The organism is Pseudomonas sp. 22526 (assembly GCF_052044735.1).
Taxonomy (GTDB): Bacteria; Pseudomonadota; Gammaproteobacteria; order Pseudomonadales; family Pseudomonadaceae; genus Aquipseudomonas; species Aquipseudomonas piscium.
This window is the reverse complement of the sequence record NZ_JBQENK010000006.1, coordinates 181,211-232,323: the sequence shown is the minus strand read 5'-3', so window position 1 is coordinate 232,323 and position 51,113 is coordinate 181,211. Positions and strand designations below refer to the sequence as shown.

The following is a 51,113-nucleotide window of genomic DNA, read 5'->3' as shown; positions in this document are numbered from 1 at the left end:
CGCTCCTACAGAATCGCTACCCCACCACAGATTCCTCAATCTTCGGTTATGCTCGCCCTTTGTCATGACCGGAGCTTTCTGACCCATGTCACCGATTCGTCTGTTGCTGCCCCTCAGCCTTGCCCTGCTCGCCGCCTGCGCCAGCCAACCCAAGCAAAACGTCACGGTCGAGAACCAGAGCGAATGCCCAGTGCAACTGAGCAACGGGCAAAACCTGATCCTGACCCTGCCGAGCAACCCCAGCACGGGGTATCGCTGGGCGATCCAGGACTCGGCCGGCGGCGTGCTGCGCAAAGTCAGCCCCGAGGTCTACAGCAACCCCGAAGACCGCGGCCTGGTGGGCAGCGCCGGCCAGTCCACCTGGCGCTTCCAGGCCTTCGCCGCCGGCACCGGGCGCCTGCTGCTGACCTATCAGCAACCCTGGGCCCCGGAAGTCGCGCCGGTGAAAGCCTTCGACTGCGCCATTTCGGTCAAGTGACATGGGCTGGCTGATCCTGGCGCTGATGGGCGCGGCGACCTTCCTCTACGGCCTGAGCATCCACGCCACCCTGCTGTGCCTGCTGGTCAAGCCGCTGCCGGTGCTGGCCCTGCTCGGCTGGCTGCACGATGCGCCCCCCAGCGACTATCGCCGCTGGATCAGCCTCGGCCTGTTGTTCTCCCTGCTCGGCGACGTGCTGCTGGCCTGGCCCGCCGACCTGTTCGTGTTCGGCCTCGGGGCGTTCCTGGTCGCGCACCTGGCCTACCTCAAGGCCTATACCAGCGATTGCCGGCGCCTGGCGCCCTTGCCCCTGCTGCTGGCCCTGGTCGCCGGCGCGGCGTTGCTGGGCATCCTCATCAGCCATGGCCTCGGCCCGTTGCTGGTGCCGGTGATCGTCTACGGCCTGGCCATCAGCGCCATGCTCTGGCGCGCCCTGGCCCGCCTGGGCAGCGACGTGCCCAAGCGCTCGGCGCAACTGGCCGCCGCCGGCGCCGTGGCCTTCGTGTTCTCCGACAGCGTGATCGGCATCAGCCGCTTCGTGGTGGCCTTCGATGCCGCGCCCTACCTGATCATCCTCAGTTACTGGCTGGGGCAATGGGGGATTGCGGCGTCGGCCTTCAGCCAGAAATCACGCTGAGCCCTGTAGCCCTGTAGCCGCTGCCGAGCCCGCGAGGCTGCGATCGGCCGCAAAGCGGCCGCCTCGGTCCTTCAGATAAACTCCATCTACGGGCCTTGCGAGGACTACGTCCTCGTGCGCAGCCTCGCGGGGCTCGGCAGCGGCTACAGGGCTACGGGCGGGCATCCACCTTGTGTCGCCCTTGCGGCCCCGAACGCCCTTCGGGCCTTATCGCAGCCTGCGGCAGCGGCTACAATGCCGCCCCTCTTTCTATCTCCACCGCTGGAACCGCCGTGAGCAAAGAACCCGACCGCCTTTTCGCCCAGCCCCTGGCCCAGGTGCCCGACTTCGCCTTCAACGAGGACGTGGTGCGGGTGTTCCCGGACATGATCAAGCGCTCGGTGCCGGGTTACCCGACCATTGTCGAGAACCTCGGCGTGCTCGCCGCCCAGTTCGCCCAGCCGAACAGCGTGCTCTACGACCTGGGCGCGTCCCTCGGCGCCGTGACCCAGGCCCTGCGCCGCCATGTGCGCACCGACGGCTGCCGGGTGATCGCAGTGGATAACTCGGCGGCCATGGTCGAGCGCTGCCGCGAATACCTCAACGGCCAGGACTCGATGTTCCAGGAGCTGTTGCCGGTAGAAGTGATCGAAGGCGACATCCTCGCCCTGGAGTTCCAGCCGGCCTCGGTGGTGGCGCTGAACTTCACCCTGCAATTCATCGCCCCCGAACAGCGCCTGGCCCTGCTCGGGCGCATTCGCCAGTCGCTGCTGCCCGGCGGCGCGCTGATCCTCTCGGAGAAGCTGCGCTTCAACGACCCCGAGGAGCATGCGCTGCTCACCGACCTGCACATCGCCTTCAAGCGCGCCAACGGCTACAGCGAACTGGAAATCGCCCAGAAACGCAGCGCCATCGAAAACGTCATGAAGCCCGACAGCCTCGAAGAACACCGCGAACGCCTGCTGGCCGCCGGGTTCTCGAAAGTCGTGCCCTGGTTCCAGTGTCTTAACTTTGCCTCGTTGATTGCCTTGCCATGATCGATCTGTCCCCCCTCGCCCGCCGTCTGGCCGGTACGCCGCTGGCCGACTGGGCCAACACCCTGCAAGCGCAACTCGACACCAAGATGGAAAAGGGCCACGGCGACCTGGAGCGCTGGCAGAGCGCGCTGGACGCCCTGCCGAAGATCCAGCCAAGCACCGTCGACCTGCTCAATGGCCTGACCCTGGACACCGACTGCGACGACGCCACCCGCGCCCAGATGCGCAGCGCGCTGATGGGCCTGTCGCCCTGGCGCAAGGGCCCGTTCGACCTGTTCGGCGTGCATGTGGACACCGAATGGCGCTCGGACTGGAAGTGGTCGCGGGTCGCTCCGCACCTGAACCTGCAAGGCAAGCGCATCCTCGATGTCGGCTGCGGCAACGGCTACTACATGTGGCGCATGCTCGGCGCCGGCGCCCACAGCGTGATCGGCGTCGACCCGAACTGGCTGTTCTTCTGCCAGTTCCAGGCGGTGCAGCGTTACCTGTCGGAGCCCGCGGTGTGGCACCTGCCGTTCCCGTTCGAAGACCTGCCGGCCAACCTGGAAGGTTTCGACACGGTGTTTTCCATGGGCGTGTTCTACCACCGCCGCTCGCCGATCGAGCATTTGCTGGCGCTCAAGGACTGCCTGGTCAAGGGCGGCGAACTGGTGCTGGAAACCCTGGTGGTGGAAGGCGACCAGCATCAGGTGCTGGTGCCGGAAGACCGCTATGCGCAGATGCGTAACGTGTGGTTCCTGCCGTCGGTGCCGGCCCTGGAACTCTGGCTGCGCCGTGCCGGCTTCAGCGATGTACGTTGCGTGGATGTAAGCGTGACCAGCGTCGAGGAACAGCGCGGCACCGAGTGGATGAAGTACCAGTCGCTGAGCGACTTCCTCGACCCGAACGACCACAGCAAGACCATCGAAGGCCTGCCGGCGCCGATGCGCGCCGTTATCGTCGCCAGGAAATAAGCGCTCTGTAGGAGCGAGGCTTGCCCGCGATAGCCATCTCGAATGTCACGCCAGATTCAAGGTATGCATTGCCTGGGCTGGCGTCATCGCGAGCAAGCTTCGCTCCTACAGAGGAAGGTGTTCAGTTGCGATTGGCTCTACGCGCCTTGAAAAACTCGCTCAACACCGCGCCGCACTCTTCGGCCAGCACCCCACCCTCGACCAGTACCCGATGGTTGAGAAACCCCTGGCTGAAGAACTGCCCCTGGCTCTGCACTATGCCCGCCTTGGGCTCCAGGGCGCCGTACACCACCCGGGCGATACGCGAATGCACGATCAGCCCGGCGCACATGCTGCACGGTTCCAGGGTCACGTAGAGGGTGCTGCCGGGCAGGCGGTAGTTGTCGACCGCCTGGGCCGCGGCGCGGATCGCGACCATTTCCGCGTGGGCGCTGGGGTCGCTGCCGCTGATCGGACAGTTGAAACCCCGGCCGATGATTTCCCCGTCCTGCACCAGCACCGCGCCCACCGGCACCTCGCCCAGGGCCGCGCCCTGGGCGGCCAGGGCCAGGGCTTCACGCATGAAGTCCTGGTCGCGGCTGCGATCGATGATCCGGGCGGGGCGAATCTGCCGCATCAGGCCACCTCGATGGCGGCCATCAGGCCAGTTTCCATGTGGTCGATCACATGGCAATGGAACATCCACACCCCCGGGTTATCCGCCACCAGCGCCACCCGGGCACGCTCGTTCTTGCCCAGCAGGTAGGTGTCGGTGAAGTAGGGGGTGATCTTCTTGCGGTTCGAGGCGATGACCTTGAAGCTCATGCCGTGCAAGTGGATCGGGTGCTGGTACTGAGTCATGTTCTTCAATTCGAAAATGTAGCTCTGGCCCTTCTTGAGCGTGGCGATCGGGCGGTCGGCGCAGGTCTTGTCGGTGATGTCCCAGGCCTTGCCGTTGATCTGCCAGAGGCTCGGTGGCTTGCCATTGTCCACGTTCACCGAGACCGAGCCAACCCACTCGAAGTTGAAGTTGAGCTTCTCGGCGTTATCCAGGTCCGGCTCGGCGATCGGGTTGGCCGGCAACGCCGGCGGCCACTCGGTCGGCGCGTCGCTGTTGGCCACCGAACGGAAGGTACCCAGGCGCACCGGGCCGTTGCGCAGCGCCAGCTCTTCGCCGGCCGGCGGCGCCTTGATCGCCAGGCAGATGCGCATGCCCGGCCCCAGCCAGTATTCCTTGCCCAGCGGGCGCGGCTCGATGGGGTTGCCGTCCAGAGCGTAGATCTGCGCCTCGACGTCGGGGATGTTGATGCGGTAGGTCAGGGTGTTGTCGAGGTTGAGCAGGCGCACGCGGGTGATCTGCCCGGCCGGGATCTCCACCACCGCCTGGGACACGCCGTTGATGGTCGACAGGCGCCCCGCGGTACCGCCACGCGCCGCCTCGCGGGGAATACTGAAGGGCACGAAGGCACCCTCTTCATCCACATGCCAGCTTTTCAGGCTCAGGGTGCGTTCGTACTTGAAGCCGGTGGGCTCGCGCTCTTCGATGATCAGCGGGCCGACCAGGCCGCGGCCCAACTCTTCGCTGCTGTTGACGTGGGGGTGGTACCAGTAGCTGCCGGCATCCGGCACGCGGAACTTGTAGTCGAAGTACTCGCCCGGCATGACCGGCAATTGCGAGACGTAAGGCACGCCGTCCATTTCCAGCGGCAGGCGGATACCGTGCCAGTGGATGGTGGTGGCCACCGGCAGGTGGTTGATGAAGCGCACCCGCAGCCATTCACCCTGGCGCACCCGCAGCTCGGTGCCCGGCGCGGAAGGGCCGAAGGCCCAGGCTTCGGTCTTGTGCCCCGGCACCAGCTCCACGTCCAGCGGCGCGGCGATCAGTTGATAATCGTGGCCCGCCTCGGCGTCGGCCATCTTGCCCAGCCAGTAACGCGACGCGCCACCGGCGCCCACGCCAACCACTGCAAGACCGGCCAGACCACCGAGTATCTGTCGACGGGTAAAGGACATGGACTCAACTACCTCACGTATCCGCGGCGGGCCGGGGCCCGCAAAAGGCGAATACGATACACCCGCAGTTGAGAAACAGTAAGGGCGGCGCGGCGACCGGCCGCAGGCATAACCTCCCCCTGTAGCCGCTGCCGAGCCTGCGAGGCTGCGTACGGATGCGAAGCGTCCGCAACCCAGGCNNNNGGCTCGACAGCGGCTACGCAGATAACCCAACGATCAGATGCACCACGCCCCCAGCCAGCGCCATCGCCCCGAGCACGCCGGCATTACGCAAGGCCGTGGCATCGAGCAAGGTCGGATCATGCAATTCCACCCGCACCCGGGTCAGGGCCACACGCTGCCGAGTCTTGAGGTTGTTGGCGCCGCCCAGCGCCGCAATGACGGCCTCATCCAGGGCTGCGTCATCTTTGACCTGGGCTGTGGCTTTCGGCTGGTCAGGCACCAGGTCCGGGGTCAGGGCCTTCCAGAACGCCCGCTGCAATTTCTCGAACATGTTCAGTTCTCCAGAACCAGTGAAGGGGCCAGCATCGATTGCTGATACTGGTGCAAGGCGTCGCGCACCTGCTCGGCGCTTTCCAGGCCGAGAATGCGCCCGGCGAGGGCCTGGCATGGGCTCAACTCGACCTCGCGCACGCTGGCCTTGATCGCCGGAATCAGCGGCACGCTGACCGACAGTTCGTCCACCCCCAGCCCCAGCAGCAGTGGCACCGCCAGGGTTTCCGAAGCCAGCGCCCCGCAGACGCCGACCCACTTGCCATGGGCATGGGCGGCCTTGACCGTGGCGGCGATCAGACGCAGCACCGCCGGGTGGAAACTGTCGGCCTGGCTGGCCAGGCGCGGGTGATCGCGGTCCATGGCCAGGGTGTACTGGGTCAGGTCGTTGGTGCCAATCGAGAAGAAGTCCACCTCCGGCGCGAACAGGTCGGCCAGCAGCGCCGCCGATGGCACTTCGATCATGATCCCCAGCTTCGGCAACTCCTTGAGCCCCAGGGCCAGCGCTTCGTCCTCCAGCATCTGCCGCGCCTGCCGCAACTCCGCCAGTTGGGTGACCATCGGCAGCATGATATGCAGGCGGGCCAGCCCGGCACTGGCGAGGATCGCCCGGAACTGTTCGCGCAACAGCTGCGGGCGCTCCAGGCACAGGCGGATCCCGCGCATGCCGAGGAAGGGGTTGGCTTCAGGTTCCATCGGCACATAGGCCAGGGGTTTGTCGCCACCGACATCCAGGGTCCGCACCACCAGGTTGCGCTCCGGCCCCAGGGCCCGGGCGATGGCGCTGTAGGTCGCGGCCTGTTCCTCATGGCTCGGGGCGACGCCGCGATCCTGGTAAAGAAACTCCGAACGCAACAGGCCGACGCCCTCCCCGCCCAGGCCCATGGCCTGCTCGGCCTCGGCCAGCGAAGCGACGTTGGCCGTCACCTCGAAGTGATGGCCGTCGCGGGTCACTGCGGCCTGGGCGGCCTGCTCCAGCTCCTGGCGCTGGCGCTGCTGTTGCTGCTGACGCCGGGCCTGCAACTGCTCGATCAGCGTCGGCTGCGGCTCCAGGTGCAATTCGCCCTGGTCGGCATCCAGCAGCACCGGCGTGCCGCTGGCCAGCGCCAGTACCTGCACCGGCAGGCCGCAGACCGCCGGCAACCCCAGGGCCCGGGCCAGGATCGCCACATGGCTGGTGGCCCCGCCGCCGACCGTGGCAAACCCCAGCACCTTATGGGTATCGAGGCCGGCGGTCTGGGACGGGGTGAGCTGCTCGGCAATCAGGATCGCCTGCTCCGGCAATACCCAGGCGCTGTCCTGCACGCCCAGCAGCAACTTGAGCACCCGCTGCCCGACATCCATCAGGTCCAGGGCGCGTTCGGCCAGCAACGGACTGCCCAGGCCCTTGAACAGCTCGGCGGTGGCCTCGGTGGCGCTGTTCCAGGCGAAGGCCGCGCTTTTGCCGTCGGCGATCAGGACATGGGCCTGCTCCAGCAGGCTCGGGTCTTCCAGCAGCTCCTGGTGAGCCTTGAAGATCTCGCCCTGGGCTGTGCTGGCGGCCTTGTCCCGCAAGACTTGCAGGGCCTCGGTGGCCTGCGCCAGCGCCCGTTCCAGCTGCCCGCGCTGCGCCGCCTGATCGCTGGCGAACTCGACGATCTCGAGCTTCTGCTCAGCCACCTGCACCACCTGCCCGAAGGCCGACCCCGTCGAGGCGCACACGCCCCGCAGCAATTTGCCCGATGGCGCAGCAACCGGCGCCACAGGCTCGGCGGAGCTCACCGCCGTCACCGCCTCGCCACAACCCGCCGCCAGCAATTCGGCCAGGGCCTTGATCGCCACCTCGGCATCCTCGCCCGCCGCACTGACTTGCAGGGCATCGCCCTGCGCGGTTTGCAACGCCATGACCGCCACCAGGGACTTGGCGTTGGCGCTGGCCTGCTGCTTGTGCAGACAGATGCTCGCCTTGAAGCCCTTGGCCGCCTGGGCGAACACCGCCGCCGGACGCGCATGCAGGCCATTGGGGTTGGGCAGCAGCACCGGTTTGGAGAACAGCGCCTCGCCCTCTTCCTCAGGCTCCGCGCTTGGCGCAGGCTCGCCCGGGCTCAACTGCAGCAACGGCTGGCCGCTGTCCACCAGCGCACTGTCCGCGGTCAGCCAGGTGAAGGGCTCGCCACTGACCACCAGCATCAGCGTCAACAGGCTGCGGGCGTGCAGGGCGATGTAGTCAGCATCGAACTCGATCAGCGGTTGCCCGGCCTCGACCCGCTGGCCCTCCTGCACCAGGCGGCTAAACCCCTTGCCCGCCAGGTTCACCGTATCCAGGCCGATGTGCATCAGCACCTGCACGCCGTTGTCGTCGGTGATGCTCACCGCATGGCCACTGTCCTGCACGTTGCTGACCACTCCGGCCAGCGGCGCGCGCAGGGTCTGCGAGGTCGGGTCGATGCACAGGCCATCGCCGATGACCCGGCTGGAGAACACCGGGTCCGGCACTTGCTCCAGGGGCATCAATACTCCGGACAGCGGCGCGAGCAGTTGCAATTGTTGGGTTGTAGCCATGACTTCACCTGCTGTTTGTTCTTGTAAGTGCCGATGGAGCGCGAGCCCCGACAGCATCGCTTATTTCCACCAGTACTCGACCTGCAATCCGACGTTCGCGCCATGCCTGGCGGTACCGAAGGCGCCGGTATCGGACAGCGCCGAACCCGCCGCCAGCTCATTGGCCGCGCGCTTGGCGGCCTGGTTCCAGCTGGCATAGGTGTAGTACAGGCGTACCTCGGGGCGCGTCCAGAATTCCGGGCCCTTGGGCGACCAGGTCGGGGCGAAGGTGAACTTGCTGAGCTTGCGCGTGCCGCCGGGGGCCTCGACCTGATCGTGGCCCAGCTCGGTGACCAGCTTAAACTGCTCGCTGATGGCGTAGGCCGGGCGGATACCCAGGGAGATCCAGTTCTGGTCGTTGCCGTCGGGGCGGATGTCTTTCTGGTAGACCGCTTCGACCTGCCCGCCAAAACGCGGGGTCAGTTGCCAGTCGAAGAACTCCACCAGGCGGTAGCTCTTGTTGCTGTCGTCCAGTTGCACATTGCCGGTGTAACCCAGCCCGGTGCCCGGGCCTTCGCCGTACTGCAACGCCAGCTTGTTCTTGCCGCCCAGGAAGTCCTTTTGTACATGCTGGGCGGTGATGGCCCAACCCCGATGGGCGTCGCGACTGTCGGGCTTGTCGATGTAGCTCAGGCCCAGTTCCAGCTCGCCGCCGGGGTTGCTCTTGAAACCGGCGACGTTGAAGTCGTGCCGGTTGATGTAGTCCTTCTGGTACAGGTTGTCCTTGCGCGAGAAGGCGTAGCTGTATTTCAGATCGCCGATCAGCACGTCCTCGATACCGCCGCCGGTGGCGCTCTGGTTCCAGTAGTAGAAGTCGGAGATATGGATGTCGTTGCGCTTGTAGTAACGCCGGCCGGCCCACAACGAGCCGCCATTGAGGCTGGGCATGTTCGACCACTGGGCATACATCTGCGGCATGCGCGCCGAGCCGTTGTCGCCCTGGAAGGTCAGGCTGCGGTCGTACTGGTTATAGAGCGACGCCATGGCGTCGACGCTGAGCACCGAGCCGTCGGCCAGGGTGTAGAGGTCCTGGCGCAGCTCCAGCTCGGCGTACTGTTCGCACTCGTTGCCCAGGCGGTATTTGGACTGCGCGCCGGGCAACTGGAAACAGGACTGCGAGCTGCTGTTGACCGAAGTGCCGAGGCCACTGCGCAGGTAACCGGCGAACTCCAGTGCCTGGGCCGGGAACGGTAGTGCCAGGCAGACGCAGGACGCTGCAAGGCCGCGATTTATTGTTGTTTTCATAAGCCACCCCATTATTTTTATTCTGTGTGTGTGCCCCGCAGGCGCCGCCCTACCGGCGAGCGAAAGCTCGCGGTGTGCCGGGCACGCCGCGCTCATGCGGGGAAGGTTGTCAGCGGTCGATCAGGTGCAGGACAAAGGACTCGTAAGGCCGCAGGAACAGCTGGCGGCTGCGGGTTTCATGGTCCGCGTAGTTACTGATGACCAGACGCTGCTCCGTGCGCTCGGTCATCACTCCCTCCGGCAACTGCACTTCGCAGGCGCTGCCGTAGAAATTGTTCACCACCAGCAGGCGCTCGCCCTGCCCCTCGCGCAGATAGGCCCAGACCTGCGGGTGCTCGGCCAGCAACTGGCGATACTCGCCGTCCTGGATCAGCGGCTCGCGACGGCGCAGGGCAATCAACTGGCGGTAGTGGTGCAACACCGAATCCGGGTCTTCCAGCTGCTGCTCGACATTGATTTGCGCGGCATTGGCCGGCACGCCAATCCAGGGTTCGACGCTGCTGAAACCGGCGTGGGCCTCGGCCTTCCATTGCATCGGCGTGCGCCCGTTGTCCCGGGACTTCTGCATGATCGCCGCCATGTTGTCCGTTTCGCTGGCGCCGGCTTCGCGCTTGAGGCGGTAGATGTTCAGGGTCTCGACATCGCGGTACTGGTCGATGTGGGTAAAACCGGGGTTGGTCATGCCCAGCTCTTCGCCCTGGTACACGAACGGCGTGCCCTGGAGGAAATGCAGTGCGGTGGCGAGCATCTTCGCCGAAACCACCCGGTATTCGCCGTCGTCGCCGAAACGCGACACCACCCGTGGCTGGTCGTGGTTACACCAGAACAACGCGTTCCAGCCACCGCCGGCCTGCATGCCGCTCTGCCAGTCGGAGAGGATGCGCTTGAGCTGGAGGAAGTCGAAATCGGCGCGAATCCACTTATGCAGGTTCGGGTAATCGACCTTCAGGTGGTGGAAGTTGAAGGTCATCGACAGCTCTTTCGACTCGGGCCGCGAGTAACGAATGCAGTGCTCGAGGCTGGTGGAAGACATCTCGCCGACGTTGATCAGGTCAAAGCCCTCGAAGACCTCGCGATGCATCTGCTGCAGGTACGGGTGCACGTTCGGGCCGTCGGTATAGAAGCGCCGGCCATCGCTGGCGTCTTCCGGGAAGTCGGCCGGCTTGGAGATCAGGTTGATCACGTCCAGACGGAAGCCGCCAACCCCCTTGTCGCGCCAGAAGCGCATCATCTTGAACACTTCGGCGCGCACCTGGGGGTTGTCCCAGTTGAGGTCGGCCTGGGTGTGGTCGAACAGGTGCAGGTAGTACTGGCCGGTCTGCGCTTCGTACTCCCAGGCGGAACCGCCGAACTTGGACTCCCAGTTGTTCGGCTGGTCGCGCCAGATGTAGAAGTCGCGGTACGGGTTGTCGAGGCTGCTGCGGGCCTGCTGGAACCACTCATGCTCGATGGAGGTGTGGTTGACCACTATGTCCAGCATCAGCTTGATGCCACGCTTGCCGGCCTCGGCGATCAGCAACTCGCAATCGGCCATGGTCCCGTAGCTCGGGTCGATGGTGTAGTAGTCGCTGATGTCGTAGCCGTTGTCGCGCTGGGGCGAGCGCAGGAACGGGGTGAGCCACAGGCAATCGACACCCAGCCAGTGCAGGTAGTCGAGCTTGTCGACCACCCCCAGCAGGTCGCCGGTGGCCTGGCCGCTGTGGCTGTAGAAACTCTTCGGGTAGATCTGGTAGATCACCGAACGCTGCCAGTCTTGCATGGTGGGTTCCTTCAATGGGTTTTGTACTGGCTTTGAGGGCCTTATCGCGGGCAAGCCTCGCTCCTACAAATGCCTCGAATGCGTAGGAGCGAGCGGGCGGCGATCCGACTTGCCCGCGATAGCGATCTGTCAGGCGACGCGATACCCCGGCCGGATGATCTTCATGCTCAAGCCGCAGGTCAGCACGAACGGCACCACCAGGGCGACCACCATGCCGACCACGAACATCGGGATGTACTGGGGAATGATCGAGATGAACCCCGGCAGCCCGCCGACGCCAATGGCCGATGCCTGGACCTTGTTCAGCGAGAGGAAAATGCTGCCCAGCGCCGAGCCGATCAGCGCGGCGTAGAACGGAAACTTGTAGCGCAGGTTGACCCCGAACATGGCCGGTTCGGTGATGCCGAAATAGGCGGAGATCGCCGAGGTCGACGCCATGCTGCGGTCCCGCGCGTTGCGGCTCATGCTGAACACCGCCAGCGCCGCGCTGCCCTGGGCCAGGTTGGACATGACGATCATCGGCCAGATGAAGGTGCCGCCCTGGGTCGAGATCAGTTGCAGGTCCACGGCGAGGAACATGTGGTGCATGCCGGTGATCACCAGCGGCGCGTAGAGCAGGCCGAAAATCGCCCCGCCGACCATCGGCGCCAGTTCGAACAGGGTGACCACGCCTTCGGTGATCAGGATCCCCAGGTGCCGGGTCACCGGGCCTATCACTGCCAGCGCCAGCACGCCGGTGACCACTATGGTGGTGATGGGCACGACCAGCAGGGTGATCGCATTCGGCACCCGCGCCCGCAGCCATTTTTCGATGACGCTCATGACGTAGGCCGCCAGCAGGATCGGCAGGATCTGCCCCTGGTAGCCGACCTTCTCGATCTGGAACAGGCCGAAGATGTCGAAGTACGGCAGGCTCTGGCCCTCCAGCCCGGCCACGGCCTTGCCGTAGTTCCAGGCATTGAGCAGGTCGGGATGCACCAGCATCAGGCCCAGCACGATGCCGAGGATTTCGCTGCCGCCAAAGCGCTTGGCTGCCGACCAGCCCACCAGGGCCGGCAGGAATACGAAGGAGGTGTTGGCCATCAGGTTGATCAGGCTCCACACGCCATCCAGGGTCGGGTAGGCCTCAAGCAGAGTGCGGCCTTCGATGAACATGCCCTTGGCGCCGATCAGGTTGTTCACCCCCATCAGCAGGCCGGCAATGATCAGCGCCGGCAGGATCGGCATGAAGACATCGGAAAATACCCGCACCAGGCGCTGCATGGCGTGGGTCTTGTCGGCGCCCTTCTGCTTGACGTCGGCGATGGTGGAAGCGGCCAGCCCGGTGAGTTGGCGCAACGCGGCATAGACCTTTTCGACTTCGCCGGGGCCGATGACCACCTGGAACAGGCCGCCGGTGAAAAACGAGCCCTTGACCAGATCGATCTGGTTCAGCGTCGCGCTGTCCACCAGGCTCGGGTCCTTGAGCGCCAGGCGCAGGCGAGTGACGCAATGCGCGGCTTGTTCGAGGTTGTCGGCGCCACCGAGGCTGTGCAGCAACTCGCTGGCGATCGTGGAGTAATCGTGGCTCATGCTTGTTCTTCCGCTTTGGTTTTTTGTTATTGGCAGCACGCCGAAGCGAAAAATACTCGTCTGTACGAGTTAAAGCAATAACTCGTACAGACGAGTTTGCAAATACCGCTTCGAAACCCTGGTCGTGGGGAGTTTCTTCTGTGCGAGAACGGCTCTAGATCCATGCTCTCCGGCGGAGCACGCCATTCGCACCAGAAAGTTCTTAAACTGCTGTAAGGTGTTTCATTGCCACTTCGCCACCCGCAGTCAGGCGTTCGACCCAAGCGCCTCAAATAGACAAATCCGCTCACGGCCCTTAAGGTTCCCGCCTTGAGCGCAGACGGCACAGAGCCATCCCATGAGTAAATACAACCAGATCTACAGCGATCTGCTTGCCAGCATCACCACCGAGCGCCTGGAACGCGGCGCTCGTCTGCCTTCCGAAACCGAGTTGATGGACAGCTACCAGGCCAGCCGCGGCACCGTGCGCAAGGCCATCGAGCAGCTGCAGGAGCGCGGCTTCGCCCAGAAGATCCATGGCAAGGGCACTTTTGTGCTGTCGTCGCACCCGATCGAATTCCAGCTGGGCGGCATTGTCAGCTTCCAGGAAACCTATCCGCGCCTGGGCAACGACGTCAGCACCGAGGTGGTGGAGTTCACCCAATTTCCCCTCGAAGGTGCGTTGCTCGAACACCTGCAGGCCGAGGAAGGCAGCCTGATTACCCGGATCAAGCGGGTGCGGCGTATCGATGGCAAACGGGTGATTCTCGACATCAACCACTTCGTCGCCGAGTTGATCCCGGGGCTGGACCGGCAGATTGCCGAGCACTCGATCTACGCCTATATCGAGCAGACCCTGCAATTGCAGATCAGCTACGCCCAGCGGACCATCGAAGCCACCCCTCGCACCCGGGATGACCAGCAGCACCTGGACCTGGAGGGACAGAGCCACGTGATAGTGGTCAGCAACCAGACCTTCCTGCAGGACGGCCGGCAGTTCGAATACACCGAATCACGCCACACCCTGGACAAATTCTACTTCTCGGACGTCGCCCGACGCTGATCGCCGCGGCGGGCCCGCTCAGCCCAGCAGCGCCACCAGTTCAGCGCTCGGGATGCCGACCCGGCGGGCCTCCTTGGCAACGTTCACGGATTGCGCGACCCGCGCCACCTCTATCACCGGGTGCTGCAACTGGTAACCGCCCCGGGCATCCAGCCAGCTCAGCACTTCCGCCAGATGCCAGAGCGAGGCACTGCCCTCGTGGATCGCCAGGGGGAAACTGCCGGCATGGTTCAGCATCAGCTTGCGCATGTTCTGCCGGGAGACCCCGACGATATCGGCAATCTCGCTCAGGCCGACGAAATCCGGGCTGGCTTCTACCAGCCGCGCATCCGGAATGATCCGCTTGATATCGCCCAGGGCACTGAGCAGCGCCGCCTCACCGCTTTCGGCCTCGCGGCTGAACTCCAGCGCCAGGCGCCCCGCCAGCCCGGTACCGACCAGCGCATCGGTGCAGCCCCCCGCGCCAAGGCGCTCCACCAGTACGTCCGGGTCGCAGTCGTGGGCAGGCAGCAGGTAATTGAGGGTAAACAGGTATTCCATGGTCATGACTCCCGACGAGGTTGCGGGACTTTCCCGCCGCGCAGCTGATTCAGCGTGCAGTTGTCGACTACCCGGCACAGCGCCCGGGCATGCTGGAGGGGATTTTTCGGCGTGCTCCACACACTGGTGATGCAGAACTCGCCGCAACGACACACCTCACTGTTGTAAGGGCAGTAGATCTTGCCCCAGGCATGACTACCGCCGACTTCGACGCGCCAGCCCTGCCATTCGGCGTAACGCAGCGCCATTTCAATGTCTTTCTTGGGATGAGGTGTGCGAGCCATCCATGGCCTCCAGTCTCGTCAACAATGAAAAGGTTGTCAACTGACAACCATGAATTCTTTCAACGCCTGCGCCGGCATCGCCAAAGGCCGCCGCTGGGAATTCGATGAATGTCTGTCGAGGGTACACAGGCCAGGCGGGCGACGATGGGCCCATGTCTTTCCTGGTATTGCGGGAGGGCTGGAAACCGGGCTTTTTAAAGACCCTGAAACACAAATGGCGATCGACACCCGAAGGTCTCGATCGCCATTGCTGTTGCCTGAACGATCAGCAGCCGATCACTCGGCCGGGATCATTCCCACTCGATGGTGGCTGGCGGCTTGCTCGACACGTCGTAGGTGACGCGGGAGATGCCTTCGATTTCGTTGATGATCCGGCCGCTGACGGTTTCCAGCAGTTCGTAAGGCAGGTGTGCCCAACGCGCGGTCATGAAGTCGATGGTTTCCACGGCACGCAGGGCCACGACCCAGGCGTAACGACGGCCGTCACCGACCACGCCCACCGATTTCACCGGCTGGAACACCACGAACGCCTGGCTGACCTTGTGGTACCAGTCGGCCTTGCGCAGTTCTTCGATGAAGATGTGGTCGGCGCGACGCAGCAGGTCGGCGTATTCCTTCTTCACTTCGCCGAGGATGCGCACGCCCAGGCCCGGGCCCGGGAACGGGTGACGGTAGACCATGTCGTACGGCAGGCCCAACTCCAGGCCCAGACGACGGACTTCGTCCTTGAACAGTTCGCGCAGTGGCTCGACCAGCTTGAGGTTCATTTCTTCCGGCAGGCCGCCCACGTTGTGGTGCGACTTGATCACGTGGGCCTTGCCGCTCTTGGCACCAGCCGACTCGATCACGTCCGGGTAGATGGTGCCCTGGGCCAGGAACTTGATGTTGTCCAGCTTGCAGGATTCGGCATCGAACACGTCGATGAAGGTACGGCCGATGATCTTGCGCTTCTTCTCCGGGTCGGCTTCGCCGGCCAGGTTGTTGAGGAACTGCTCCTCGGCGTTGGCGCGGATCACCTTGACGCCCATGTTCTCGGCGAACATGGCCATCACTTGCTCGCCTTCGTGCAGGCGCAGCAGGCCGTTGTCGACGAAGACGCAGGTCAGCTGGTCGCCGATGGCCTTGTGCAGCAGGGCCGCGACCACCGAGGAGTCGACACCGCCGGACAGGCCCAGCAGGACGTTGTCGGTACCCACCTGGGCACGCACCTGGGCGATGGCGTCTTCAGCGATTTTCGACGGTGTCCACAGGGCTTCGCAGCCGCAGATGTCGAGGATGAAGCGCGACAGGATGCGGCCGCCCTGCTTGGTGTGGGTCACTTCCGGGTGGAACTGCACGCCGTAGTAGCGCAGGTCGTCGTTGAACATGCCGGCGATCGGGCAGCTCGGGGTGCTGGCCAGGATGTGGAAGTCTTCCGGCATCTTGGTGACCTTGTCACCGTGGCTCATCCACACGTCGAGGCCGAACAGGCCGTCGGCGTCGACGTGATCTTCGATGCCGTCCAGCAGGCGGCTCTTGCCGACCACATCGACACGGGCATAACCGAATTCACGCAGTTCGGAACCCTCGACCTTGCCGCCCATTTGCTCGGCCATGGTCTGCATGCCGTAGCAGATACCGAAAACCGGCACGCCCAGGTCGAACACCGCTTGCGGGCAGCGCGGGCTATCGGCTTCGTGCACGGACTCGGGGCCGCCGGCGAGAATGACGCCTTTTGGAGCGAATTCGCGAATCGCTTCGTCATCCATGTCGAACGGATGCAGCTCGCAATACACGCCGATTTCACGCACGCGACGGGCGATCAATTGGGTGTACTGGGAACCGAAATCGAGGATCAGGATGCGGTGGGCATGAATGTCGAGGGCCATGATTCAGTCTCGTCTAGGTAATTCGAAAACAGTCGTGATTCAGAAACGACTCGGGGCTGAATAAAACAGCCCCGGTCATTTAACGTTTTGCTTGAAGCATCAACCTACGCGGTAGTTCGGCGCTTCCTTGGTGATCTGCACGTCATGGACGTGGGACTCAGCCATACCGGCGCCAGTGATGCGTACGAACTCCGGCTTGGTGCGCATTTCTTCGATGTTGGCGCTACCGGTGTAGCCCATGGAAGAACGCAGGCCACCCATCAGCTGATGGATGATGGCGGTCAGGGTGCCCTTGTAGGGAACACGGCCTTCGATGCCTTCCGGAACCAGCTTCTCGGCACCCGCGGAGGAGTCCTGGAAGTAACGGTCGGAAGAGCCCTGGGCCTGGGACATGGCGCCCAGCGAACCCATGCCGCGGTAAGCCTTGTAGGAGCGGCCCTGGAACAGTTCGATTTCGCCTGGCGCTTCTTCGGTACCGGCGAACATCGAGCCCATCATCACTGCGGAAGCACCGGCGACGATGGCCTTGGACAGGTCACCGGAGAAGCGGATGCCGCCGTCGGCGATCAATGGAACGCCGGTGCCTTCAAGGGCCGCGGCGACATTGGCGATGGCGCTGATTTGCGGTACGCCGACACCGGCGACGATACGGGTGGTGCAGATCGAGCCTGGGCCGATACCGACCTTGACTGCGTCGGCGCCGGCTGCGGCCAGGGCCTTGGCAGCGGCACCGGTGGCGATGTTGCCGCCGATCACCTGCACTTGTGGGTAGTTTTCCTTGACCCAGCGAACGCGGTCGATCACGCCTTTGGAGTGACCGTGGGCGGTGTCGACCACCACCACGTCCACACCGGCGTTGACCAGGGCGGCAACGCGGTCGCCGGTGTCTTTACCGGTACCGACTGCAGCGCCTACGCGCAGACGACCTTGATCGTCCTTGCTGGCCAGCGGGTAAGCCTTGGCTTTTTCGATGTCGTTGACGGTCATCATGCCTTTGAGGGCGAACTTGTCGTCGACGATCAGCACGCGCTCGATGCGGTGCTTGTGCAGCAGCTCGCGCACGTCGTTCTTGTCGGCGCCTTCCTTGACCGTGACCAGGCGCTCTTTAGGCGTCATCACTTCACGGACGCTGGCGTCCATGCGGTTTTCGAAACGCACGTCACGGGAAGTGACGATGCCGACCAGGTCGCCATCGTGCAGTACCGGAACGCCGGAAATGTTGTGCATGCGGGTCAGTTCGAACAGGTCGCGCACCGTGGCGTCAGCCTCGATGGTGATCGGGTCTTTGACGACGCCGGCTTCGAACTTCTTGACCTTGCGGACTTCGGCAGCTTGCTGCTCGATGGTCATGTTCTTGTGGATGATGCCGATGCCACCTTCCTGAGCCATGGCGATTGCCAGACGGGCTTCAGTGACGGTGTCCATTGCGGCGGAAACCAGTGGAATATTCAGCTCGATGCCACGGGTAAGACGGGTCTTGAGACTGACTTCGTTAGGAAGCACCTCGGAATAACCGGGTACTAGGAGAATGTCGTCGAAGGTCAGAGCTTCTTGGCTGATACGCAGCATCGCGGGGGCTCCCGAGCGGGAAAATGGAAGCGCGCCATTATACTCAGACACCTACCCGGGCTCAATGTAAAAGTCTGTCTATTATCAACGGGGTGATGGATGGGGAATTTGCCGGAACACAGCGTCTGTTTCGCGGGCCGGCATTGCACCTGCCGACGATGATTTCAGCACCCGGACCCGGCTGCCGAAATCCCCCTACAACTCCACCTTCACCCAACTCACCGGCTGATCCAGCCATTCGGCGAACTCGTCGAGAAAGCTCTGCTTGAACCCGGCCTCGGCCCAGTTGTTGAAGATGAAACCGAGGTTGGAAAAGCCGCACTCCTGCAAGAACAGAAAACCGTTGATGTCGTCTTCATGCCCGCACTCGGGGCAGGTGAAGTTATCGGTGCGCCCGGGCATCCAGTCTTCCAGGCTCTCGAACAGCGCCTCCCCCACTTCCTGGCGGCACTCGGCGCAGCCCGCTTCCTCGAGAAACCCCTTGGACGGGGTATAGATGCAGCGTTTGGTAATGATTTCCAGGCCGTTGATCGGCTCGCCGAAGGGCAAGGCCTCCGGGTGCAGCACCACCTCCCGCGCACCTGGGGCAATGGCGTGCGCCATGCGATTGCCGGTACGGCCACAGGTGCTCAAGGCTTCCTCGACGATATTCTTGCGCACCAGCCAGCGCACGATCGCCCGGGCGCGGGGTTCGTGAACCGGCAAGGTGGAGATTTTCGGAACGATGATGCTTTGCGAGTTCATGGGTGGGGCCTGAAGCGTCTGAAGGGAAGTCTGCGTCGCCTGCTCGGACAGTACGCCTGCGAGCTGATATCTACTAAATAAGTGTAGAAGTCGGCGTGCCTGGCAGATCCGAGGGCCCGCAGCTTAATCCCTGAACTCCACAGGTCAAGTGCTCAGGTAACGGCCGATCAGGGCAATGCCGCTGGCCAGCACCAGCCAGGTCACCAGCCGGACGAACGCCTCGCGGGACAACTTCAGGGTCAGCCGACGCCCCATCCACAAGCCCAGCGCCATCGCCGGCAACAGGCACAGCGCCAGCAGCAATAAAGGCAGCTGCGCATAAACGCCGGCAATGGCGAACAGGCTCAGGCGCACCACCGTGCTGCAACTGATCAGCGCACTCTGGGTGGCCCGCGCCGCATCCTTGGGCAGGCGGCTGTTCAGATAGATTGCATATAAAAAGCCGCCACTGCCAAACAGCGCCCCGAACGTCCCACCCACGGTGCCCATGGGAATCGCCCAGCCCGCCGCCAGCGCCTTGGGCCTTGCCTTGACCCACAGGCTGTACACCGCATAAGCACTGATAAACAGCCCCATCAACAGCAGCAACAGGTCGGACTTGAGGTTGAGCAGGAAGATCACCCCCAGGGTGCAGCCCAGCGCCATGCACGGCAGCAGGCGTACCAGCTCGGAGCGATCGACATCCCGCCGTGACGGCAAGAGGTTGCCGAAGGCCGCGACAAAATCCAGCAGCACCAGCAGCGGGATTATCTTCGACAGCGGCATGAACAGGATCAGCACCGGCCCGGCCACCAGCGCCGTGCCGAACCCGGCAATGCCAAACACGATATAGGCCAGGGCGATCCCCAGGCCGATCGCCAGCCAGCCACTCGCCCCCCACGACCACTGCCCCAACAACTCGACCATGCTCATCGATTCGCCATCCTCCTTTAATCAAGGAATGACTTTAGCCAGCCACAAGCCTTGCGACTAATATCATCAAAGCCATCTACCCATCTCAAAAAGGCATGACGAGTGATTTCAACCCGCCAACTGCGCTACTTCGTGGAAATCGCCGACAGCGGCAGTTTCAGCGCGGCCGCCGAACGCCTGTTCATTGCCCAGTCCGCCCTCAGCCGGCAGATCAAGGAACTGGAAAACCACCTCAAGACCCCGCTGTTCGAACGCACCGCGCGCCTGCCCAGGCTGACGGCAGCAGGCGAAGCCTTCTACCCGCGCGCCCGCAACCTGCTCGATGAGCTGAACAAGGCCAGCGAGCTGGCGACCCAGGTCGGCCATGGGCAACTGGGGACATTGCGCTTGAGCCACTCCAGCACGGTGTCCATGAGCGGCCGCTTGCTGCGGGCCATCAGCGGTTATCTGGAACAGTGCCCGGGCGCCTCGATGGACATCGCCACCCTGTCTTCCGAAGCGCAGCTGGAGGAAGTCGCCGAAGGCCGGCTGGATATCGGCCTGCTACGGCTGCCGGTACTGCGCCAGCGCGAGGGCGTGCGGATCACGCCGCTGTTCAGCGAGCGCCTGCTGCTGGCCGTGCCGCCGGGTCACCCTCTGGCATTGGATCCTCCCGAGCAGGGCGTGGATCTGGCGCAACTGCGCGACGAAGCCTTTATCTCCATTCCCCATCCACAACGCGGCGGCCTGAGTTACCTGTCGGCCGAGCTGTGCATGCGCCAGGGCTTTTTTCCCAAGGCGGCGCGGGTGCTGTCGCGCAAGACCACCCAGCTGCAATTGATCCAGGCCGGATTCGGCATCGCCCTGCTGCCCGAATCGATGCAAGACATTGCACCCGCCAGCCTGCACTTCCTGCCCTTGGCAGACCCGGCCTGCCAGAGCACGGTCGCCCTCGCCTGCCGGCAGGACCCGACACCTCTGGTCAAGCAGTTCATCGAACACTTCCACGGCGCCCTCACGGCCTAACCGCCGAGGGACGCATTCAAGGTCGGCAAAGGCATCGTCTCCTTTTGTTTCGATCCATGGAGATTGTTTGCCGAATGCCTTTAAACTGCGCCCCATGATTAAAGATCCCTTTGCAAGACTCGGCCTGGACCGCGAAGTCCTGACCGTCAGCCAGCTCAACGGCCGTGCGCGGGTGTTGCTGGAAGACGTGTTCAGCAACATCTGGGTCGAAGGCGAAATCTCCAACCTCGCCCGCCCGGCGTCCGGCCATGTGTACTTCACCCTCAAGGACAGCGGTGCCCAGGTGCGCTGCGCGCTGTTTCGGCAAAATGCCGCGCGGGTGCGCCAGGCGCTGAAGGACGGCCTGGCGGTCAAGGTGCGCGGCAAGGTCTCGCTGTTCGAGGGCCGCGGCGACTATCAGCTGATCCTCGATACGGTCGAGCCGGCCGGCGACGGCGCCCTGCGCCTGGCCTTCGATGCCCTGAAGGAAAAGCTCAGCGCCGAAGGTCTGTTCAGCACCGAACGCAAGGTGCCGCTGCCAGCCCATCCGCAGCGCATCGGCATTATCAGTTCGCCGACGGGCGCGGTGATTCGCGACATCATCAGCGTGTTCCGCCGCCGCGCACCGCAAGTGGCCCTGACCCTGATCCCGACCGCCGTGCAAGGCCGAGAGGCGACCGCGCAGATCGTCCGCGCCCTGAAAATGGCCGATGCCCGGGGCTTCGACGCACTGATCCTGGCCCGTGGCGGCGGCTCCCTGGAAGACCTCTGGTGCTTCAACGAAGAAGCCGTGGCCCGGGCGGTGGATGCCTGTGTCACGCCGATCGTCAGCGCCGTGGGTCATGAAACCGACGTCTCGATCAGCGACTTCGTCGCCGACGTGCGCGCACCGACGCCCTCGGCGGCCGCCGAGTTGCTCGCACCGGACTCCAGCGACCTGCGACACCGGGTCGAAAGCCTGCATCGACGCCTGGTGATGCGCATGCGCGATCGCCTGCTGCGCGATCGCCTGCGCCTGGAAGGCATGGCCCGGCGCCTGCGCCACCCCGGCGAGCGCCTGCGCCAGCAAGCGCAACGCCTGGACGACCTGGACATGCGCATGCGCCGGGCGTTCGAGCGCAGCCTCAATACTCGCCGCGAACGCCTGATCCGCCTGGAAACCCGGCTCGCCGGCCAGCACCCCGGGCGTCAGCTGGCGCTGCTGCGGCAACGCCTCGACAGCCTGGCCGAACGCCTGCCACGGGCCATGCGCGAAGGTCTGAAATCCCGCCGCCTGCAACTGCAAAGCCAGGTGCAGACCCTGCATGTGGTCAGCCCGCTGGCCACCCTCGGCCGTGGCTACAGCATCCTGCTGGACGAACGCGGCCAAGCCATTCGCAGCGCCGCACAGACCCAGCCGGGCCAACGCCTCAAGGCCCGCCTTGGCGAAGGCGAACTGCAGGTCCGGGTCGAAGACAATCACCTGACGCCTGTCACCCTCTCTTTACTGGATTGATCCATGCCGCGTTTTCTGAGCTCCCTGCTGTTGCTGTGCCTGACCTTCAACGCCCATGCCGATAGCTACATCACGCGCCTGCTGAACAAACCGGTGCCCGGCGGCGTGGCGGTGATCGACCTGGGCAGCGCCGCCCAGGCGCCCAAGGCCAGCTACCAGGGCAAACCGCTGCTGGTGGTCAAGGAACAGAACAACTGGCTGGCGATTGTCGGCATCCCCCTGACCGTCAAGCCCGGCCCTCAGCAGATCAGTGCTGGCGGTCGCAGCCTGAACTTCAATGTGGGCAGCAAGAAATACCCGGAACAGCACATCACGCTAAAGAACAAACGCCAGGTCAACCCCGATCCGGCCGACCTCAAGCGCATCGACGCCGAGTTGGCCGAGCAGGTTCGCGCCTACCGCAGTTTCAGCCCCAACACCCCGAGCAACCTGCTGCTGGACAAGCCGGTGAGCGGCCCGCTGTCGAGCAAGTTCGGCGTACGCCGCTTCTTCAACGGTGAGGAGCGCAACCCACACGCCGGGCTGGACTTCGCGGTGCCCGCCGGGACAGCGATCAAGACGCCGGCCGCCGGTAAGGTGATCCTGATCGGCAATTACTTTTTCAACGGCAACACCGTATTCGTCGACCATGGCCAGGGCTTTATCAGCATGTTCTGCCATATGTCGAAAATCGACGTGAAGGTCGGCCAGCAACTGGCCCGCGGCGGCGTGGTCGGGAAAGTCGGCTCCACCGGGCGCGCCACCGGGCCGCACATGCACTGGAACGTCAGCCTGAACGACGCCCGGGTCGATCCGGCGATCTTTATCGGTGCCTTCCAGCCCTGAGTCATGACTCCTGCAGGGATTGCGCAGGTTCAAAAGTCTGCGCAATAAGATCGAGCAAGCCATCAATCCAGCAGAATAAAATCTCGCAAAATTTTCGTTTTAAGAGATTTATCTCAATTTTTTTCGACTGCTTGCCATCTTTCACCCCAATGGTTAGGGTTGAGGGCATGAAAACCTCTCACACCCTCATTCAGCGCCGTCAACACCGAAGCCTCTGCCTCGTCAGCGCACGACTGCCAGGTTGAGTCGCGGTACCTCGTCCCCTGCTTCAAACAGCACACCCATTGATTCACCGGCAGGCCGCCTCTTTTCGGCCCGGACAATAAGGATTTTCCCATGAGCATGCTCAAAGACCCTTCCTCGAAGTACCGCGCGTTCCCGACCATCAACTTGCCGGACCGCACCTGGCCGTCGAAGACCATCACCAGCGCGCCGACCTGGTGCAGCTCCGACCTGCGTGATGGCAACCAGTCGTTGATCGAGCCGATGGATGCGGTGAAGAAGCTGCGTTTCTGGAAAACCCTGGTCGCCGTCGGTGTGAAAGAAATCGAGGCCTCCTTCCCGGCCGCTTCGCAGACCGACTTCGACTTCGTGCGCACCCTGATCGAAGGCGGCCACATCCCGGACGACACCACCATCCAGGTGCTGACCCAGGCCCGTGAAGACCTGATCGCCCGTACCTTCGAATCGTTGCGCGGGGCGAAGAAAGCCATCGTCCACCTGTACAACGCCACCAGCCCGTCGTTCCGCCGCATTGTCTTCAACCAGGACAAGGAAGGCGTGAAAGAGATCGCGGTGAACGCCGCCAAGCTGTTCGTCAAATACGCCGCCCAGCAGCCGGAAACCCAATGGCAGTTCGAATACTCGCCAGAGACCTTCAGCGCCACTGAGCTGGAGTTCGCCAAGGAAGTCTGCGACGCGGTGATCGAGGTCTGGAACCCGACGCCAGCCAACAAGGTGATCCTCAACCTGCCGGCCACCGTCGAAGTCGCCACGCCGAACATCTATGCCGACCAGATCGAATGGTTCGGCCGCCACATCAACCGTCGTGACAGCGTGCTCATCAGCCTGCACACCCACAACGACCGTGGTACCGGCGTAGCCGCCACCGAGCTGGGCCTGATGGCCGGCGCCGACCGCGTCGAAGGCTGCCTGTTCGGCAACGGCGAACGTACCGGCAACGTCGACCTGGTCACCGTGGCCCTGAACCTCTACACCCAAGGCATCGATCCAGAGCTGGACTTCTCCGATATCGACGGCGTGCGCAAAGTGGTCGAAGAGTGCAACCAGATTCCGGTGCACCCTCGTCATCCGTATGTCGGCGACCTGGTTCACACCGCCTTCTCCGGCTCGCACCAGGATGCGATCCGCAAGGGCTTCGCCCAGCAGAAATCCGATGGGCTGTGGGAAGTACCCTACCTGCCGATCGACCCGGCCGACATCGGCCGCAGCTACGAGGCGGTGATTCGCGTCAACAGCCAGTCGGGCAAAGGCGGTATCGCCTACCTGCTGGAACAGGAATACGGCATCAGCTTGCCGCGCCGCATGCAGATCGAGTTCAGCCAGGTGGTACAGCGTGAAACCGATCGCCTGGGCCTGGAGATGACCGCCCAGCAGATCCACGCGCTGCTCCACAGCGAATACTTGCAGGCCAACACCCCGTATGCGCTGGTCAGCCACCGCCTGCAGGAAGAAAACGGCCACAGCGCCGTGGAAGTGGAAGTCTCCAGCAAGGGCCAGGGCGAGACCAACCTGCACTGGCGCGGCAAGGGCAACGGCGCCCTGGAAGCCCTGGTGGCCGGCTTGCCGATTCCGGTGGAAATCATGGACTACAACGAGCACGCCATCGGCGCGGGCACCAACGCCAAGGCCGCGGCCTATATCGAACTGCGTGTGAACGGCGAACGTGCGGTGCACGGTGTGGGTATCGATGAAAACATCACCACCGCCAGCTTCAAGGCCCTGTTCAGCGCGCTGAACCGCTCCCTGAGCCAGCTGGACGCCAAAGCCGCCTGACGGTTTTACGGCGACAAAAAAGCCCCGGATGATCCGGGGCTTTTTTGTCGCCGTGTATTTATTGCCTCACTCAGGCAGTGGTATTGATCCGCGCCGTCAGCGCCTGGAGCAAGGCCGCCTGCAACACCTGCAGGTTGCTGGCGGTGATCGCGATCTGCGCCTGCACTTGCAAGGCCTGTTGTGCCTTCTGCTCCTCGCTCGCCTGCCCCTTCTGCACCCCGGACAATTGCGACTGCAGCTCGGACAGGGTCTTTTCGGTCTGGTCGATCTGCTTCTGCAACTGCGCGACCATATCAGCGGTGGACGAGGTGAAATCGGCCTTGGCGCCGTACTCCTGCATGTCGACACTCACCGAGTCGCTGTCCTCGGCAACGCTCTTGTCCTGCACCTCGAGCGGGCTGGCCTGCTGCTCGGCGATGTTGAGCTTTTGCGGCGCGGCCCCCAGAGGGAATGGATTGATGCTCGCTGCACCGATACTGGTCATGATGAATCTCCCTGAAAACTCTCTCATCCCTTAACGGCCCACCCCAACAAATCTTTAAGCCTGGGTGAACTCGAAGGTGTCGGCATCGAGGTAGGCTGGAAAACGCGCGCGATAGGCGGCCAGATCCGCGGCATTCAGGCAGACCTGGAATACCCCATCGGCCTCACCCGCGCTGAGCAGGGTCTCACCCTGAAAATCCAGCACCTGGCTATCCCCGGTGTAGGCAAACCCCTTGCCGTCGGTGCCGACCCGATTGACCGCCGCCACATAACACAGGTTTTCGATGGCCCTGGCCGGCAACAAACGGTTCCAGTGCTGACGCCGCGCCCCCGGCCAGTTGGCCGTGTACAGCAGCAAGTCGGTATCCCGGGCATCGCGGCTCCACACCGGAAAGCGCAGGTCGTAGCAGATCAGCGGCCTGACCCGCCAACCCTTGAGTTCGAATTGCACCTGGCGCTCGCCCGGCGTGTAGTGATCGTGCTCGCCGGCCATGCGGAACAAATGACGTTTGTCGTAATGCCAGACCTCGCCGTCGGGACGAGCCCACAGCAGGCGGTTGCGGTGGCTGCCGTCGGCGGCCTGGATAATCACGCTGCCGGTGACCACCGCACCGAGCCTGGCGGCCTGGCTGCGCAGCCACTTGCTGGTCGGACCGTTTTCCGCCTCGGCGAGGGCTTCGGACTCCATGGAAAATCCGGTGGTGAACATTTCCGGCAAGATAATCAAATCGGCGCCCCGGGCCTGTTCGAGCAACAGCTCGAAGTGCTCGAGATTGGCCTGGCGATCGTGCCAGGCCAGGGAGGTCTGGATCAGCGCCACATTCAGATTGGGCAAAGCACTCAGATCACGCATAACTTCTCCGCTGCCTGACGCAGCGTCTCCTCACGTTTGGCAAAGCATAGCCTTACCAGACGCTGTCCTTGCGGTGGCTCGCGGTAGAACACCGACACCGGAATGGTCGCGACGCCGTGCTCGCGGGTCATCCAGATCGCCATTTCGACGTCATTCAGGTCCGGACGGATCCGCGAGTAGTCCACCAGTTGAAAGTAAGTACCGGCCACCCGGGTAAAGCTGAACTGCGAAGCCCCCAGCAGGTCGCAGAACAGGTCGCGCTTGGCCTGATAGAAAGCGGGAAGCTCTTCGACATGTTCCGGGTGTTCGGCCATGTAGTCCGCCAGAGCGTACTGCAAAGGGGTTACGCCGCAGAAGCTGACATATTGATGCACCTTGCGCAGCTCCGCGCTCAGGGCCAGCGGAGCGACCACGTAACCGGTTTTCCAGCCGGTCACGTGATAAGTCTTGCCAAAGGAACTGACCACAAATGCCCGCTGGTACAGCTCCTCATGGGCCAGCACGCTGACGTGGGGGATGCCGTCGAGCACCAGGTGCTCGTACACCTCGTCGCTGACCAGGTAGATATCCCGATCGCGAATCAGCGCCGCCAACTGCTCCAGTTCGGCACGACTGATCAGGGCGCCGCTGGGGTTGTGCGGCGTATTGAGGATGATCATCCGCGTGCGCGGGCTCAGGGCTTCGCCAAGCTTCTGCCAATCGATGGCGAAATCGTTCAGGCCCAGCTGCACATGCACGCAACGGCCGCCGGCCAGTTCCACCGAAGGCTCATAGCTGTCGTAGCAAGGATCGAAGACGATCACTTCATCACCGGCCTGGATCACCGCCTGGATGGCGCAGAAGATCGCCTGGGTGGCGCCTGGAGTGATGGTTACCTCGGTGTCGGCATTCACCTGCACGCCATAACTGCGGGCGATCTTGGCCGCCACTTGCTGGCGCAAGGCTGGCAGGCCGGTCATCGGTGCGTATTGGTTGTGGCCGCTGGCAATATGCCGGGCGACGGCATCGCGCAGGGCCTGCGGGCCATCGAAATCGGGAAAACCCTGGGACAGGTTCAGCGCGCCGGTTTCCACGGCGAGCTGCGACATTTGCGTGAAGATGGTGGTGCCGACATTCGGCAGCTTACTGGTGATCATGGGTGATTCCCTGCTGAACACCCGGCTCTACGGCGGCACGGGGAGGTCCCGAGAATAGCCCAAAGGGCGGCGATTAAAAAAGGGTCCCTGAAGGACCCTTTTTAATCGCAGCTACAAGCTGTAAGTCATAAGCTGCAAGCCCTTGCCGCTTTTTTACTTGTAGCTTGACGCTTGCAACTCGAAGCTCTGTGTCAGCGCTTGTCCTTGCGCTTCTTCTCGGCCTTTTTGTGGTGTGTCATCAAACGACGCTTCTTGTTGACCTGACGGTCGGTGAGCGTGTTCTTGTTGCCTTCGTACGGGTTTTCACCACCCTTGAATTCGATGCGGATCGGCGTACCGACCAGCTTCAGAACACGACGGTAGGTGTTTTCCAGGTAGCGCACATAAGACTTCGGCACCTTCTCCACCTGGTTGCCGTGGATCACGATCAGCGGCGGGTTGGCACCACCCAGGTGGGCATAACGCAGCTTGATGCGACGGTTGTTGACCATCGGTGGCGCGTGCTCGCTCACGGCGTCTTCGAGAATCTGCGTCAGGCGGCTGGTCGGCCAGCGGGTCACCGCGGACTTGAAGGAGTTCTGCACCGACTGGTAGAGGTTGCCCACGCCAGTACCGTGCAATGCCGAGATGAAGTGGATGTCGGCGAAGTCGACGAAGAACAGCCGGCGCTCCAGCTCGGTCTTCACATAGTCACGCTCGCGCGGGTCCATGCCATCCCATTTGTTCAGGGCGATGACCAGCGCCCGGCCTGCTTCTAGGGCGAAGCCCAGCAGGTTCAGGTCGTGGTCCACCACGCCTTCGCGGGCGTCCATGACGAAGATCACCACGTTGGCGTCTTTGATCGCCTGCAGGGTTTTGACCACCGAGAACTTTTCGACTTCCTCGTGGATCTTGCCGCGCTTGCGCACCCCGGCGGTGTCGATCAGCGTGTACTTCTCTTCGTTACGCTCGAAGGGAATGTAGATACTGTCGCGGGTGGTCCCCGGCTGGTCGTAGACGATGACCCGGTCTTCGCCGAGCATGCGGTTGACCAGGGTGGACTTGCCCACGTTCGGCCGGCCGATGATGGCGATCTTGATCCCGTCTTTTTCGCTCGGGCCCGGAATGCGCTTGGCTTCCTCGCCTTCGGCAACGACTTCTTCCTCACCTTCTTCCGGCTCGTCTGCGTCGTCTTTCGGGAACTCGCCCAGGGCGATTTCCAGCATCTGCGAGATACCGCGACCGTGAGCACCGGCGATCGGAATCGCGTCGCCCATGCCCAGCGGGGCGAACTCGGCACGCGCCATGTCAGGGTCGATGTTGTCGACCTTGTTGGCAATCACGAACGAGGTCTTGTTCCGCTTGCGCAGGTGCTCGCCGATCATCTGGTCGGCCGCGGTGAAACCGGCCTTGGCATCTACCAGGAACAGGACGACATCGGCTTCTTCGATGGCCAGCAGCGACTGCTCGGCCATCTTTTCGTCCATGCCATGCTCGTCACCGGAGATACCGCCGGTGTCGATCAGAATGTAGGTACGCCCTTGCCACTTGGCCTCACCGTATTGGCGATCACGGGTCAGACCGGACAGGTCGCCGACAATGGCGTCGCGAGTCCGAGTCAGGCGGTTGAACAAGGTGGACTTGCCGACGTTCGGTCGGCCCACCAGGGCGATTACGGGAACCATGCGGCTCTCCACTGCGTTAATTCAGAAAATACAAAAGCCGCTGCGAGGCAGCGGCTGGTGCTCGGGGCAGCACATCGCGTGCTGCGAACCTTGCCGGGGCAAGGCCGCTTGGGGATCAACCCCAAGCATAGTCAAACCATTACTTGATGGTCAGGGCTTCCAGTTTGCCGCTGTTGCCATACACATAAATCATGTTGCCCACCACCAGCGGACGCGCACGCAGACCATCGCTGTCGATACGCTCACGGCCGACGAAGCGACCGTCCACCTGGCTCAGCAGGTGCAGGTAACCTTCCAGGTCACCGACCGCCACGTAGCTGGAGAAGACTTCCGGGGCCGACAGTTGACGGCGGGCCAGCGAGTCGTTGCTCCACAGTGCAGTGGTGGAACGCTCGTCGACGCTTTCGACCGTGCCGGAAGACAGGCTCACATAGACGCTACCGAAACCTTGAGCGACACCCGCATAGCTGGAAGCATCGCGCTGCCAGAGCGGACGACCGCTTTCCAGGTCCAGCGCCGCTACGCGACCCTGGTAGCTGGCGACATACAGGGTGCCGCCGGACAACAGCAGGCCACCGTCGATGTCGACCACACGATCCAGCTCGGAACGACCTTGCGGAATGGCCACGCGCTGTTCCCACACCGGTACGCCGTTGCGGATATCCAGGGCCACCACTTTACCGGTCGACAGACCGGCGACCGCCAGGCGGTTGGTGGTGATTGGCGCGCTGGTGCCACGCAGGGTCAGTACCGCAGGGGTGCTGTCATAGACCCACATCTGGTTGCCGGTGGCGGCATCGAGGCCGATCACACGGTCATCCTGGGTCTGGACCACAACCACATCGCCATTGGTGGACGGCGGAGCCAGTACTTCACTGGTCACCCGCGCGCGCCACTTCTCTTCGCCGCTCGAAGCGTCCAGAGCAACCACTTCACCCTTGAGGGTACCGATCATGACCAGGCCGTAACCCACGCCAACGGCACCGGACACAGGCAACTCCAGGTCCTGTTTCCATTTGACGTCGCCGTTCATGCGATCCAGCGCTTCTACCACGCCAGTAACGTCGGCGGCATAGATGGTGCTGCCGTCGATCGCCGGAACCAGCATGTTGTAGGTTTCGCCCTGGCCGTCACCGACCGAACGGCTCCACTGTTTCTGCAGGACCACTTCTTCTTTGAAGTCGACCAGTTCGGCAGGTGGCAATTCTTTCTTGCTGTTGCTGCTGCAACCCGCGGCCAGAACGGCCAGAGCCAGCAATGCTGCATGTTTCCAACGGATCACGTCACGCATCCCCTTTGGCCAGGTCGTCCAGCTTGATTTGTAGGCCACCGACCGCCGCTTCATCGGACAGCGCAGCCTTGGCTTTTTCGTACGCAGCATGGGCTTCGTCGGTACGGCCCAACTGGACCAGCAGGTCGCCCTTGAGCTCTTCGCGAGTGGCCAGGAATGCCTTGTCGGCATCGCCTTCGAGCAGCTTCAGTGCTTCTTCAGCCTTGTTCTGCGCCGCCAGGACCTGGGCCAGACGCTGACGGGCGATCTCGCCCAGCGTCGGGTTGGCCGGCTTGTCGGCGATGGCTTTGAGCTCGGTAGCGGCGTCGTCCAGCTTGCCGGTGTCGACCGCCACCTTGGCGACGAACAGGCTGCCGTATTGCGCGTAGGCGGTACCGCCGAACTCGCTGTTGAGCTTGCCGGCCAGGTCTGCAACACGGGCTGCATCCGGCTTGCCGTCAGGCGTCAGCGTGGTTTCCAGCAATTGCTGATAGAGCATCGAGGCGCCTTGCGACTGATTGCTCTGATACTTGTGCCAGGCCTGCCAGCCGAACACGATGACCAGCGCCAACAGGCCGCCGGTGACCAGGGGTTTGCCGTTGCGCTGCCACCAGTCCTTCAAATCCGCCAGCTGTTCATCTTCGGTACTCGACACCCCAATACTCCTTATTCGCTAAATCGGCTGTTTGACAGCTTCAACCCTGCACGACGCAGGTGGCCAGGTGTGCAGCGAGCGCATCCCAGGCAATGCTTTGTTGTTCGCCCTGGCCACGCAGGGGTTTGAAACCTACCACTTGCTGGGCCAGTTCGTCGTCACCGAGGATCAATGCGTACAACGCACCGCTCTTGTCGGCCTTCTTGAACTGGCTCTTGAAGCTACCGGCGCCGGCGTTGATCTGCAGGCGCAGGTTCGGCAATTGATCACGAACACGCTCACTCAGCGCCAGTGCGGCCAGTTCGGCAGCTTCCCCGAAGGCGCAGAGGTAAACGTCGACCTGACGCGAGATCTCTTCCGGGATCTGCTCCAGGGTTTCCAGCAGCAGCACCAGGCGCTCGATCCCCATGGCGAAACCGACACCTGGGGTCGGCTTGCCGCCCATCTGCTCGACCAGGCCGTCGTAACGGCCGCCGGCACAGACGGTGCCCTGGGCGCCGAGCTTGTCGGTGACCCATTCGAAAACGGTCTTGCTGTAGTAGTCCAGCCCGCGCACCAGCTTCGGGTTGATCACATAAGGGATACCGGCGGCATCCAGGCGAGCCTTGAGGCCCTCGAAATGCACGCGGGACTCTTCGTCCAGGTAGTCGGCCAGCTTCGGCGCGTCCACCAGCACGGCTTGAGTGTCCGGGTTCTTGGTGTCGAGCACGCGCAGCGGGTTGGTTGTCAGACGGCGCTGGCTGTCTTCGTCCAGGCTGTCCATGCGCGCCGAGAGGAACGTCACCAGCGCATCGCGGTAACGCGCACGGGCTTCGGCGGTCCCCAGGCTGTTCAGTTCGAGCTTGACCGCATCACGGATGCCCAGCTCGCCCCACAGGCGCCAGGTCAGCACGATCAGTTCGGCGTCGATGTCCGGACCGTCGAGATTGAAGACCTCGCAACCGATCTGGTGGAACTGGCGATAACGGCCTTTCTGCGGACGCTCGTGGCGGAACATCGGGCCGATGTACCAAAGCTTCTGCACCTGACCACCGCCGGTGATGCCATGCTCGAGCACAGCGCGCACGCACGCCGCGGTGCCTTCCGGACGCAGGGTCAGGGAGTCGCCGTTGCGGTCGTCGAAGGTGTACATCTCTTTTTCGACGATGTCGGTCACTTCACCGATGGAGCGCTTGAACAGCTCGGTGAACTCGACGATCGGCATACGGATCTGCTTGTAACCGTAGTTATCCAGCAACCGTGCAACGGTGCCCTCGAAATAGCGCCACAGGGGCGTCTGCTCGGGCAGGATGTCGTTCATGCCACGAATGGCTTGCAGAGACTTGCTCACTATAAATCCTTAAATTCGTTCGGCTCTTCAGTCGGGCTCAGCCGCGAGCGATCAGCGCTGCGTCGGCTTCGACCTTTTCGGCCGCTTTCTCGCGGATCAGCTTTTCCAGTTGATCCACAAGATTGTCATTCGTCAGTTTCTGCGACGGCTTGCCGTCGATGTAAATCAGGTTCGGCGTCCCGCCGGTCAGGCCGATATGCGCCTCTTTGGCTTCGCCCGGACCGTTGACCACACAACCGATGACCGCCACGTCCAGCGGTACCAGCAGATCCTCGAGACGCCCTTCCAGTTCGTTCATGGTCTTGACCACATCGAAGTTCTGCCGCGAGCAGCTCGGGCAGGCGATGAAGTTGATGCCACGGGAACGCAGATGCAGGGACTTGAGAATGTCGTAGCCGACTTTCACTTCTTCGACCGGGTCGGCCGCCAACGAGATGCGAATAGTATCGCCAATCCCTTCGGCCAGCAGCATACCGAGGCCCACGGCGGATTTCACCGTGCCTGAGCGCAAACCGCCGGCTTCGGTGATACCCAGGTGCAGCGGCTGGATGATTTCCTTGGCCAGCAGGCGATAGGCTTCGACGGCCATGAACACGTCGGAGGCTTTCACGCTGACCTTGAAGTCCTTGAAGTTCAGACGTTCGAGGTGCTCGACGTGACGCAGGGCAGATTCCACCAGCGCCGCCGGGGTCGGCTCGCCGTATTTCTTCTGCAGGTCCTTTTCCAGGGAGCCGGCGTTGACCCCGATACGGATCGGGATCCCGCGATCACGGGCCGCGTCCACCACGGCACGCACGCGGTCTTCACGACCGATGTTGCCGGGGTTGATCCGCAGGCAATCGACGCCCAGTTCGGCCACGCGCAAGGCGATCTTGTAGTCGAAGTGGATGTCGGCAACCAGCGGCACCTTGACCTGCTGCTTGATGCGGCCGAAGGCTTCGGCCGCGTCCATGTCCGGTACGGAAACCCGCACGATATCGACGCCGGCCGCTTCCAGACGGTTGATCTGGGCCACAGTGGCCGCCACATCGTTGGTGTCGCTGTTGGTCATGCTCTGCACGGCAATGGGGGCATCGCCACCCACGGGTACCGAGCCGACCCAGATCTTGCGGGACTCGCGACGTTTGATTGGAGATTCGCCGTGCATGACTTATTGACCTAACTTCAGGCGAGCAGTCTCGCCACTGGTGAACGGAGCCACATCGACCGCTTGTCCGTTGTAGCTGACCTGCGCACCACGGGCATAACCCAGGCGCACGGCAAATGGCGGCTTGCCGGAAACATCGGCAGTCTCGCCCTTGCGCTTCAGGCCACTCAACAGCACTTTGCCGCTGCCGTCGGTGATCTGGGTCCAGCAATCGGCTGTGAACTGGATCTGTACCTGACCCGCGCCAGCTACAGGCGCGGCGGCAGGTGCAGTTGGAGCTGCCGGGGCAGCCGGAATAGTCGCTGCCGCGACCACAGGCGCTACAGGGGCAGGCGCGGCCGGAGCGCTCGGCGCGGGTGCTGCCGGTGCCACGACCACTGGAGCAGGAGCAACCGGAGCAGCAGGTGCAACAGCCGGAACGCTTGGCGCAGGAGCAGCGGCATCCGCTGGGGCCTGGCCTGGAGCCGGGGTTTCAGGCAGGGCCAGAGCGGTTTCGCCTTCGGCCTGACCTTCCACGACCGCCTGGTCTTCCGGCTCGTCGATCGGATGAATTTGCGTGGTACCGTCAGCACCTTCGACTTCGACGTGCTCTTGATTGAGACCGACCAGTTCCTTGGTACGCACCGAGGTCTGATCCTGCCACCAGATAAAGCCGCCGCCGATCACCGCAATCAGCAGCAACAGGCTGACGATGCGCAAAATGGTGTGGGAAACCCGTACCGGCTCTTCGATACGGCCCAGGCTGTGCACATTGCTGCCCTGGGAATCGGTGCCCGTGTATTGGTCGAAGGCCTGGACCAGAACGGCCTGGTCCATCCCCAGCAACTTGGCGTAGGCACGGATATAACCGCGGGCGAAGGTATGCCCCGGCAGCTTGTCGAAAGCGCCGGCTTCCAGGTTGCTCAACGAGCTGGCGGTCAGATTGAGCTTGAGGGCCACGTCAGCCAGCGCCCAACCATTGCTTTCGCGGGCCTGGCGCAGGGTCTCACCGGGGTTTACGCGAGTCGCTGCTAGAACTTCGGGATGCGCCGCTTTCATCATTGCTCCGACAGGTATTGCTGATATTCCGGCGTACCGGGATAGAGTCGTTTTAATTGCAGGCCGTAACTGGCGGCCTTGTCGCGATCTTCGAACACCGTTGCCAGCCGAACGCCGAGCAATAGACTACGTGCATTTTGCTCGCCGAGCAGGCTAAAACGATCGTAATAGTCGCGTGCGGGCACATAATGCCTGTCTTCGAAGGACAACTCAGCCATTTCCAGCAATGCGCGAGGCTGCTGGCGGTTCAAGCGCAGGGCTTTTTCCAGGTGCTGCCGGGCCAGATCACGCTCACCCAGCATCGCGGCGGTCATGCCAAGGTTCTCGAACACTCGGGATCGCTCGGGGTACAGGGTATCAGCAGCCGCCTGTTCAAAGCGCTGATAAGCATCTTTGTAACGTTTTTCTTCAAAGAGAAAGCTGCCGTAGTTGTTCAGGATACGGGCATCGGAAGGACGCGAAGCCAGGGCCTTGCGGTAATGCCGGTCAGCCAGCTCGGGTTCCATTTCGGCCTGGAACACCAGCGCCAGGGCGGCATTGGCGTCAGCATCGGACTCATCCAGCTCCAGGGCCTTTTTCAGCGGCACCTTCGCCCGTTCGGTCATGCCTTGCTGCAGATAACCCAGGCCCAGCTGAACATAGGCCTCACGCGCCTCGTCCCGCCCCTTGCTTGTCTTCATCGGGTTGAAATCCCCCGAAAGAACACAGCCAGCCGACAGGCTGACAAAAAGCAGAAGCAGCGCGACGCGCAAGGTCATGGAGATCCTCTCTCAGGTACGATTCGCAGCGCTTTGCGGCATATCGGCGTCGGCGCTCAACTCGCGCACGGCGATATAACGTTCGCTGCGACGGGTGCGATCCAGCACCTGCCCGACCAGTTGTCCACAGGCCGCATCGATGTCTTCGCCGCGCGTGGTGCGCACGGTGACGTTGAAGCCTGCGTGATGCAGTTGATCCTGGAACCGGCGAATTGCGTTGTTGCTCGGCCGCTCGTAACCGGAATGCGGGAACGGGTTGAACGGGATCAGGTTGATCTTGCAAGGAACGTCCTTGAGCAACTCGATCATTTCAGCAGCGTGCTCAACCTTATCATTGACGTCCTTGAGCAGGGTGTACTCAATCGTCAGCACGCGTTTCTCGCCCAGCGCCGACATATAACGCTGGCAGGATTCGAGCAGCATCTTCAGCGGATACTTCTTGTTGATCGGTACCAGCTGGTTGCGCAGCGCATCGTTCGGTGCGTGCAGGGACAACGCCAGGGAAACGTCGATGTGCTTGGCCAGCTCATCGATCATCGGTACCACACCGGAGGTCGACAGGGTCACGCGGCGCTTGGAGATGCCGTAGCCCAGGTCGTCCATCATCAGGCGCATGGCCGAGATGACGTTGTCGAAGTTCAGCAGCGGCTCGCCCATGCCCATCATCACCACGTTGGTGATGGCACGGTCGACGGTCGCCGGGACGCTGCCAAAGGATTTGTTGGCAATCCACACCTGGCCGATGACTTCGGCGGCGGTGAGGTTGCTATTGAAGCCTTGCTTGCCGGTGGAGCAGAAACTGCAGTCCAGGGCACAGCCTGCCTGGGACGAAACGCACAAGGTGCCGCGTTTGCCCTGGGGAATGTAAACGGTCTCGACGCAGCTGCCGGACGCCACGCGCACCACCCACTTGCGGGTGCCGTCGCTGGAGATGTCCTCGCTGACCACTTCCGGACCACGAATTTCGGCAACGGCCTTGAGCTTTTCGCGCAAGGCCTTGCCGACGTTCGTCATGGCGTCGAAATCATCGACGCCAAAGTGGTGAATCCATTTCATTACCTGACCGGCACGGAAACGCTTCTCCCCGATTGAGTCGAAGAATTTTTCCATTTCCGGTTGAGTCAGACCCAACAGGTTAGTTTTGCCAGTCGATGTAGTCATGGTTTCACCTTCACTCACGGGCCTTTGGCTTAGCGAGTGGTCACTTCGGTGGAAGCGAAGAAGTAAGCGATTTCGCGTGCAGCAGCGGCTTCGGAGTCCGAACCGTGAACGGCGTTGGCGTCGATGGATTCAGCGAAGTCAGCGCGGATGGTGCCGGCAGCAGCTTCTTTAGGGTTGGTAGCGCCCATCAGCTCACGGTTCAGAGCGATAGCGTTTTCGCCTTCCAGAACCTGAACGACAACCGGACCGGAAGTCATGAAAGCAACCAGCTCGCCGAAGAAACCACGAGCGCTGTGCTCAGCGTAGAAGCCTTCAGCTTCGGCTTTCGACAGTTGCTTCATTTTCGAAGCTACAACGCGCAGGCCAGCTTTTTCGAAACGGGTAACGATCTCGCCGATGACGTTTTTTGCAACAGCGTCAGGCTTGATGATGGAGAAAGTACGTTGAACAGCCATGGTGTAACTCCAGAAACGGTGATTAAAGCGAAAAATTAAACCCGCGAATTATACGCGGGTTTATAGGGATTGCCTAACTGCGTACGGGACAGACTCAGTCTGCTTCTTCGATCCAGGCGGCCTGAATTGCTTCAAGAACCTTCTCGCCACCGCGAGCCGGATCGTCGCTGAAATCCGGCAGAGCCAGAACCCATTGGTGCAGATCGACAAAGTTTACGTAGCGCGGATCCACATCCGGCTTGGACTCAGCCAGCTGGATCGCGATTTCCAGCACATCAACCCATTTCAGACTCATGATGATTCCTTGAATCAGTGCGGCGCTTCGGCTGCATGGTTGAGCGAGTATTTCGGAATTTCGACGGTCAGGTCTTCCTCGCCGACGATCGCCTGACAGGATAGACGCGATTGCGCCTCCAGGCCCCAGGCCTTGTCCAGCAGGTCTTCTTCCAGCTCGTCGGCTTCGTTCAGCGAGTCGAAACCCTCGCGAACGATGCAGTGGCAGGTGGTGCAGGCGCAGACGCCGCCGCAGGCGCTCTCGATCTCGATGTGGTTGTCATGGGCCACTTCGAGAATCGAGGTACCCGGCGCAGCCTCTACAACCAGGCCATCCGGGCAAAACACGGCGTGTGGCAGAAAAATGATCTGCGGCATCAGTTATTCCTCGATTTCATTCAGATTGCGCCCCGCCAGAGCGGCTTTCACCGTCGAGTCCAGGCGGCGGGCAGCAAAAGCATCGGTCACTTGCGACAGACGCTTGGTCTGCTGCTTGATGGCGTAACCATCGGTGCCACGCATCAATTCACTCAATTCCTGCATTTGCAGCTCGATGACCATGCGCTCTTCGGCATCCAGCAGACGCTCGCCGTCTGCCTCCAGAGCGCCCTGCACCGCCTCGATCAGGCGCTGGGCATCGACCTGCTGCTCGCGCAGCACGCGGGCGACCTTGTCGTCGCTGGCGTACTGGAAGGAGTCCTTGAGCATCCGGGCGATTTCTCCGTCGGTCAGGCCGTAGGACGGCTTGACCTGGATGCTGGCTTCGACGCCCGAACCCAGTTCGCGAGCGGACACGCTCAGCAGACCGTCGGCATCGACCTGGAAGGTCACGCGAATCTTCGCCGCCCCGGCGACCATGGCCGGAATGCCGCGCAGCTCGAAACGTGCCAGGGAACGGCAGTCGCTGATCAGCTCGCGCTCGCCCTGCAACACATGAATCATCATGGCCGACTGGCCATCTTTGTAAGTGGTGAAGTCCTGGGCACGGGCGACCGGGATGGTGGTGTTACGCGGAATCACCTTCTCCATCAGCCCACCCATGGTTTCCAGCCCCAGGGACAGTGGAATCACATCAAGCAGCAGCAGCTCGCCACCATCGCGCTTGTTGCCGGCCAGGGTATCGGCCTGGATCGCGGCACCAATGGCCACCACCTGGTCCGGATCGATCTCGGTCAGCGGCTGGCGACCGAACATTTCGGCGACCGCTTCGCGAACCCGTGGAACACGGGTCGAACCGCCGACCATGACCACCGCCTGGACATCATCCAGCTCGACATTGGAATCACGCACGGCGCGACGACATGCCTTGAGGCTGCGCGCCACCATCGGCTCGATCAGGGCATCGAAGGCTGCGCGGGTCAGCGGCGCCGACCAGGCGCCATAGGTCACGTCGACCGATGGGGCATCGGTGAGCGCTTCCTTGGCGGCACAGGCGATTTGCAGCAGATTGCGCTGCTTACCCGGATCGAGATCGGCGGACAGGCCGGCGCTCTCGATGATCCAGCCAGCGATCGCATGATCGAAATCGTCGCCGCCCAGGGCACTGTCGCCACCGGTGGCCAGCACTTCGAAGACGCCGCCGGTCAGGCGCAGAATGGAAATATCGAAAGTCCCGCCACCCAAGTCATAAATGGCCACCACGCCTTCGGCGTGCTGGTCCAGACCATAGGCCACGGCCGCCGCGGTCGGCTCATTGAGCAGACGCAACACGTTGAGACCGGCCAGCTTGGCCGCATCCTTGGTCGCTTGACGCTGCGCATCGTCGAAATAGGCCGGAACGGTGATCACCGCCCCCACCAACTCACCACCCAGGGTCGCCTCAGCGCGCTGACGCAATACCTTGAGGATGTCGGCAGAGACTTCCACCGGGCTTTTCGGGCCCTGGATGGTCTCGATGAACGGCATGTGCGACTCGCCGTCGACGAAGCGGTACGGCAACTGCTCGCCCAATTGCTTGACGTCGGACAGACCACGACCCATCAAGCGCTTGACCGACAACACAGTGTTCAGGGGGTCGGCAGACGCCGCCAGCCTGGCGGACTCGCCCACCTCGACATGCTCGGCGTGATAACGCACGGCAGACGGCAGGATGACCTGCCCGTTGGCGTCGGCCAGCGGCTCGGAAAGACCACTGCGCAAGGCAGCGACCAGCGAATTGGTAGTGCCCAAGTCGATCCCCACAGCCAGGCGACGCTGGTGCGGTTGAGGACTTTGGCCGGGTTCGGCGATCTGCAGTAGGGCCATGTTTATCTGGACTTATCTGAATATCAGGCGTGCGACCGGAGCGGCACTGGGTTAATCGTCGAGGCGCTCTTCTAACTGGCGCACTTCGTAGGTGAGCTTGTCGAGGAACTGCATGCGCCGCATCAGGCGTTCGGCCTGTTCGCGTTGCGCAGCATCATCCCAACAGGCCGCGAAGCTTTCGTTCAATTCATCCTGGGCCACTTTCAGGCGGCGCTTGAAGGCTGCAATACCGGCCAGGTCGGCCTCGTCCTGCAGATCCTCGAGCTCTTCGCGCCACTGCATCTGCTGCAGAAGGAACTCCGGATCGTGCACCGTGACCTCCAGCGGCAGCTCATGGCCGCCCATGGCGAGCAGGTATCGCGCGCGCTTGGGAGGGTTCTTGAGGGTCTGGTAGGCCTCGTTGAGGCTGGCGGATTGTTCCAGCGCCAGCCGCTGCTCACGCTCGGAAGCGTCAGCGAAGCGGTCCGGATGAACGGCACGCGCCAACTCACGGTAGCGCGTGGCCAGCTGCTCGAGATCCAGGCGGAAGCTCGGTTGCAGCTCGAATAAAGCGAAATGACAAGGAGTACCCACGCGCAGCCTCAGATGTTGAAGCTTTCGCCGCAGCCACATTCACCGCGCACGTTGGGGTTGTTGAACTTGAAGCCCTCGTTCAACCCTTCCTTGACGAAGTCCAGTTCGGTGCCGTCCAGGTAGGTCAGGCTTTTCGGATCAATGATCACTTTCTCGCCATGACTCTCGAACACCTGATCGTCTTCACCGATCTCGTCGACGAACTCCAGGACATAGGCAAGGCCGGAACAGCCCGTGGTGCGAACACCCAGACGAATCCCATCACCTTTGCCGCGCCCGTTGAGGGAGCGTCGCACGTGTTGAGCAGCCGCTTCTGTCATGCTGATAGCCATCGTGACTCCTTACTTTTCGCTCAATCTGTGAAAGCTGATCCGCTAAATCAGATCAGGCCTTTCTTCTGCTTGTAGTCGCGAACGGCGGCCTTGATGGCGTCTTCGGCGAGTACCGAGCAGTGGATTTTCACTGGCGGCAGGGCCAGCTCTTCAGCCAGCTGAGTGTTCTTGATGGTCTCTGCTTCATCCAGAGTCTTGCCCTTCATCCACTCGGTAGCCAGGGAGCTGGAGGCGATAGCCGAACCGCAACCGTAGGTCTTGAACTTGGCGTCTTCGATGATGCCCTGCTCGTTGACCTTGATCTGCAGGCGCATCACGTCGCCGCACGCCGGAGCGCCGACCATGCCGGTGCCGACATCAGGATCTTCCGCGTTCATCTTGCCGACGTTGCGCGGGTTCTCGTAGTGGTCGATGACCTTTTCGCTGTAAGCCATGATTCTTAATCCTCACTCATCAGGGCCGCTCTTGAGACCCTGTAGTTACGCCTGCGTCAGTCGCCGCGTCGCTACAGGAGCTGTACCTGGCGGCTTCTATATTTAGTGTGCCGCCCACTCGATCTTCGAGATATCGACGCCGTCTTTAAACATGTCCCACAGCGGCGACAGAGCGCGCAGCTTGGTCACGGCCTCGCAGACTTTCTGCGCGGCATAATCGATTTCTTCTTCGGTGGTGAAGCGGCCGAAGGTGAAGCGGATCGAGCTGTGTGCCAGTTCGTCGTTGCGGCCCAGGGCGCGCAGCACGTACGAAGGCTCCAGCGAAGCCGAGGTGCAGGCCGAACCGGAGGAAACCGCCAGGTCCTTGAGCGCCATGATCAGCGACTCGCCTTCGACGTAGTTGAAGCTCAGGTTCAGGTTGTGCGGTACGCGGGCGGTCATGCTGCCGTTGATGTACAGCTCTTCCAGGTGCTCGACCTGCTTGTAGAAGCGGTCGCTCAACGCCTTGATGCGCAGGTTTTCGGCCGCCATGTCTTCCTTGGCTACACGGAAGGCTTCGCCCATGCCAACGATCTGGTGGGTAGCCAGGGTGCCGGAACGCATGCCGCGCTCGTGACCGCCGCCGTGCATGGTCGCCTCAAGGCGAACCCGCGGCTTGCGGCTGACGTACAGCGCGCCAATGCCTTTAGGACCGTAGGTCTTGTGGGCGGAGAAGGACATCAGGTCGACTTTCAGCGCCTGCAGGTCGATATCGACCTTGCCGGTGGACTGGGCGGCGTCGACGTGGAACAGAATGCCTTTGGAACGAGTCAGCTCGCCGATGGCGGCGATGTCGTTGACCGTACCGATCTCGTTGTTCACGTGCATGATCGACACTAGGATGGTGTCGTCGCGCAGGACAGCTTCGACCATGGCCGGAGTGATCAGGCCGTCTTCGCTAGGATCGATGTAGGTGACTTCGAAACCTTCACGCTCGAGTTGGCGCATGGTGTCCAGGACAGCCTTGTGCTCGATCTTCGAGGTGACCAGGTGTTTGCCCTTGGTGTGGTAGAAATGCGCGACACCCTTGATTGCCAGGTTGTCGGACTCGGTGGCACCGGAGGTCCAGACAATTTCACGTGGATCGGCGTTGACCAGGTCAGCCACTTGGCGACGGGCATTTTCCACCGACTCTTCGGCTTTCCAGCCGAACACGTGGGAGCGGGACGCCGGGTTACCGAAGTTTCCGTCGACCAGCAGGCATTCACTCATCTTTTGCGCGACACGCGGATCAACCGGGGTGGTCGCTGAGTAATCAAGGTAAATCGGCAATTTCATGGACTCTCTCCTAAATCAGGCTGGCTGGCGTGCCGCTAGCTCTTTGGCTGTCATTCGACGGCGGACGCTTCAATCTTGTCCAGGTGCTGCGCCTTGCCATTACAGCGGCGCTGATCCTGACGCTGGGCTACTTCTTGCACCTCACGGCGAGTCACAAGGTCAGCCAAGCTGATACCGCTCAGAAATTCGTGAATCTGCAGGCTCAGATCGCACCACAAGTGGTGGGTCAAGCAGGTGTCGCCGGAATGGCAATCGCCCTGGCCCTGGCATTTGGTTGCATCGACCGACTCGTTCACCGCATCGATCACCTGGGCCACCTGAATGCCTTGCATGTCACGCGACAGCTGGTAGCCACCGCCTGGACCACGCACGCTGGACACCAGATTGCTGCGGCGCAACTTGGCGAAGAGCTGTTCGAGATAGGACAGGGAGATGCCTTGGCGCTCAGAGATATCGGCCAGGGACACCGGCCCATTTTGCGCGTGCAACGCCAGGTCAAGCATGGCTGTTACCGCGTATCGGCCTTTTGTAGTCAGTCGCATGGACAAGTACCACGGAGTGTTTCGGGATGGGAGCGAGTATGCAATTCCCGAGTAATTAAGTCAACTATAAGACCTACTACTTTAGTCAGGTTTACCCGCAAAAGAGCGCGCGAATCATAGCAAAGTCTGCAGGGTAATGGCACGCCCTGGATTTGACGGGTGACTAATGGGGCGCCAGCACCCTTCCGGGCGTTATCGCGAGCAAGCTCGTCCCTACAAAGGCTATCCCGCTNCGCGATAGGCCATCAGCCCCCAAAGACTCAGCCGACCTGGCTGTCGCCCTTGTCCTTGACACCTGCGAAGTCCTCATCGCGCAGCGCCGGCAGATCCTTGGCGCAGTAGTTGCTGCCCAGATCCTTCAAGGCCCCGCACATACCCTCCAGGCGCCCATCGACGGCCTGCAGGTGATCGAGCAACTGGCCAATGGCCCGCGCCACCGGGTCCGGCATGTCCTCGCTGACGCCGTAAGCATCGAAACCAAGCTTCTCGGCCATGGCCTTGCGCTTGGCTTCCTGCTCGTCATCGGACTTGACGATGATGCGCCCGGGAATACCCACCACCGTGGCACCCGCCGGTACCGCCTTGGTCACCACCGCATTGGAACCGACCTTGGCGCCCGCCCCCACAGTGAACGGACCCAGCACCTTGGCGCCCGCCCCCACCACCACACCGTCTTCCAGGGTCGGGTGACGCTTGCCTTTGTTCCAGCTGGTGCCGCCCAGGGTCACGCCCTGATAGAGGGTAACGTCGTCACCGATCTCGGCGGTTTCGCCGATGACGATGCCCATGCCGTGGTCGATAAAGAAGCGGCGACCGACCTTGGCCCCCGGATGGATCTCGATCCCGGTCAGCCAGCGCCCGAAGTTCGACACCAGCCGCGCCAGCCACTTCCAGCCCATGCCCCACAACGCGCCGGACAGGCGATGAATCCAGATGGCGTGCATGCCCGGGTAGCAGGTCAGGACCTCGAACGCGTTCCGCGCCGCCGGGTCACGATGGAAAACACTCTGGATATCTTCACGCAAACGCTCAAACATCGTCATTCTTCCGCTTAAGGAGCTCACCACGGGCCGCTTTCTGGGTCTCCGTGAGGATGCCACGCAAAATATTCATTTCCGCCCGGCTTACCGAGCTGCGTCCGTACAACCGGCGCAGGCGCGCCATCAAGTGCCGTGGCTTTTCCGGATCGAGGAAGTCGATGGCCACCAGCGTCTGTTCCAGATGCTCGTAGAACCGCTCCAGCTCGTCCATGGTCGCCAGCTCATCGCTGCGCGGCGACGCCACTTCATCCTTCTCGACCTTGCTCGGCTGACCTTCGGCCGCCAGCCAGGACATACGCACTTCATAGGCCAGCACCTGCACCGCCGTCGCCAGGTTCAGCGAGCTGAACTCCGGGTCCGAAGGGATATGCACGTGAAAATGACATCGCTGCAGCTCGTCATTGGTCAGGCCGGAATCTTCACGACCGAAGACCAGGGCAATTTCGGCGCCCTGCCCTGCCTCTTGCACCACCTTGACCCCGGACTCACGGGGGTCGAGCAATGGCCAGGGAATACGCCGGTCACGGGCGCTGGTGCCAAACACCAGGGTGCAGCCGGCCAGGGCATCTTCCAGGGTGGCAACGACCTGAGCGTTTTCAAGAATGTCGGTAGCGCCGGACGCGCGCGCATCGGCCTCATGGGATGGGAAGATCCGCGGCTCGACCAGCACCAGCCGCGACAGCCCCATGTTCTTCATGGCACGCGCAGCCCCACCGATGTTTCCGGGATGACTGGTATTGACCAGGACGACACGAATGTTCTGCAGCAAGGGAGGCGCTCTCGGACACGGGAAAGGGGAGCAAATCTTACAGAACAGCCAGCGCTCCCGCCTCAAAAATAACTGCTTCTGGCTGGCACTTTATAGAAGCCGGCCAACACCAGACGGACTGCCACTCGTCAAAATGTCCGCGCATTTACGGGCTTGAACGGCAGATCGAGGCCAGCGGAGCGAATGTCGACCTTCATCTGCAAAAGTTTTCTGCTAGAATGCTCGGCTTTCTTTAACAACCTTAGGTGACCTATCCATGCAGCCAATGCTGAATATCGCGCTGCGCGCCGCCCGCAGCGCCAGTGAACTGATTTTCCGCTCCATCGAGCGCCTGGATACCATCAAGGTCGACGAAAAAGACGCCAAAGACTACGTATCCGAAGTTGATCGCGCTGCCGAGCAGAAGATCATCGACGCATTGCGCAAGGCCTACCCAACTCACGGCATTCTCGGTGAAGAAACCGGTCTGCACGCTGGCAGCGGCGAAGGCGAAGACTACCTGTGGATCATCGACCCACTGGACGGCACCACCAACTTCCTGCGCGGCATTCCTCATTTCGCTGTCAGCATCGCCTGTAAATACCGTGGTCGCCTGGAACACGCCGTGGTCCTGGACCCGGTGCGCCAGGAAGAATTCACCGCCAGCCGTGGTCGCGGCGCCCAACTGAACGGTCGTCGCCTGCGCGTCAGCGGCCGTACCAGCCTGGACGGCGCCCTGCTGGGTACCGGCTTCCCGTTCCGTGACGACCAGATGGACAACCTGGACAACTACCTGGGCATGTTCCGCGCCCTGGTCGGCCAGACCGCCGGCATCCGCCGCGCCGGCGCTGCCAGCCTGGACCTGGCCTACGTGGCCGCCGGTCGTTTCGACGCTTTCTGGGAGTCGGGCCTGTCCGAGTGGGACATGGCTGCAGGCGCCCTGCTGATCCAAGAAGCCGGCGGCCTGGTGAGCGACTTCACCGGCGGTCACGACTTCCTGGAAAAAGGCCACGTGGTTGCCGGCAACACCAAATGCTTCAAGGCGGTCCTCACCGCCATCCAGCCGCACCTGCCGGCCTCGCTGAAGCGCTAAGCGCAGCGACAAAAAAGCACCCTGCGGGGTGCTTTTTTATGCTTGGGATTTATCGAAAAACCACCCTCCCTGTAGGAGCGANCCGAATAAGGCTGATACACCGCGGCGCCCGGATCGCGGGCAAGCCTCGCTCCTACAGAAGCAGACCCAAACCTCGGGCAATAAAAAAGCACCCCGCAGGGTGCTTTTTCATGATTGACGCTGAAACGCTTATTGCGCCGGTACGTTCTGCCCCAGGATCAGCTGACCGTCCTTGGTGACCGGAATCTGGCTGCCTGGATCACGATCCATGCGTACCTGGCCTTGTTTGCCGTTCAGCTCGTACTTCACGTCATAACCCACGACCTTTTCGCTGATGTCGTTGACCGTGTTGCAGCGAGTCTGAGTGGTGGTGTAGGTATCACGCTCCTGCATGCCTTCCTGCACCTTGTTACCAGCGTAACCACCGCCGACCGCACCGGCGACCGTGGCGATCTTCTTGCCTGTACCGCCGCCGATCTGGTTACCCAGAAGGCCGCCGGCCAGTGCACCGACCACCGTACCGGCGATCTGATGTTGATCCTTCACCGGAGCTTGACGGGTCACGGTGACGTCCTTGCATACTTCACGCGGTGTTTTGATCTGTTGTTTGACCGGCTGAACTGCCAGCACCTGCGCATACTCAGGGCCACTATTGACCAGCTTGTAGGTGGCAACAGCCCCCCCGGCAGTCACAGCGACGGCACCTAATACCGCACCAACCAGCATCGACTTGTTCACGTGAACCTCCTGACCATCACAAGCGGGACAAGCCCGCGCTTCTCCCTGCCTTGGAGCATAAAAAAAGGCGCGAGTTCAATACTCGCGCCTTTTCGACTGCCTTGCCGGGAAGGGAAAACCGTTATGGACGGTCGTCGACTTCCTTCTCGGTATTGGCCGGAGGAATCAGGTCCTCGCTGCTCAGGTTCAGCCAGATCAGCACCACGTTGGCGATGTAGATCGACGAGTAGGTACCCGCCAGAACACCGACGAACAGCGCGATGGAGAAGCCCCACAGGTTGTCGCCACCGAAGAACAGCAGCGCCGCGATCGCCAGCAGGGTGGAGATCGAGGTCGCCATGGTGCGCAGCAGGGTCTGGGTGGTCGAGATGTTGATGTTCTCGATCAGGCTGGCCTTGCGCAGCACGCGGAAGTTCTCACGCACCCGGTCGAAGACCACGATGGTGTCGTTGAGCGAGTAACCGATGATCGCCAGCACCGCCGCCAGCACCGTCAGGTCGAAGGTGATCTGGAAGAACGACAGGATACCCACGGTCACCACCACGTCGTGGATCAGCGAGACGATGGCGCCGACCGCGAACTTCCACTGAAAGCGGAAGGCCAGGTAGATCAGGATGCCGCCCAGCGCCATCAGCATGCCGAGACCGCCCTGGTCGCGCAGCTCTTCACCCACCTGCGGGCCGACGAACTCGACGCGCTTGACCTGCGCCGGGTTGTCGCCGCCGAGCTTCTGCAGGGCTTCCGCCACCTGATGGCCCAGTTGCGGGTCTTCGCCCGGCATCCGCACCAGCAGGTCGGTGGTAGCACCGAAGCTTTGCACGATCGCTTCGTGATAACCGGATTCGCTCAGTTGAGCGCGAACCTTCATCACATCCGCCGGACGCTCGTAGGTCAGCTCGATGAGCGTACCGCCGGTAAAGTCCAGACCGTAGTTCAACCCCTTGTGGAACCAGCTGAACAGCGCCAGAACGGTAAGGAGCACAGTGACGCCGAACGCAACGTTGCGGACGCCCATGAAGTTGATAGTACGTAACATGGCAGCCCCTTAAATCCACAACTTCTTGAAGTCACGACCGCCGAAGATCAGGTTGACCATCGCACGGGTCAGCCAGATGGCCGTGAACATCGAGGTAAAGATCCCGAGGGACATGGTCACCGCAAAGCCTTTGACCGGGCCGGTGCCCATGGCAAAGAGAATCCCGCCGACCAGCAAGGTGGTCAGGTTGGAGTCGAGAATCGCGGTGAATGCCCGGCCGAAGCCTTCGTTGATTGCCCGCTGCACGGTCATGCCGGCGGCGAGCTCTTCACGTATGCGCGAGAAGATCAGTACGTTGGCGTCCACCGCCATACCCATGGTCAACACGATACCGGCGATACCCGGCAGGGTCAGCGTAGCCCCCAGCAAGGACATCAGGGCCAGCAGCAGCACCATGTTCAGCGCCAGCGCCACGGTGGCGATGATGCCGAAGAAACGGTAGATGGCGATGATGAACAGCGACACGAACAGCATGCCCCACAGCGACGCATCGATACCCTTGGTGATGTTGTCGGCACCCAGGCTCGGGCCGATGGTGCGCTCTTCAGCGAAGTACATAGGCGCGGCCAGACCACCGGCACGCAACAGCAGGGCCAGCTCGGAGGACTCGCCCTGGCCGTTCAGGCCGGTGATGCGGAACTGGCTGCCCAGCGGCGACTGGATGGTCGCCAGGCTGATGATCTTCTTCTCTTCCTTGAAGCCCTGAACCGGGACTTCTTTTTCGACACCGTCGACCACTTGCTTGGTGTAAGTGGTGATCGGCTTCTGCTCGATGAAGATCACCGCCATGCTGCGACCGACGTTGCTGCGGGTCGAACGGCTCATCAGCTCGCCGCCATGGCCATCGAGCTTGATGTTCACCTGTGGACGACCGTGCTCATCGAAGCCCGCCTGGGCGTCGGTCACCTGGTCACCGGTGATGATCAGGCCACGCTCGATCAGCGCAGGAGGACGATTGCCTTCACGGAACTCGAAAGACTCGGAAGTGGCTTTCGAAGCGCCCGGCTCGGCGGCCAGACGGAACTCAAGGTTGGCCGTCTTGCCCAGGATACGCTTGGCTTCAGCGGTGTCCTGCACGCCCGGCAGCTCAACCACGATACGGTTGGCACCCTGACGCTGAACCAGAGGCTCGGCAACACCCAGTTCGTTGACGCGGTTACGTACCGTGGTCAAGTTCTGCTTGATGGAGTATTCACGGATTTCCGCCAGCTTGGCCGGGGTCATCGCCAGACGCAGCACCGCCTGACCATTGAGGTCGGCCGGAACAATGTCGAAATCGTTGAAGTTCTTGCGGATCAGCGCACGCGCCTGTTCACGGCTCGCTTCGTCGCTGAAGCCCAGTTGAATGGCACCATTGAGCTGCGGCAGGCTGCGATAGCGCAGACGCTCTTTACGCAGCAGGCTCTTCACATCGCCTTCGTAGACTTTCAGGCGTGCGTCGAGGGCTTTTTCCATGTCCACTTCCAGCAGGAAGTGCACACCGCCGGACAAGTCCAGGCCCAGCTTCATCGGATGCGCGCCGAGGTTGCGCAGCCATTGCGGGGTGGTTTGCGCCAGGTTCAATGCAACGACGTAGTCGTCACCCAGGGCCTTGCGCACGACGTCCTTGGCCGGAAGCTGGTCTTCCTGCTTGGTCAGGCGCAACAGGCCGCCCTTGCCCTTGGCTGCGATGGTCGCTGCCTTGACGTTGATCCCGGCGTCGGTGAGCGCTTTGCTCGCACGATCCAGATCCGCCTGAGTGACCTGCAACGCGGTACTCGCGCCGCTGACCTGAATGGCCGGATCATCAGGGTATAGATTGGGAGCGGAATAAATAAAACCGATCGCCAGCACCGCCAGGATCAGTACGTATTTCCACAGAGGGTATTTGTTCAGCATCACGCCGCCCGTTTATGAAGCGGGGCGCCTTGCGCGCCCCGTCGATTGGTAAAAGATGAAACTTAGATCGCCTTCAGCGTGCCTTTTGGCAGCGTGGCAGCGATAGCGCCTTTCTGGAACTTCATCTCGATAGTGTCGGAAACTTCCAGCACTACGAAGTCATCGGTCACTTTGGTGATCTTGCCGGCGATACCGCCAGTAGTCACAACTTCGTCACCTTTCTGCAGGCTGCCCAGCAGGTTCTTCTGTTCTTTGGCGCGCTTGGCCTGTGGACGCCAGATCATCAGGTAGAAGATGACCAGGAAACCGACCAGGAAAATCCACTCAAAGCCAGTGCCAGCAGGGCCAGCAGCAGGTGCAGCAGCATCAGCCATTGCAGTCGAGATAAAAAAGCTCATGTAACACTCCGGATAATTGCAAAAGTGGGTCTAAACGTCTTTAGAACTTATTCTAAAGGCGGCACGGGCAACCCGCGTTTGGCATAGAAGGAATCGACAAAGGCGGCCAATGTACCCTGTTGAATAGCCTCGCGCAAACCAGCCATAAGACGTTGGTAATGACGCAAATTATGGATGGTATTGAGCATGCTCCCCAGCATTTCGCCGCACTTGTCCAGATGATGCAGATAAGCACGGGAGAAGTTCTGGCAGGTATAGCAATCGCAGGTCGGATCCAGCGGCGAATCATCATGGCGATGGAACGCGTTGCGGATCTTCAGCACGCCAGTATCAATGAACAGGTGCCCATTGCGGGCATTACGGGTTGGCATCACGCAATCGAACATGTCCACACCGCGGCGCACACCCTCAACCAGATCTTCCGGCTTGCCAACACCCATAAGGTAACGAGGTTTGTCTGCTGGCATCTGGCCTGGCAGGTAGTCCAGCACCTTGATCATCTCGTGCTTGGGCTCGCCCACCGACAGGCCACCGATGGCCAGGCCGTCGAAGCCGATCTTGTCCAGGCCTTCCAGGGAGCGCATGCGCAGGTCCTGGTGCATGCCGCCCTGGACGATACCGAACAGCGCCGCCGTGTTGTCGCCATGGGCATTCTTCGAACGCTGGGCCCAGCGCAGCGACAGCTCCATGGACACCCGCGCGACGTCTTCGTCGGCCGGATACGGGGTGCATTCGTCGAAGATCATCACGATGTCCGAGCCCAGGTCACGCTGGACCTGCATCGACTCTTCCGGGCCCATGAAGACCTTGGCGCCATCGACCGGCGAGGCGAAGGTCACGCCCTCCTCCTTGATCTTGCGCATGGCGCCCAGGCTGAACACCTGGAAACCGCCGGAGTCGGTGAGGATCGGGCCTTTCCACTGCATGAAGTCATGCAGGTCGCCGTGTTTCTTGATCACTTCGGTGCCCGGGCGCAGCCACAGGTGGAAGGTGTTGCCCAGGATGATTTCGGCGCCAGTGGCGACGATGTCCCGAGGCAGCATGCCCTTGACCGTGCCGTAGGTGCCCACCGGCATGAAGGCCGGGGTTTCCACGGTGCCACGGGGGAAGGTCAGACGACCGCGACGAGCCTTGCCATCGGTGGCGAGCAGCTCGAAAGACATACGACAGGTGCGACTCATGCTGTTTCCTCAGGGCCGCGTGGCGCGGGATTGCGGGTGATGAACATCGCATCACCGTAGCTGAAAAAGCGGTATCCATGCTCGACGGCGGCCTTGTAGGCGGCCATGGCTTCGGGATAACCGGCGAACGCCGAAACCAGCATCAACAGCGTGGATTCGGGCAAATGGAAGTTGGTGACCAGGGCATCGACCACATGGAACGGCCGGCCCGGGTAGATAAAGATGTCGGTGTCGCCGCTGAACGGCTTGAGCACGCCATCACGCGCCGCGCTTTCCAGGGAACGCACGCTAGTGGTCCCCACCGCCACCACC

General features: G+C 62.3%; 52 protein-coding genes. 10 read left to right on the top strand and 42 right to left on the bottom strand.

Translation table 11 applies throughout. The features are described 5' to 3' along the window. Nucleotides 1–85: 85 nt before the first annotated feature. From ACTJKT_RS11625 to cmoB, 4 genes are all read left to right on the top strand, one after another. Nucleotides 86–478, top strand: a complete 393-nt coding sequence (locus tag ACTJKT_RS11625) for a protease inhibitor I42 family protein (protein WP_063432866.1) — start codon at nucleotides 86–88, stop codon at nucleotides 476–478. Between the two features lies 1 nt (nucleotide 479). After that, nucleotides 480–1,115: a lysoplasmalogenase gene (locus ACTJKT_RS11620; protein ID WP_440787176.1), complete on the top strand. Its 636-nt coding sequence runs from the start codon at nucleotides 480–482 to the stop codon at nucleotides 1,113–1,115. Nucleotides 1,116–1,387: 272 nt separating this feature from the next. Then, nucleotides 1,388–2,131, top strand: a complete 744-nt coding sequence (cmoA, locus tag ACTJKT_RS11615) for a carboxy-S-adenosyl-L-methionine synthase CmoA (protein ID WP_440787175.1) — start codon at nucleotides 1,388–1,390, stop codon at nucleotides 2,129–2,131. Next, on the top strand, nucleotides 2,128–3,084 hold the full coding sequence (gene cmoB / locus ACTJKT_RS11610; protein WP_277594027.1) for a tRNA 5-methoxyuridine(34)/uridine 5-oxyacetic acid(34) synthase CmoB: 957 nt from the start codon (nucleotides 2,128–2,130) through the stop codon (nucleotides 3,082–3,084). Before cmoA ends, cmoB begins: the two co-directional genes overlap by 4 nt. A 121-nt stretch (nucleotides 3,085–3,205) precedes the next feature. Here cmoB and tadA read toward each other — a convergent pair whose 3' ends face one another. The 7 genes from tadA to treP all read right to left on the bottom strand — a co-directional run bounded on the left by tadA (nucleotide 3,206) and on the right by treP (nucleotide 12,724). Beyond that, nucleotides 3,206–3,700, bottom strand: a complete 495-nt coding sequence (gene tadA, locus ACTJKT_RS11605) for a tRNA adenosine(34) deaminase TadA (RefSeq protein ID WP_440787174.1) — start codon at nucleotides 3,698–3,700, stop codon at nucleotides 3,206–3,208. Then, the gene (locus ACTJKT_RS11600) at nucleotides 3,700–5,076 is read right to left on the bottom strand and encodes a multicopper oxidase family protein (RefSeq protein WP_053280727.1); all 1,377 of its coding nucleotides are present in this window, start codon (nucleotides 5,074–5,076) and stop codon (nucleotides 3,700–3,702) included. Before ACTJKT_RS11600 ends, tadA begins: the two co-directional genes overlap by 1 nt. A gap of 196 nt (nucleotides 5,077–5,272) precedes the next feature. Continuing rightward, entirely contained in the window at nucleotides 5,273–5,569 is a 297-nt protein-coding gene (locus tag ACTJKT_RS11595; RefSeq protein ID WP_440787173.1) for a PTS transporter subunit EIIB, read from the bottom strand. 2 nt (nucleotides 5,570–5,571) lie between these two features. Further along, the gene (ptsP, locus tag ACTJKT_RS11590; RefSeq protein ID WP_440787172.1) at nucleotides 5,572–8,109 is read right to left on the bottom strand and encodes a phosphoenolpyruvate--protein phosphotransferase; all 2,538 of its coding nucleotides are present in this window, start codon (nucleotides 8,107–8,109) and stop codon (nucleotides 5,572–5,574) included. Nucleotides 8,110–8,169: 60 nt separating this feature from the next. Continuing rightward, a complete protein-coding gene (locus ACTJKT_RS11585; protein ID WP_440787171.1) occupies nucleotides 8,170–9,393 on the bottom strand; it encodes a maltoporin in 1,224 nt (407 codons plus the stop codon). Between the two features lie 109 nt (nucleotides 9,394–9,502). Next, the gene (gene treC, locus ACTJKT_RS11580; protein WP_440787170.1) at nucleotides 9,503–11,152 is read right to left on the bottom strand and encodes an alpha,alpha-phosphotrehalase; all 1,650 of its coding nucleotides are present in this window, start codon (nucleotides 11,150–11,152) and stop codon (nucleotides 9,503–9,505) included. Between the two features lie 129 nt (nucleotides 11,153–11,281). Further along, entirely contained in the window at nucleotides 11,282–12,724 is a 1,443-nt protein-coding gene (gene treP, locus ACTJKT_RS11575) for a PTS system trehalose-specific EIIBC component (protein WP_025806083.1), read from the bottom strand. Between the two features lie 337 nt (nucleotides 12,725–13,061). Between treP and treR the strand changes: the two genes are divergently transcribed. Beyond that, nucleotides 13,062–13,766, top strand: coding sequence for a trehalose operon repressor (treR, locus tag ACTJKT_RS11570; protein WP_440787169.1), 705 nt, complete (start codon nucleotides 13,062–13,064; stop codon nucleotides 13,764–13,766). A gap of 18 nt (nucleotides 13,767–13,784) precedes the next feature. Here treR and ACTJKT_RS11565 read toward each other — a convergent pair whose 3' ends face one another. The 6 genes from ACTJKT_RS11565 to ACTJKT_RS11540 form a co-directional block, all read right to left on the bottom strand. Continuing rightward, complete coding sequence (locus tag ACTJKT_RS11565; RefSeq protein WP_440787168.1) at nucleotides 13,785–14,306, bottom strand: DNA-binding protein; 522 nt, start codon at nucleotides 14,304–14,306, stop codon at nucleotides 13,785–13,787. Between the two features lie 2 nt (nucleotides 14,307–14,308). Beyond that, a complete protein-coding gene (locus ACTJKT_RS11560; protein WP_009050624.1) occupies nucleotides 14,309–14,590 on the bottom strand; it encodes a hypothetical protein in 282 nt (93 codons plus the stop codon). 290 nt (nucleotides 14,591–14,880) lie between these two features. Continuing rightward, nucleotides 14,881–16,458, bottom strand: a complete 1,578-nt coding sequence (gene guaA, locus ACTJKT_RS11555; protein WP_009050625.1) for a glutamine-hydrolyzing GMP synthase — start codon at nucleotides 16,456–16,458, stop codon at nucleotides 14,881–14,883. Between the two features lie 99 nt (nucleotides 16,459–16,557). Beyond that, the gene (guaB, locus tag ACTJKT_RS11550) at nucleotides 16,558–18,027 is read right to left on the bottom strand and encodes an IMP dehydrogenase (RefSeq protein ID WP_025806086.1); all 1,470 of its coding nucleotides are present in this window, start codon (nucleotides 18,025–18,027) and stop codon (nucleotides 16,558–16,560) included. 195 nt (nucleotides 18,028–18,222) lie between these two features. Then, a complete protein-coding gene (locus tag ACTJKT_RS11545; RefSeq protein WP_025806087.1) occupies nucleotides 18,223–18,771 on the bottom strand; it encodes a sugar ABC transporter ATPase in 549 nt (182 codons plus the stop codon). A 144-nt stretch (nucleotides 18,772–18,915) separates the two neighbouring features. After that, on the bottom strand, nucleotides 18,916–19,683 hold the full coding sequence (locus ACTJKT_RS11540; protein ID WP_028683312.1) for a sulfite exporter TauE/SafE family protein: 768 nt from the start codon (nucleotides 19,681–19,683) through the stop codon (nucleotides 18,916–18,918). A 102-nt stretch (nucleotides 19,684–19,785) separates the two neighbouring features. Here ACTJKT_RS11540 and ACTJKT_RS11535 point away from each other — a divergent pair, with 102 nt between their 5' ends. The 3 genes from ACTJKT_RS11535 (at nucleotide 19,786) to ACTJKT_RS11525 (ending at nucleotide 22,987) form a co-directional block, all read left to right on the top strand. Further along, nucleotides 19,786–20,688 (top strand): LysR family transcriptional regulator, encoded by a 903-nt coding sequence (locus ACTJKT_RS11535; protein WP_440787167.1) that lies wholly within the window; start codon nucleotides 19,786–19,788, stop codon nucleotides 20,686–20,688. Nucleotides 20,689–20,782: 94 nt separating this feature from the next. After that, on the top strand, nucleotides 20,783–22,162 hold the full coding sequence (xseA, locus tag ACTJKT_RS11530; RefSeq protein WP_038634880.1) for an exodeoxyribonuclease VII large subunit: 1,380 nt from the start codon (nucleotides 20,783–20,785) through the stop codon (nucleotides 22,160–22,162). A 3-nt stretch (nucleotides 22,163–22,165) separates the two neighbouring features. Continuing rightward, nucleotides 22,166–22,987, top strand: a complete 822-nt coding sequence (locus tag ACTJKT_RS11525; RefSeq protein WP_440787166.1) for a peptidoglycan DD-metalloendopeptidase family protein — start codon at nucleotides 22,166–22,168, stop codon at nucleotides 22,985–22,987. A 1-nt stretch (nucleotide 22,988) separates the two neighbouring features. Here ACTJKT_RS11525 and ACTJKT_RS11520 read toward each other — a convergent pair whose 3' ends face one another. Then, on the bottom strand, nucleotides 22,989–23,156 hold the full coding sequence (locus tag ACTJKT_RS11520; protein ID WP_440787165.1) for a hypothetical protein: 168 nt from the start codon (nucleotides 23,154–23,156) through the stop codon (nucleotides 22,989–22,991). A 167-nt stretch (nucleotides 23,157–23,323) separates the two neighbouring features. Here ACTJKT_RS11520 and leuA point away from each other — a divergent pair, with 167 nt between their 5' ends. Further along, nucleotides 23,324–25,003 (top strand): 2-isopropylmalate synthase, encoded by a 1,680-nt coding sequence (leuA, locus tag ACTJKT_RS11515; RefSeq protein ID WP_440787164.1) that lies wholly within the window; start codon nucleotides 23,324–23,326, stop codon nucleotides 25,001–25,003. A gap of 70 nt (nucleotides 25,004–25,073) precedes the next feature. On the opposite strand, the gene ACTJKT_RS11510 is transcribed toward leuA, so the two are convergent. The 22 genes from ACTJKT_RS11510 to trmJ all read right to left on the bottom strand — a co-directional run bounded on the left by ACTJKT_RS11510 (nucleotide 25,074) and on the right by trmJ (nucleotide 44,477). Further along, the gene (locus tag ACTJKT_RS11510; protein ID WP_440787163.1) at nucleotides 25,074–25,487 is read right to left on the bottom strand and encodes a hypothetical protein; all 414 of its coding nucleotides are present in this window, start codon (nucleotides 25,485–25,487) and stop codon (nucleotides 25,074–25,076) included. Between the two features lie 54 nt (nucleotides 25,488–25,541). Continuing rightward, entirely contained in the window at nucleotides 25,542–26,339 is a 798-nt protein-coding gene (locus ACTJKT_RS11505) for an amidohydrolase (RefSeq protein WP_097304929.1), read from the bottom strand. Continuing rightward, nucleotides 26,327–27,475 (bottom strand): pyridoxal phosphate-dependent aminotransferase, encoded by a 1,149-nt coding sequence (locus ACTJKT_RS11500; protein ID WP_440787162.1) that lies wholly within the window; start codon nucleotides 27,473–27,475, stop codon nucleotides 26,327–26,329. The genes ACTJKT_RS11505 and ACTJKT_RS11500 overlap by 13 nt, the downstream gene beginning before the upstream one ends. A 191-nt stretch (nucleotides 27,476–27,666) precedes the next feature. After that, complete coding sequence (der, locus tag ACTJKT_RS11495; RefSeq protein WP_097304931.1) at nucleotides 27,667–29,139, bottom strand: ribosome biogenesis GTPase Der; 1,473 nt, start codon at nucleotides 29,137–29,139, stop codon at nucleotides 27,667–27,669. A 139-nt stretch (nucleotides 29,140–29,278) separates the two neighbouring features. After that, nucleotides 29,279–30,430: an outer membrane protein assembly factor BamB gene (gene bamB, locus ACTJKT_RS11490; protein WP_009050636.1), complete on the bottom strand. Its 1,152-nt coding sequence runs from the start codon at nucleotides 30,428–30,430 to the stop codon at nucleotides 29,279–29,281. After that, nucleotides 30,423–31,064, bottom strand: coding sequence for a tetratricopeptide repeat protein (locus ACTJKT_RS11485; protein WP_440787161.1), 642 nt, complete (start codon nucleotides 31,062–31,064; stop codon nucleotides 30,423–30,425). The genes bamB and ACTJKT_RS11485 overlap by 8 nt, the downstream gene beginning before the upstream one ends. Before the next feature lie 40 nt (nucleotides 31,065–31,104). Then, nucleotides 31,105–32,394 carry a histidine--tRNA ligase gene (gene hisS / locus ACTJKT_RS11480; RefSeq protein WP_210688370.1) on the bottom strand — a complete coding sequence of 430 codons (1,290 nt, stop codon included), beginning with the start codon at nucleotides 32,392–32,394 and terminating at the stop codon, nucleotides 31,105–31,107. A gap of 37 nt (nucleotides 32,395–32,431) precedes the next feature. Then, on the bottom strand, nucleotides 32,432–33,541 hold the full coding sequence (ispG, locus tag ACTJKT_RS11475; protein WP_007929536.1) for a flavodoxin-dependent (E)-4-hydroxy-3-methylbut-2-enyl-diphosphate synthase: 1,110 nt from the start codon (nucleotides 33,539–33,541) through the stop codon (nucleotides 32,432–32,434). Nucleotides 33,542–33,544: 3 nt separating this feature from the next. Beyond that, a complete protein-coding gene (locus ACTJKT_RS11470) occupies nucleotides 33,545–34,579 on the bottom strand; it encodes a helix-turn-helix domain-containing protein (protein WP_440787160.1) in 1,035 nt (344 codons plus the stop codon). Next, nucleotides 34,579–35,337, bottom strand: coding sequence for a type IV pilus biogenesis/stability protein PilW (gene pilW / locus ACTJKT_RS11465; protein ID WP_440787159.1), 759 nt, complete (start codon nucleotides 35,335–35,337; stop codon nucleotides 34,579–34,581). The genes ACTJKT_RS11470 and pilW overlap by 1 nt, the downstream gene beginning before the upstream one ends. Before the next feature lie 12 nt (nucleotides 35,338–35,349). After that, nucleotides 35,350–36,498, bottom strand: coding sequence for a 23S rRNA (adenine(2503)-C(2))-methyltransferase RlmN (gene rlmN / locus ACTJKT_RS11460; RefSeq protein WP_440787158.1), 1,149 nt, complete (start codon nucleotides 36,496–36,498; stop codon nucleotides 35,350–35,352). A gap of 29 nt (nucleotides 36,499–36,527) precedes the next feature. Next, entirely contained in the window at nucleotides 36,528–36,953 is a 426-nt protein-coding gene (ndk, locus tag ACTJKT_RS11455; RefSeq protein WP_007929529.1) for a nucleoside-diphosphate kinase, read from the bottom strand. 94 nt (nucleotides 36,954–37,047) lie between these two features. After that, entirely contained in the window at nucleotides 37,048–37,248 is a 201-nt protein-coding gene (iscX, locus tag ACTJKT_RS11450) for a Fe-S cluster assembly protein IscX (RefSeq protein WP_440787157.1), read from the bottom strand. A 14-nt stretch (nucleotides 37,249–37,262) separates the two neighbouring features. Next, nucleotides 37,263–37,604: an ISC system 2Fe-2S type ferredoxin gene (gene fdx, locus ACTJKT_RS11445; protein ID WP_009045439.1), complete on the bottom strand. Its 342-nt coding sequence runs from the start codon at nucleotides 37,602–37,604 to the stop codon at nucleotides 37,263–37,265. 3 nt (nucleotides 37,605–37,607) lie between these two features. Continuing rightward, the gene (gene hscA, locus ACTJKT_RS11440) at nucleotides 37,608–39,470 is read right to left on the bottom strand and encodes a Fe-S protein assembly chaperone HscA (protein ID WP_440787156.1); all 1,863 of its coding nucleotides are present in this window, start codon (nucleotides 39,468–39,470) and stop codon (nucleotides 37,608–37,610) included. Between the two features lie 51 nt (nucleotides 39,471–39,521). Beyond that, nucleotides 39,522–40,043 (bottom strand): co-chaperone HscB, encoded by a 522-nt coding sequence (gene hscB, locus ACTJKT_RS11435; RefSeq protein WP_440787155.1) that lies wholly within the window; start codon nucleotides 40,041–40,043, stop codon nucleotides 39,522–39,524. Between the two features lie 8 nt (nucleotides 40,044–40,051). Further along, entirely contained in the window at nucleotides 40,052–40,375 is a 324-nt protein-coding gene (gene iscA / locus ACTJKT_RS11430) for an iron-sulfur cluster assembly protein IscA (protein WP_007929524.1), read from the bottom strand. A 47-nt stretch (nucleotides 40,376–40,422) separates the two neighbouring features. Then, nucleotides 40,423–40,809, bottom strand: coding sequence for a Fe-S cluster assembly scaffold IscU (gene iscU / locus ACTJKT_RS11425; RefSeq protein ID WP_007929523.1), 387 nt, complete (start codon nucleotides 40,807–40,809; stop codon nucleotides 40,423–40,425). 102 nt (nucleotides 40,810–40,911) lie between these two features. Further along, nucleotides 40,912–42,126 carry an IscS subfamily cysteine desulfurase gene (locus ACTJKT_RS11420; protein WP_440787154.1) on the bottom strand — a complete coding sequence of 405 codons (1,215 nt, stop codon included), beginning with the start codon at nucleotides 42,124–42,126 and terminating at the stop codon, nucleotides 40,912–40,914. Between the two features lie 50 nt (nucleotides 42,127–42,176). After that, nucleotides 42,177–42,668 carry a Fe-S cluster assembly transcriptional regulator IscR gene (gene iscR / locus ACTJKT_RS11415; protein WP_025806107.1) on the bottom strand — a complete coding sequence of 164 codons (492 nt, stop codon included), beginning with the start codon at nucleotides 42,666–42,668 and terminating at the stop codon, nucleotides 42,177–42,179. A gap of 260 nt (nucleotides 42,669–42,928) precedes the next feature. After that, the gene (gene cysE / locus ACTJKT_RS11410) at nucleotides 42,929–43,705 is read right to left on the bottom strand and encodes a serine O-acetyltransferase (protein ID WP_007929518.1); all 777 of its coding nucleotides are present in this window, start codon (nucleotides 43,703–43,705) and stop codon (nucleotides 42,929–42,931) included. Further along, nucleotides 43,698–44,477, bottom strand: a complete 780-nt coding sequence (trmJ, locus tag ACTJKT_RS11405) for a tRNA (cytosine(32)/uridine(32)-2'-O)-methyltransferase TrmJ (protein ID WP_007929516.1) — start codon at nucleotides 44,475–44,477, stop codon at nucleotides 43,698–43,700. Before trmJ ends, cysE begins: the two co-directional genes overlap by 8 nt. 256 nt (nucleotides 44,478–44,733) lie before the next feature. Between trmJ and suhB the strand changes: the two genes are divergently transcribed. Then, the gene (suhB, locus tag ACTJKT_RS11400) at nucleotides 44,734–45,549 is read left to right on the top strand and encodes a type III secretion system regulator SuhB (RefSeq protein ID WP_007929514.1); all 816 of its coding nucleotides are present in this window, start codon (nucleotides 44,734–44,736) and stop codon (nucleotides 45,547–45,549) included. A gap of 210 nt (nucleotides 45,550–45,759) precedes the next feature. Here suhB and ACTJKT_RS11395 read toward each other — a convergent pair whose 3' ends face one another. From ACTJKT_RS11395 to ACTJKT_RS11370, 6 genes are all read right to left on the bottom strand, one after another. Next, complete coding sequence (locus ACTJKT_RS11395; protein ID WP_440787153.1) at nucleotides 45,760–46,308, bottom strand: glycine zipper 2TM domain-containing protein; 549 nt, start codon at nucleotides 46,306–46,308, stop codon at nucleotides 45,760–45,762. 121 nt (nucleotides 46,309–46,429) lie between these two features. Continuing rightward, a complete protein-coding gene (gene secF / locus ACTJKT_RS11390; protein WP_440787152.1) occupies nucleotides 46,430–47,344 on the bottom strand; it encodes a protein translocase subunit SecF in 915 nt (304 codons plus the stop codon). 9 nt (nucleotides 47,345–47,353) lie between these two features. After that, nucleotides 47,354–49,222 carry a protein translocase subunit SecD gene (gene secD / locus ACTJKT_RS11385; RefSeq protein ID WP_440787151.1) on the bottom strand — a complete coding sequence of 623 codons (1,869 nt, stop codon included), beginning with the start codon at nucleotides 49,220–49,222 and terminating at the stop codon, nucleotides 47,354–47,356. Nucleotides 49,223–49,284: 62 nt separating this feature from the next. After that, nucleotides 49,285–49,620 carry a preprotein translocase subunit YajC gene (gene yajC, locus ACTJKT_RS11380; RefSeq protein ID WP_007929510.1) on the bottom strand — a complete coding sequence of 112 codons (336 nt, stop codon included), beginning with the start codon at nucleotides 49,618–49,620 and terminating at the stop codon, nucleotides 49,285–49,287. Nucleotides 49,621–49,667: 47 nt separating this feature from the next. Further along, nucleotides 49,668–50,783 (bottom strand): tRNA guanosine(34) transglycosylase Tgt, encoded by a 1,116-nt coding sequence (tgt, locus tag ACTJKT_RS11375; protein ID WP_162096445.1) that lies wholly within the window; start codon nucleotides 50,781–50,783, stop codon nucleotides 49,668–49,670. 14 nt (nucleotides 50,784–50,797) lie between these two features. Next, nucleotides 50,798–51,113 (bottom strand): S-adenosylmethionine:tRNA ribosyltransferase-isomerase (locus tag ACTJKT_RS11370; RefSeq protein WP_440787150.1); only part of this gene is annotated, 316 nt, incomplete at its 5' end.

Coding starts and splice junctions, on each gene's coding strand:
- ACTJKT_RS11625 (WP_063432866.1), top strand. CDS start 86: ATGTCACCGATTCGTCTGTTGCTGCCCCTCAGCCTTGCCCTGCTCGCC.
- ACTJKT_RS11620 (WP_440787176.1), top strand. CDS start 480: ATGGGCTGGCTGATCCTGGCGCTGATGGGCGCGGCGACCTTCCTCTAC.
- cmoB (WP_277594027.1), top strand. CDS start 2,128: ATGATCGATCTGTCCCCCCTCGCCCGCCGTCTGGCCGGTACGCCGCTG.
- tadA (WP_440787174.1), bottom strand. CDS start 3,700: ATGCGGCAGATTCGCCCCGCCCGGATCATCGATCGCAGCCGCGACCAG.
- ACTJKT_RS11600 (WP_053280727.1), bottom strand. CDS start 5,076: ATGTCCTTTACCCGTCGACAGATACTCGGTGGTCTGGCCGGTCTTGCA.
- ACTJKT_RS11595 (WP_440787173.1), bottom strand. CDS start 5,569: ATGTTCGAGAAATTGCAGCGGGCGTTCTGGAAGGCCCTGACCCCGGAC.
- ptsP (WP_440787172.1), bottom strand. CDS start 8,109: ATGGCTACAACCCAACAATTGCAACTGCTCGCGCCGCTGTCCGGAGTA.
- ACTJKT_RS11585 (WP_440787171.1), bottom strand. CDS start 9,393: ATGAAAACAACAATAAATCGCGGCCTTGCAGCGTCCTGCGTCTGCCTG.
- treC (WP_440787170.1), bottom strand. CDS start 11,152: ATGCAAGACTGGCAGCGTTCGGTGATCTACCAGATCTACCCGAAGAGT.
- treP (WP_025806083.1), bottom strand. CDS start 12,724: ATGAGCCACGATTACTCCACGATCGCCAGCGAGTTGCTGCACAGCCTC.
- treR (WP_440787169.1), top strand. CDS start 13,062: ATGAGTAAATACAACCAGATCTACAGCGATCTGCTTGCCAGCATCACC.
- ACTJKT_RS11565 (WP_440787168.1), bottom strand. CDS start 14,306: ATGGAATACCTGTTTACCCTCAATTACCTGCTGCCTGCCCACGACTGC.
- ACTJKT_RS11560 (WP_009050624.1), bottom strand. CDS start 14,590: ATGGCTCGCACACCTCATCCCAAGAAAGACATTGAAATGGCGCTGCGT.
- guaA (WP_009050625.1), bottom strand. CDS start 16,458: ATGGCCCTCGACATTCATGCCCACCGCATCCTGATCCTCGATTTCGGT.
- guaB (WP_025806086.1), bottom strand. CDS start 18,027: ATGCTGCGTATCAGCCAAGAAGCTCTGACCTTCGACGACATTCTCCTA.
- ACTJKT_RS11545 (WP_025806087.1), bottom strand. CDS start 18,771: ATGAACTCGCAAAGCATCATCGTTCCGAAAATCTCCACCTTGCCGGTT.
- ACTJKT_RS11540 (WP_028683312.1), bottom strand. CDS start 19,683: ATGAGCATGGTCGAGTTGTTGGGGCAGTGGTCGTGGGGGGCGAGTGGC.
- xseA (WP_038634880.1), top strand. CDS start 20,783: ATGATTAAAGATCCCTTTGCAAGACTCGGCCTGGACCGCGAAGTCCTG.
- ACTJKT_RS11525 (WP_440787166.1), top strand. CDS start 22,166: ATGCCGCGTTTTCTGAGCTCCCTGCTGTTGCTGTGCCTGACCTTCAAC.
- ACTJKT_RS11520 (WP_440787165.1), bottom strand. CDS start 23,156: ATGCCCTCAACCCTAACCATTGGGGTGAAAGATGGCAAGCAGTCGAAA.
- leuA (WP_440787164.1), top strand. CDS start 23,324: ATGAGCATGCTCAAAGACCCTTCCTCGAAGTACCGCGCGTTCCCGACC.
- ACTJKT_RS11510 (WP_440787163.1), bottom strand. CDS start 25,487: ATGACCAGTATCGGTGCAGCGAGCATCAATCCATTCCCTCTGGGGGCC.
- ACTJKT_RS11505 (WP_097304929.1), bottom strand. CDS start 26,339: ATGCGTGATCTGAGTGCTTTGCCCAATCTGAATGTGGCGCTGATCCAG.
- ACTJKT_RS11500 (WP_440787162.1), bottom strand. CDS start 27,475: ATGATCACCAGTAAGCTGCCGAATGTCGGCACCACCATCTTCACGCAA.
- der (WP_097304931.1), bottom strand. CDS start 29,139: ATGGTTCCCGTAATCGCCCTGGTGGGCCGACCGAACGTCGGCAAGTCC.
- bamB (WP_009050636.1), bottom strand. CDS start 30,430: ATGCGTGACGTGATCCGTTGGAAACATGCAGCATTGCTGGCTCTGGCC.
- ispG (WP_007929536.1), bottom strand. CDS start 33,541: ATGCACGGCGAATCTCCAATCAAACGTCGCGAGTCCCGCAAGATCTGG.
- ACTJKT_RS11470 (WP_440787160.1), bottom strand. CDS start 34,579: ATGAAAGCGGCGCATCCCGAAGTTCTAGCAGCGACTCGCGTAAACCCC.
- pilW (WP_440787159.1), bottom strand. CDS start 35,337: ATGACCTTGCGCGTCGCGCTGCTTCTGCTTTTTGTCAGCCTGTCGGCT.
- rlmN (WP_440787158.1), bottom strand. CDS start 36,498: ATGACTACATCGACTGGCAAAACTAACCTGTTGGGTCTGACTCAACCG.
- ndk (WP_007929529.1), bottom strand. CDS start 36,953: ATGGCTGTTCAACGTACTTTCTCCATCATCAAGCCTGACGCTGTTGCA.
- iscX (WP_440787157.1), bottom strand. CDS start 37,248: ATGAGTCTGAAATGGGTTGATGTGCTGGAAATCGCGATCCAGCTGGCT.
- fdx (WP_009045439.1), bottom strand. CDS start 37,604: ATGCCGCAGATCATTTTTCTGCCACACGCCGTGTTTTGCCCGGATGGC.
- hscA (WP_440787156.1), bottom strand. CDS start 39,470: ATGGCCCTACTGCAGATCGCCGAACCCGGCCAAAGTCCTCAACCGCAC.
- iscA (WP_007929524.1), bottom strand. CDS start 40,375: ATGGCTATCAGCATGACAGAAGCGGCTGCTCAACACGTGCGACGCTCC.
- iscU (WP_007929523.1), bottom strand. CDS start 40,809: ATGGCTTACAGCGAAAAGGTCATCGACCACTACGAGAACCCGCGCAAC.
- ACTJKT_RS11420 (WP_440787154.1), bottom strand. CDS start 42,126: ATGAAATTGCCGATTTACCTTGATTACTCAGCGACCACCCCGGTTGAT.
- iscR (WP_025806107.1), bottom strand. CDS start 42,668: ATGCGACTGACTACAAAAGGCCGATACGCGGTAACAGCCATGCTTGAC.
- cysE (WP_007929518.1), bottom strand. CDS start 43,705: ATGTTTGAGCGTTTGCGTGAAGATATCCAGAGTGTTTTCCATCGTGAC.
- suhB (WP_007929514.1), top strand. CDS start 44,734: ATGCAGCCAATGCTGAATATCGCGCTGCGCGCCGCCCGCAGCGCCAGT.
- secF (WP_440787152.1), bottom strand. CDS start 47,344: ATGTTACGTACTATCAACTTCATGGGCGTCCGCAACGTTGCGTTCGGC.
- secD (WP_440787151.1), bottom strand. CDS start 49,222: ATGCTGAACAAATACCCTCTGTGGAAATACGTACTGATCCTGGCGGTG.
- yajC (WP_007929510.1), bottom strand. CDS start 49,620: ATGAGCTTTTTTATCTCGACTGCAATGGCTGATGCTGCTGCACCTGCT.
- tgt (WP_162096445.1), bottom strand. CDS start 50,783: ATGTCTTTCGAGCTGCTCGCCACCGATGGCAAGGCTCGTCGCGGTCGT.